This window comes from Sphingomonas sp. FG14 (genome assembly GCF_057809675.1).
This window is the reverse complement of sequence record NZ_JBMDKK010000012.1, coordinates 1-55,661: the sequence shown is the minus strand read 5'-3', so window position 1 is coordinate 55,661 and position 55,661 is coordinate 1. Positions and strand designations below refer to the sequence as shown.

At 65.8% G+C, this 55,661-nt stretch carries 54 protein-coding genes and 4 tRNA genes; 16 read left to right on the top strand and 42 right to left on the bottom strand.

All coding sequences use genetic code 11. The annotated features are described in order from the left end of the window. Positions 1–134: 134 nt before the first annotated feature. Genes ACODTA_RS22645 through gluQRS form a run of 3 tightly spaced genes read right to left on the bottom strand, consistent with a single transcriptional unit; the run spans position 135 to position 1,833 of the window. Positions 135–704, bottom strand: a complete 570-nt coding sequence (locus ACODTA_RS22645) for a cob(I)yrinic acid a,c-diamide adenosyltransferase (RefSeq protein WP_489069035.1) — start codon at positions 702–704, stop codon at positions 135–137. Between the two features lie 4 nt (positions 705–708). After that, a complete protein-coding gene (locus ACODTA_RS22640; protein ID WP_489068881.1) occupies positions 709–939 on the bottom strand; it encodes a twin transmembrane helix small protein in 231 nt (76 codons plus the stop codon). A gap of 39 nt (positions 940–978) precedes the next feature. Continuing rightward, on the bottom strand, positions 979–1,833 hold the full coding sequence (gene gluQRS / locus ACODTA_RS22635) for a tRNA glutamyl-Q(34) synthetase GluQRS (RefSeq protein ID WP_489068879.1): 855 nt from the start codon (positions 1,831–1,833) through the stop codon (positions 979–981). A gap of 110 nt (positions 1,834–1,943) precedes the next feature. Here gluQRS and ACODTA_RS22630 point away from each other — a divergent pair, with 110 nt between their 5' ends. After that, a complete protein-coding gene (locus ACODTA_RS22630; RefSeq protein WP_489068877.1) occupies positions 1,944–2,510 on the top strand; it encodes an HNH endonuclease in 567 nt (188 codons plus the stop codon). Positions 2,511–2,632: 122 nt separating this feature from the next. Further along, positions 2,633–5,305 (top strand): phosphoenolpyruvate carboxylase, encoded by a 2,673-nt coding sequence (ppc, locus tag ACODTA_RS22625; RefSeq protein WP_489068875.1) that lies wholly within the window; start codon positions 2,633–2,635, stop codon positions 5,303–5,305. Positions 5,306–5,314: 9 nt separating this feature from the next. Here ppc and ACODTA_RS22620 read toward each other — a convergent pair whose 3' ends face one another. The 6 genes from ACODTA_RS22620 to ACODTA_RS22595 form a co-directional block, all read right to left on the bottom strand. After that, a complete protein-coding gene (locus ACODTA_RS22620) occupies positions 5,315–6,028 on the bottom strand; it encodes a GIN domain-containing protein (RefSeq protein ID WP_489068873.1) in 714 nt (237 codons plus the stop codon). 42 nt (positions 6,029–6,070) lie between these two features. After that, the gene (locus ACODTA_RS22615) at positions 6,071–6,823 is read right to left on the bottom strand and encodes a head GIN domain-containing protein (protein WP_489068871.1); all 753 of its coding nucleotides are present in this window, start codon (positions 6,821–6,823) and stop codon (positions 6,071–6,073) included. Positions 6,824–6,943: 120 nt separating this feature from the next. Further along, entirely contained in the window at positions 6,944–7,474 is a 531-nt protein-coding gene (locus ACODTA_RS22610) for a CarD family transcriptional regulator (RefSeq protein ID WP_489068870.1), read from the bottom strand. A gap of 281 nt (positions 7,475–7,755) precedes the next feature. Further along, complete coding sequence (gene fdxA / locus ACODTA_RS22605) at positions 7,756–8,097, bottom strand: ferredoxin FdxA (RefSeq protein ID WP_489068868.1); 342 nt, start codon at positions 8,095–8,097, stop codon at positions 7,756–7,758. A gap of 27 nt (positions 8,098–8,124) precedes the next feature. Further along, positions 8,125–8,463 carry an RNA-binding S4 domain-containing protein gene (locus tag ACODTA_RS22600; RefSeq protein ID WP_489068866.1) on the bottom strand — a complete coding sequence of 113 codons (339 nt, stop codon included), beginning with the start codon at positions 8,461–8,463 and terminating at the stop codon, positions 8,125–8,127. Continuing rightward, the gene (locus ACODTA_RS22595) at positions 8,453–10,939 is read right to left on the bottom strand and encodes a helicase-related protein (protein ID WP_489068864.1); all 2,487 of its coding nucleotides are present in this window, start codon (positions 10,937–10,939) and stop codon (positions 8,453–8,455) included. The genes ACODTA_RS22600 and ACODTA_RS22595 overlap by 11 nt, the downstream gene beginning before the upstream one ends. A 198-nt stretch (positions 10,940–11,137) precedes the next feature. Between ACODTA_RS22595 and ACODTA_RS22590 the strand changes: the two genes are divergently transcribed. After that, on the top strand, positions 11,138–12,676 hold the full coding sequence (locus ACODTA_RS22590; RefSeq protein WP_489068862.1) for a M23 family metallopeptidase: 1,539 nt from the start codon (positions 11,138–11,140) through the stop codon (positions 12,674–12,676). 52 nt (positions 12,677–12,728) lie between these two features. Beyond that, entirely contained in the window at positions 12,729–13,550 is an 822-nt protein-coding gene (locus ACODTA_RS22585) for a pyrroline-5-carboxylate reductase family protein (protein WP_489068860.1), read from the top strand. Here the strand turns inward: ACODTA_RS22585 and msrB are convergent. Genes msrB through ACODTA_RS22560 form a run of 5 tightly spaced genes read right to left on the bottom strand, consistent with a single transcriptional unit; the run spans position 13,547 to position 18,084 of the window. Continuing rightward, positions 13,547–14,044: a peptide-methionine (R)-S-oxide reductase MsrB gene (gene msrB, locus ACODTA_RS22580; protein ID WP_489068858.1), complete on the bottom strand. Its 498-nt coding sequence runs from the start codon at positions 14,042–14,044 to the stop codon at positions 13,547–13,549. The genes ACODTA_RS22585 and msrB overlap by 4 nt on opposite strands. 25 nt (positions 14,045–14,069) lie before the next feature. Next, on the bottom strand, positions 14,070–15,314 hold the full coding sequence (locus tag ACODTA_RS22575) for a cytochrome P450 (protein ID WP_489068856.1): 1,245 nt from the start codon (positions 15,312–15,314) through the stop codon (positions 14,070–14,072). Between the two features lie 57 nt (positions 15,315–15,371). After that, positions 15,372–16,637 carry an ABC transporter permease gene (locus ACODTA_RS22570; protein ID WP_489068854.1) on the bottom strand — a complete coding sequence of 422 codons (1,266 nt, stop codon included), beginning with the start codon at positions 16,635–16,637 and terminating at the stop codon, positions 15,372–15,374. Then, positions 16,634–17,551 carry an ABC transporter ATP-binding protein gene (locus ACODTA_RS22565; protein ID WP_489068852.1) on the bottom strand — a complete coding sequence of 306 codons (918 nt, stop codon included), beginning with the start codon at positions 17,549–17,551 and terminating at the stop codon, positions 16,634–16,636. Before ACODTA_RS22565 ends, ACODTA_RS22570 begins: the two co-directional genes overlap by 4 nt. Then, complete coding sequence (locus tag ACODTA_RS22560; RefSeq protein ID WP_489068850.1) at positions 17,551–18,084, bottom strand: hypothetical protein; 534 nt, start codon at positions 18,082–18,084, stop codon at positions 17,551–17,553. Before ACODTA_RS22560 ends, ACODTA_RS22565 begins: the two co-directional genes overlap by 1 nt. 94 nt (positions 18,085–18,178) lie before the next feature. Between ACODTA_RS22560 and queG the strand changes: the two genes are divergently transcribed. Further along, positions 18,179–19,234: a tRNA epoxyqueuosine(34) reductase QueG gene (gene queG / locus ACODTA_RS22555; protein ID WP_489068848.1), complete on the top strand. Its 1,056-nt coding sequence runs from the start codon at positions 18,179–18,181 to the stop codon at positions 19,232–19,234. Between the two features lie 6 nt (positions 19,235–19,240). Here the strand turns inward: queG and ACODTA_RS22550 are convergent, their stop codons facing one another. Together ACODTA_RS22550 and ACODTA_RS22545 are read right to left on the bottom strand one after the other, a co-directional pair. Then, positions 19,241–19,615, bottom strand: a complete 375-nt coding sequence (locus tag ACODTA_RS22550; RefSeq protein ID WP_489068846.1) for a hypothetical protein — start codon at positions 19,613–19,615, stop codon at positions 19,241–19,243. Then, complete coding sequence (locus tag ACODTA_RS22545) at positions 19,612–20,289, bottom strand: EI24 domain-containing protein (RefSeq protein ID WP_489068844.1); 678 nt, start codon at positions 20,287–20,289, stop codon at positions 19,612–19,614. The genes ACODTA_RS22550 and ACODTA_RS22545 overlap by 4 nt, the downstream gene beginning before the upstream one ends. Before the next feature lie 107 nt (positions 20,290–20,396). Between ACODTA_RS22545 and ACODTA_RS22540 the strand changes: the two genes are divergently transcribed. After that, a complete protein-coding gene (locus ACODTA_RS22540; protein WP_489068842.1) occupies positions 20,397–21,398 on the top strand; it encodes an adenosine kinase in 1,002 nt (333 codons plus the stop codon). A gap of 73 nt (positions 21,399–21,471) precedes the next feature. On the opposite strand, the gene ACODTA_RS22535 is transcribed toward ACODTA_RS22540, so the two are convergent. The 7 genes from ACODTA_RS22535 to hisB all read right to left on the bottom strand — a co-directional run bounded on the left by ACODTA_RS22535 (position 21,472) and on the right by hisB (position 26,635). After that, positions 21,472–23,013, bottom strand: coding sequence for an amino acid permease (locus ACODTA_RS22535; RefSeq protein WP_489068840.1), 1,542 nt, complete (start codon positions 23,011–23,013; stop codon positions 21,472–21,474). 102 nt (positions 23,014–23,115) lie between these two features. Further along, entirely contained in the window at positions 23,116–23,493 is a 378-nt protein-coding gene (locus tag ACODTA_RS22530; protein WP_489068838.1) for a histidine triad nucleotide-binding protein, read from the bottom strand. A 22-nt stretch (positions 23,494–23,515) separates the two neighbouring features. Then, positions 23,516–23,836: a phosphoribosyl-ATP diphosphatase gene (locus ACODTA_RS22525; protein WP_489068836.1), complete on the bottom strand. Its 321-nt coding sequence runs from the start codon at positions 23,834–23,836 to the stop codon at positions 23,516–23,518. Then, the gene (hisF, locus tag ACODTA_RS22520) at positions 23,833–24,633 is read right to left on the bottom strand and encodes an imidazole glycerol phosphate synthase subunit HisF (RefSeq protein ID WP_489068834.1); all 801 of its coding nucleotides are present in this window, start codon (positions 24,631–24,633) and stop codon (positions 23,833–23,835) included. The genes ACODTA_RS22525 and hisF overlap by 4 nt, the downstream gene beginning before the upstream one ends. A gap of 61 nt (positions 24,634–24,694) precedes the next feature. Beyond that, a complete protein-coding gene (hisA, locus tag ACODTA_RS22515) occupies positions 24,695–25,426 on the bottom strand; it encodes a 1-(5-phosphoribosyl)-5-[(5-phosphoribosylamino)methylideneamino]imidazole-4-carboxamide isomerase (RefSeq protein ID WP_489068832.1) in 732 nt (243 codons plus the stop codon). Next, on the bottom strand, positions 25,423–26,079 hold the full coding sequence (gene hisH, locus ACODTA_RS22510; RefSeq protein WP_489068830.1) for an imidazole glycerol phosphate synthase subunit HisH: 657 nt from the start codon (positions 26,077–26,079) through the stop codon (positions 25,423–25,425). Before hisH ends, hisA begins: the two co-directional genes overlap by 4 nt. Beyond that, complete coding sequence (gene hisB / locus ACODTA_RS22505; RefSeq protein WP_489068828.1) at positions 26,027–26,635, bottom strand: imidazoleglycerol-phosphate dehydratase HisB; 609 nt, start codon at positions 26,633–26,635, stop codon at positions 26,027–26,029. Before hisB ends, hisH begins: the two co-directional genes overlap by 53 nt. 75 nt (positions 26,636–26,710) lie before the next feature. On the opposite strand from hisB, the gene ACODTA_RS22500 reads away from it, so the two are divergent. Together ACODTA_RS22500 and fumC are read left to right on the top strand one after the other, a co-directional pair. After that, entirely contained in the window at positions 26,711–27,190 is a 480-nt protein-coding gene (locus ACODTA_RS22500) for an SspB family protein (RefSeq protein WP_489068826.1), read from the top strand. Between the two features lie 78 nt (positions 27,191–27,268). Further along, positions 27,269–28,660, top strand: a complete 1,392-nt coding sequence (gene fumC, locus ACODTA_RS22495; RefSeq protein ID WP_489068824.1) for a class II fumarate hydratase — start codon at positions 27,269–27,271, stop codon at positions 28,658–28,660. Between the two features lie 113 nt (positions 28,661–28,773). Here the strand turns inward: fumC and rtcA are convergent, their stop codons facing one another. The 6 genes from rtcA to ACODTA_RS22465 all read right to left on the bottom strand — a co-directional run bounded on the left by rtcA (position 28,774) and on the right by ACODTA_RS22465 (position 33,380). Further along, positions 28,774–29,787 (bottom strand): RNA 3'-terminal phosphate cyclase, encoded by a 1,014-nt coding sequence (rtcA, locus tag ACODTA_RS22490; RefSeq protein WP_489068822.1) that lies wholly within the window; start codon positions 29,785–29,787, stop codon positions 28,774–28,776. A 99-nt stretch (positions 29,788–29,886) separates the two neighbouring features. Next, positions 29,887–31,113, bottom strand: a complete 1,227-nt coding sequence (locus ACODTA_RS22485) for an RtcB family protein (RefSeq protein WP_489068820.1) — start codon at positions 31,111–31,113, stop codon at positions 29,887–29,889. Positions 31,114–31,165: 52 nt separating this feature from the next. Continuing rightward, positions 31,166–31,243, bottom strand: a tRNA-Pro gene (locus ACODTA_RS22480). Positions 31,244–31,304: 61 nt separating this feature from the next. Further along, positions 31,305–31,441 (bottom strand) — tRNA-OTHER (locus ACODTA_RS22475). Positions 31,442–31,451: 10 nt separating this feature from the next. Beyond that, positions 31,452–31,590 (bottom strand) — tRNA-OTHER (locus tag ACODTA_RS22470). A 242-nt stretch (positions 31,591–31,832) separates the two neighbouring features. Continuing rightward, entirely contained in the window at positions 31,833–33,380 is a 1,548-nt protein-coding gene (locus ACODTA_RS22465; RefSeq protein WP_489068818.1) for a vWA domain-containing protein, read from the bottom strand. Positions 33,381–33,644: 264 nt separating this feature from the next. Between ACODTA_RS22465 and rtcR the strand changes: the two genes are divergently transcribed. From rtcR to ACODTA_RS22450, 3 genes are all read left to right on the top strand, one after another. Continuing rightward, entirely contained in the window at positions 33,645–35,234 is a 1,590-nt protein-coding gene (gene rtcR / locus ACODTA_RS22460; protein WP_489068816.1) for an RNA repair transcriptional activator RtcR, read from the top strand. Between the two features lie 196 nt (positions 35,235–35,430). Further along, on the top strand, positions 35,431–38,103 hold the full coding sequence (acnA, locus tag ACODTA_RS22455; protein WP_489068814.1) for an aconitate hydratase AcnA: 2,673 nt from the start codon (positions 35,431–35,433) through the stop codon (positions 38,101–38,103). Positions 38,104–38,229: 126 nt separating this feature from the next. Then, on the top strand, positions 38,230–38,856 hold the full coding sequence (locus ACODTA_RS22450) for a hypothetical protein (protein WP_489068812.1): 627 nt from the start codon (positions 38,230–38,232) through the stop codon (positions 38,854–38,856). 47 nt (positions 38,857–38,903) lie between these two features. Here ACODTA_RS22450 and ACODTA_RS22445 read toward each other — a convergent pair whose 3' ends face one another. Continuing rightward, positions 38,904–40,562 carry a M28 family metallopeptidase gene (locus ACODTA_RS22445; RefSeq protein ID WP_489068810.1) on the bottom strand — a complete coding sequence of 553 codons (1,659 nt, stop codon included), beginning with the start codon at positions 40,560–40,562 and terminating at the stop codon, positions 38,904–38,906. A 142-nt stretch (positions 40,563–40,704) separates the two neighbouring features. Between ACODTA_RS22445 and ACODTA_RS22440 the strand changes: the two genes are divergently transcribed. Next, complete coding sequence (locus tag ACODTA_RS22440; RefSeq protein WP_489068808.1) at positions 40,705–41,208, top strand: rhodanese-like domain-containing protein; 504 nt, start codon at positions 40,705–40,707, stop codon at positions 41,206–41,208. On the opposite strand, the gene ACODTA_RS22435 is transcribed toward ACODTA_RS22440, so the two are convergent. Both ACODTA_RS22435 and ygfZ read right to left on the bottom strand, forming a co-directional pair. Continuing rightward, on the bottom strand, positions 41,192–41,944 hold the full coding sequence (locus ACODTA_RS22435) for a glutaminyl-peptide cyclotransferase (protein WP_489068806.1): 753 nt from the start codon (positions 41,942–41,944) through the stop codon (positions 41,192–41,194). The two genes, ACODTA_RS22440 and ACODTA_RS22435, sit on opposite strands and share 17 nt — an antisense overlap. Next, positions 41,941–42,654: a CAF17-like 4Fe-4S cluster assembly/insertion protein YgfZ gene (gene ygfZ / locus ACODTA_RS22430; RefSeq protein ID WP_489068804.1), complete on the bottom strand. Its 714-nt coding sequence runs from the start codon at positions 42,652–42,654 to the stop codon at positions 41,941–41,943. Before ygfZ ends, ACODTA_RS22435 begins: the two co-directional genes overlap by 4 nt. Positions 42,655–42,701: 47 nt before the next feature. Here ygfZ and pyrC point away from each other — a divergent pair, with 47 nt between their 5' ends. Next, the gene (gene pyrC, locus ACODTA_RS22425) at positions 42,702–43,760 is read left to right on the top strand and encodes a dihydroorotase (protein WP_489068802.1); all 1,059 of its coding nucleotides are present in this window, start codon (positions 42,702–42,704) and stop codon (positions 43,758–43,760) included. 3 nt (positions 43,761–43,763) lie between these two features. Here pyrC and ACODTA_RS22420 read toward each other — a convergent pair whose 3' ends face one another. Beyond that, positions 43,764–44,504: an EipA family protein gene (locus ACODTA_RS22420; RefSeq protein ID WP_489068800.1), complete on the bottom strand. Its 741-nt coding sequence runs from the start codon at positions 44,502–44,504 to the stop codon at positions 43,764–43,766. Between the two features lie 191 nt (positions 44,505–44,695). Here ACODTA_RS22420 and ACODTA_RS22415 point away from each other — a divergent pair. Next, positions 44,696–44,787: transfer RNA gene (locus tag ACODTA_RS22415), tRNA-Ser, on the top strand. Between the two features lie 213 nt (positions 44,788–45,000). Then, the gene (locus ACODTA_RS22410; protein WP_489068798.1) at positions 45,001–46,311 is read left to right on the top strand and encodes a tyrosine-type recombinase/integrase; all 1,311 of its coding nucleotides are present in this window, start codon (positions 45,001–45,003) and stop codon (positions 46,309–46,311) included. On the opposite strand, the gene ACODTA_RS22405 is transcribed toward ACODTA_RS22410, so the two are convergent. The 5 genes from ACODTA_RS22405 to trbF are packed head-to-tail and all read right to left on the bottom strand — an operon-like array spanning position 46,278 to position 49,553. Beyond that, the gene (locus tag ACODTA_RS22405; protein ID WP_489068796.1) at positions 46,278–46,514 is read right to left on the bottom strand and encodes a hypothetical protein; all 237 of its coding nucleotides are present in this window, start codon (positions 46,512–46,514) and stop codon (positions 46,278–46,280) included. The two genes, ACODTA_RS22410 and ACODTA_RS22405, sit on opposite strands and share 34 nt — an antisense overlap. Beyond that, positions 46,511–46,720, bottom strand: a complete 210-nt coding sequence (locus tag ACODTA_RS22400) for a DUF2274 domain-containing protein (RefSeq protein WP_489068794.1) — start codon at positions 46,718–46,720, stop codon at positions 46,511–46,513. Before ACODTA_RS22400 ends, ACODTA_RS22405 begins: the two co-directional genes overlap by 4 nt. Before the next feature lie 9 nt (positions 46,721–46,729). Then, on the bottom strand, positions 46,730–47,911 hold the full coding sequence (locus tag ACODTA_RS22395) for a TraB/TrbI/VirB10 family type IV secretion system protein (protein WP_489068792.1): 1,182 nt from the start codon (positions 47,909–47,911) through the stop codon (positions 46,730–46,732). Further along, positions 47,908–48,759: a P-type conjugative transfer protein TrbG gene (gene trbG, locus ACODTA_RS22390; RefSeq protein ID WP_489068790.1), complete on the bottom strand. Its 852-nt coding sequence runs from the start codon at positions 48,757–48,759 to the stop codon at positions 47,908–47,910. The genes ACODTA_RS22395 and trbG overlap by 4 nt, the downstream gene beginning before the upstream one ends. After that, positions 48,756–49,553 (bottom strand): conjugal transfer protein TrbF, encoded by a 798-nt coding sequence (gene trbF, locus ACODTA_RS22385; protein WP_489068788.1) that lies wholly within the window; start codon positions 49,551–49,553, stop codon positions 48,756–48,758. Before trbF ends, trbG begins: the two co-directional genes overlap by 4 nt. A gap of 432 nt (positions 49,554–49,985) precedes the next feature. Between trbF and ACODTA_RS22380 the strand changes: the two genes are divergently transcribed. After that, a complete protein-coding gene (locus tag ACODTA_RS22380) occupies positions 49,986–50,282 on the top strand; it encodes a hypothetical protein (RefSeq protein ID WP_489068786.1) in 297 nt (98 codons plus the stop codon). A gap of 318 nt (positions 50,283–50,600) precedes the next feature. Here the strand turns inward: ACODTA_RS22380 and ACODTA_RS22375 are convergent, their stop codons facing one another. The 4 genes from ACODTA_RS22375 to ACODTA_RS22360 all read right to left on the bottom strand — a co-directional run bounded on the left by ACODTA_RS22375 (position 50,601) and on the right by ACODTA_RS22360 (position 55,515). After that, complete coding sequence (locus ACODTA_RS22375) at positions 50,601–52,496, bottom strand: ParB/RepB/Spo0J family partition protein (RefSeq protein WP_489068784.1); 1,896 nt, start codon at positions 52,494–52,496, stop codon at positions 50,601–50,603. 112 nt (positions 52,497–52,608) lie between these two features. Then, the gene (locus ACODTA_RS22370) at positions 52,609–53,028 is read right to left on the bottom strand and encodes a DUF2958 domain-containing protein (protein ID WP_489068782.1); all 420 of its coding nucleotides are present in this window, start codon (positions 53,026–53,028) and stop codon (positions 52,609–52,611) included. Continuing rightward, positions 53,025–53,996, bottom strand: a complete 972-nt coding sequence (locus tag ACODTA_RS22365; RefSeq protein WP_489068780.1) for an ArdC family protein — start codon at positions 53,994–53,996, stop codon at positions 53,025–53,027. The genes ACODTA_RS22370 and ACODTA_RS22365 overlap by 4 nt, the downstream gene beginning before the upstream one ends. Before the next feature lie 565 nt (positions 53,997–54,561). Next, positions 54,562–55,515, bottom strand: coding sequence for an endonuclease/exonuclease/phosphatase family protein (locus ACODTA_RS22360; RefSeq protein WP_489068778.1), 954 nt, complete (start codon positions 55,513–55,515; stop codon positions 54,562–54,564). Positions 55,516–55,661: the final 146 nt, after the last annotated feature.

Below are 55,661 nucleotides of genomic sequence, written 5' to 3'. Positions count from 1 at the left end.
CCCGTTGCGCCGGTTCGGCCGCAAGATCAGTCATTTAACGCACGATCGATCCAAGGGGTCCTGCCATACGGCATAGCGGCGCTTCTAGCGCGTGAACATACCAAGAACAATAGCCTTGAGGAGCGGCCCTCGAATCAGCGCGACGCGCCGGGAACCCACAATATATCGCCACCATTCGCCGCGTTGATCGCGCGCGTCATGACGAAGAGGTGATCGGACAGCCGATTGAGATAGGCGAGCGCCTGAGGATTGAGGCTGACGGCGCGCGCCGCGCCCACGGCGGTCCGCTCAGCGCGGCGCACGATTGCGCGAGCGAGATGGAGCGCCGCCGCCCCCTGGCTGCCGCCCGGCAGGATGAAGCTCCTGAGCGGTTCCAGCGCCTCGTTCATCGCGTCGATCTCGGCCTCAAGGCGGGCGACCTGCGCGGGCACGATGCGCAATTCCATCTCGGACGGCTCGAAGCTTTCGCCCGGCGTCGCCAGATCCGCGCCCAGATCGAACAGATCGTTCTGGATGCGGCGCAGCATCACGGCGTGATCGCCCTCGCCCAGTGCGGCGACGGCGATGCCGATCGCGCTATTCGCCTCGTCGACATCACCGATCGCCTGCATGCGCGGATCGTGCTTGGCCGTACGCGATCCATCGACAAGGCCCGTCGTGCCGTCGTCACCCGTCCGTGTGTAGATCTTGTTGAGCTTGACCAGCGGATCAGCCCTTGCCGCCCGCCGCCACCATCAGCAGCACCACCAGGATCACCGCGAGCGCCTGGAACAGGATGCGCATCTGCATCGCCTTGTTCTGCTTGCGGCCGGAGAGGCTCGGCCCCGTACCGTTCAGATCCGCCTCGGTCGTGCGCAGGAAGATCACGATCCCGCGCACCAACGCGCCGACCGTCGCGACCATGGCGAGGATGAGGAGGAGGGTGAGGAATGTGCCCATCGCATTGATGTAGGCGCTTCGGGGCGCGAATCCAAGCGGCTAGAGCATGCGGTAATCTTCGGGAAACCGCCCCGCGCGCATCGCTTCGACCAGCGCCGCCGGGTCCGTCCCGCCCGCGCGGAGATCGGCGATCGCGGGTGCACCGTTGCGCTTGGCCAGCCGCTCGCCGGATGCGGTGCCGAGCAGCGGATGATGGATATAGACGGGCGTCGGCAGATCGAGCAGCGCCTGCAACAGCCGGTGGACATGCGTCGCCTCCAGCAAGTCGCGGCCGCGCACGACATGGCTGATCGCCTGCGCGGCATCGTCGATCGTGACCGCGAGATGATAGGAGACCGGCGCATCCTTGCGCGCCAGCACGACGTCACCATGCGCCGCCGGGCTTGCCGGATGCGCGGCGGCGTCGCCATCGATCCAGTGAAGCGGCCCGGCCTCGTCGATCGCGGACGCCATGGCGAGCCGCCAGCAATGCGGCTCCGCCGCCATCCGGCGCATGCGGGTTTCAGGATCGAGTGAACGGCAGGTGCCGGGATAGACCGGCCCATCCGGGCCATGCGGCGCGCTGGCGCTCGCTGCGATGTCCTTGCGCGTGCAAAAGCAGGGATAGGCGAGGCCGCGCCGCTTCAGATCCTCCAGCGCCATCGCATAAAGCGCCGTCCGCTCGGACTGGAAGACGATTTCTCCTTCCCAGTCGAGCCCAAGCCACAGCAGATCCTCGATGATGCCCGAAACATGCTCGGGCCGCGCGCGGCCGGGGTCGATGTCCTCGATCCGCAGCAGAAAATGGCCACCCCGCGCCGCTGCGAAGTCATGAGCGCACAGGGCCGACCAGGCATGGCCGAGATGCAACCGCCCGGTTGGCGACGGTGCGAAGCGGGTGGCGACCTCGGTCAAGCGTCGATCGTCCAATTTGGCTCTTGACCACGAGTCGCGGGAAATGCTGTCATGACGGCGTCATCATTTTACCTGATTGGGACGATGGCAATGGGGGAGCGTGTGGCGTCATGTACCATCCCGACCTGATCCGACACCCGGACAGTTGTCCAGCGCTTGTGCTCAACGCGGACTACAAGCCGCTATCCTATTATCCATTGTCGCTCTGGCCGTGGCAAACCGCGGTGAAGGCGGTGTTCCTCGATCGAGTCGCGATCGTCGACGAATATCAGCGCGAGGTGCGAAGTCCCACCAGCGCGATGCGGCTGCCCTCCGTCATCGCGCTCAAGCAATATGTGAAACCATCCGAACACCCCGCTTTCACCCGCTTCAACCTGTTCCTGCGCGATCGCTTCCAGTGCCAATATTGCGGCGTCTCCAGCGACCTGACCTTCGATCATGTCATTCCCCGCGCACAGGGCGGCCGCACCACCTGGGAGAATGTCGCCACCGCCTGCGCGCCATGCAACCTGAAAAAGGGCGGCCGCACGCCACGTCAGGCGGGCATGCAGCTCCATATCGCGCCGATCCGGCCGACGAGCTGGCAGCTTCAGGAACATGGCCGCGCCTTTCCGCCCAACTACCTCCACGAAAGCTGGCGCGACTGGCTGTATTGGGACATCGAACTGCTCGCCTGAGCGCCATACATATTGTTTGATTATAATAATTGAACAATCAATAATATAATTTCACAATCAACGTGCATTGCGATACCGCAATGATATTGACGTCGAATGTGTTGCGGTGCAGCAACGCTGCCATGCCACGTCCAGCGATCAGCCAGAACCCCGACATCCGCTATCTCGGCAAGCTGCTGGGCGATGTGATCCGCGCCTATGGCGGGGAGACATTGTTCCGGCGCACCGAATATATCCGCTCGACATCGGTCGACCGTCATCGCGGCGTGGCTGGCGCCGATGCGATCGATCCCGGGCTCGACGCGCTCGACCTGGATGAGACCACCGCGTTCGTGCGCGGCTTCATGCTGTTCTCGATGCTCGCCAATCTGGCGGAGGACCGCCAGGGAATCGCGGCCGAGCCGGGCGCGGATCTGGCGCATGCGCTCGAACGACTGGCGGCCGAGGGCATCGACGGCGATCAGGCGATCGAACTTCTCGGCCATGCCCTGATCGCGCCGGTGCTGACCGCCCACCCGACCGAAGTGCGCCGCAAGTCGATGATCGATCATCGCAACCGTATCGCGGAGCTGATGAAGCTGCGCGACAACGGCGCGACGGAGACGCCCGAAGGCGATCTGATAGAGGAAGCGATCCATCGCCAGATCGCGCTGCTCTGGCAGACGCGGACGCTGCGCCGCGAACGCCTCTTCGTTGCCGACGAGGTGGAAACAGCCCTCGCTTATCTGCGCGACACCTTCCTCCCGGTGCTGCCCGCGCTCTATGCGCGCTGGGAGCGCGCACTCGGCAAGCGCCCCGCCAGCTTCCTGCGGCCGGGAAGCTGGATCGGCGGTGATCGCGACGGCAATCCCTTCGTCACGGCGGACTCGCTGACGCTCGCGCTGTCGCGCTCGGCGGAGACGGTGGTCACCTGGTATCTCGACGCCCTCCATGGGTTGGGTGCGGAACTGTCGATCTCGACCGAGCTGGCCGAAGCGAGCGACGCAGTGCTGGCTCTGGCCGACGCCAGCAGCGACACGGCGAAGAGCCGACAGGACGAACCCTATCGCCGCGCCATCACCGGTCTCTATGCACGGCTGAGCGCGACACATCTCGCGCTGACCGGCAAGGCACCGCCCCGCCCCTCTCCGCTCCGCGCGGAAAGCTATGATGGGCCCGAAGCCTTCCGCGCCGATCTGGTCGAGATCGCGCACGGACTGGCAGGCGTCGGTGGTGGAGCGCTATCCTCCGGCGGCGCGCTCGGCCGTCTGATCCGCGCGGTGGAGACCTTCGGCTTTCATCTCGCCACGCTGGACATGCGCCAGAACAGCGCGGTGCACGAGCGCGTCGTCGCTGAGCTGCTGAGCGTGGCGGGCGTCGAAGCCGATTATGGCGCGCTCGACGAGGACGCGCGGGTCACACTTCTGCGCCGCGAACTGGCAACGCCGCGTCCGCTCTCCAGCCCGCATTTCGCCTATTCGGAGGAAACGGCGGGCGAACTCGCCATCGTGCGCGCCGCCGCCGAGGCGCATCGCCGCTACGGAGCGGACTGCATCCGAAACTATATCGTTTCGATGGCGCAGGATGTGTCGGACTTGCTCGAAGTCCATGTCCTGCTCAAGGAAGCCGGGCTCTATCGTCCGGGAGAGACACCCGAGGCGGATATCATGGCGGTGCCGCTGTTCGAGACGATCGGCGACCTTGAAAACGCCACCGTGGTGATGGGCAAATGGTTCGCGCTGCCAGAGATCGCGACGATCACGCGCACGCGCGGTCACCAGGAAGTGATGATCGGCTATTCGGACAGCAATAAGGACGGCGGCTATCTGACATCGACCTGGGGCCTGCATCAGGCCAGCCGGGCGCTTGCACCGGTCTTTGCCGAAGCCGGCATCGGCATGCAGCTCTTCCACGGTCGCGGCGGCGCGGTCGGGCGCGGTGGCGGATCGAGCTTCGCCGCGATCCTCGCCCAGCCACGCGGCACCGTGCAGGGCCGCATCCGCATCACCGAACAGGGCGAGGTGATCGCCGCCAAATACGGCACGCGCGAGAGCGCCGCCGCCAATCTTGAAGCGATCGCATCGGCGACCTTGCTCGCGAGCCTTGAACCCGACGCATTGGCCGAGGCCGATCGCGCGCGTTTCGGCGCCGCGATGGACGCGCTCTCGGCCGACGCCTTCCGCGCCTATCGCGGACTGGTCTATGAAACCGAAGGTTTTCGCAGCTTTTTCCGCCAGATGACGCCGATCGCGGAGATCGCGACGCTCAAGATCGGATCGCGCCCGTCAAGCCGCAAGAAGACCGACGCGATCGAGGATTTGCGTGCGATCCCCTGGGTGTTCTCATGGGCGCAGGCGCGCGTGATGCTGCCGGGCTGGTATGGGGTCGGCCAGGCATTGACCGCGTTCAAGGATCAGGGGCTGCTGCGCGAAATGGTCCAGAGCTGGCCATTCCTGCAGGCCGCGCTCGCCAATATGGAGATGGTGCTCGCGAAATCCGACATGGGAATCGCGGCGCGCTATGCCGGGCTGGTCGAGGACAAGGCGGCGGGTGAGGCGATCTTCGGCCGGATCAGGGATGGCTGGCAAACCGCGCATGACGGGCTGCTGTCGGTCACGCGCCAGACCCGCCTGCTCGCCAAATCGCCAGCGCTCGACGCGTCGATCCGACTGCGCCTGCCCTATATCGAGCCATTGAACCTGCTCCAGGTGGAGCTGCTCAAGCGCCACCGCGCGGGCGAGGCCGATCCCCGGATCGCAGAAGGCATCCAGCTTTCGATCAACGCGATCGCCACCGCCTTGCGCAACAGTGGCTGAACCGCTCGCTTATTTCTTCGCCGCCCCGCAATAGACCTGCCCCGATCCCAGCGCCGTCACAGTGCAAGCTGGCGTGCCGGCGACTCGGACCTCGCCCGAGCCTGCGGACTTCACCGTCGCGCTGGTCCGCGCGCCAAGCCCGACATTGCCGGCGCTCTCACTGTTGACGCTCAGATCATTGGCGATGAACGTCGCGCCATCGATCGAGGCAGATCCGCGCACGATCGCGTTCGCCGCTTTTGCCGTGCCGGCGATCGCGATGGCGCCCGATCCAAGCAGGGTCATGTCGATCCGGTCGACTTCGGCCCGCGCCACCTTCAACTGGCCCGAACCTTCGACACCAAGCTGAATGCGGGGGCCACGAACGCGATCGATCGCGATCGAACCGCTGCCGCTGATCGAAGCGGAACGCAACTCGCCGGTGGTGAGGCGAATGATGACCGGCCCGGCCTTGTCCTCCCCCGGCCAGCCCCCGGTCCATCCGGTACGATTCGTGCGGATCGTCAGCGAGGTGCCTTGCACGCTCACGGTGACCCGGTCGAGTGCGTCACGCGTTCCCGAGAGGCGCGCGGAAGCGCCGCGACCGGTGACGACCTCCACTTGATAAGCACCATCGACGCGAATCCGGTCGAAGCTGGTAATGGTTTCCACACGCTCGGCAGCGATCGCCGGCCCCGCCGACGGGACAAGGACAAGTGCGACCAGAAGTTGCCGAATGTTCATGCGCGCATGATGACGGCGCGGCTTCCGGTGGGCAAGCGCGCTTTACTGCTTCGGCGTTGATGGTGCGGCAGGGGTGCAGCGCACATCGCCCGACCCCATTTTCGACACCTTGCACTGCGCATCGCCGATGATGTCGACATCGCCCGAGCCAAGAATCGAAACATCGGCGCGTTCGGACACGCCAGCCTTCACATCGCCCGAACCGGCGATGGAAATATCCGCCGTCCGCGCCGCCAGTCCGGCCGCATCGACATTGCCAGAGCCCGCGATCGACATGCCGGCATCGGCCGCGGTGCCGGCGGCGAAATTGGCATTGCCCGATCCCGCGATCGAGACATTGAGGCGATCCGCCTTGAGCGCGCCCACCTTGAGCGAACCCGAGCCCGCAACAGACGCGTTGAATTTCTGCGCTTCGGCATGGTCGACATCCATGTCACCCGATCCCGCGACCGACGCGCCAGTCAGCACCGGCAACGTGACGGTGACGACAGCGCCCGAATTCTTGCCCCAATTGAAATGGACGCCATTGCGCCGCTTGCGGCCGATACGCAGATCGCCATCGACCACCTCGATCTCGAGGCGATCGAGTATCGCGGTGTCGCCAACCGCCTTGACCGACATCGCCTTGCCGACCTGCACGATCACATTGTCCGGTCCGCTGAGGGAAACCGACTCGAAGCCCTTCACGTCGAAGCTGCGCGAACCCGAAACGCCGCTCAACTTGCCCGCACCATCGTCAGCCGAGGCGGAGCAGGCCGTCGCGAAGGCCAGGATCGGAAAGGCGAGATAGCGCATGGCATCGGCTCCTACTGTATTGCAATAATAATACAGTCGGGTGAGGCCAGTGGCAAGCGCAAAAGAAAAGGCGGCCCGAAGGCCGCCTTTTCATGTCCGTGCAGCGGCGGATAGCGCCAGCTACTCGCCCTTGTCCTTGTTATGGATCAGCGCGGCCTTGTTGAGGATCTCAAGGATCTTCTGCTGCGCGCCAGGCTCGTCGGTTTCTTCCATCGCGGCCAGCTCACGCGCGAGGCGGCTGGTGGCGGCTTCAAAGATTTGCCGCTCGGAATAGCTCTGCTCGGGCTGGTCGTCGGCGCGGAACAGATCACGTACCACCTCGGCGATCGACACGAGGTCGCCCGAGTTGATCTTCGCTTCATATTCCTGGGCACGGCGCGACCACATGGTGCGCTTCACCTTCGGCTTGCCCTTCAGCGTGTCGAGTGCTTCCTTCAGCGTCTTGTCGGACGACAGCTTACGCATGCCGACGCTTTCGGCCTTGTTGGTGGGCACGCGGAGCGTCATCCGCTCCTTTTCGAAACGCAGCACATAGAGTTCGAGCTGCATGCCCGCGATGTCGGTGCTCTGCAGTTCGATGACACGGCCGACACCGTGCTTGGGATAAACGACATAATCGCCAACGTCGAAGGACAAGGCCTTGGATGCCATGCTTTACAACCTTTCCGTGGAATGCCGCCGATATGGTGATGCCGGCCCGCTGTTAAAGCCAGTGGCCGGTCCAATCGGGGCTTGCAGGTGGTGAGTCTCCTCTAGCGGCGCGGTGACCCCGCGCGCTCACAGTGAGTCTCTTTAACAGAGTCGCAACAAAAATGCCAGCCCGCAGTCTTTTGTTACGACGCAGCAATCGGCGCCGGCCATCCGGCGCCGAATCCGGCCGGCACCGGCATGTCGATATTACTTGATGGCAACTATGCGCGGGGACGACGACCTCAGTCGCCGGTGCCGGGCTCGGGCGAGAAATATTTGTCGTACTTGCCCTCTTCGCCCTTATGCTCGTCGGCATCAGCGGGCGTCTGATCGGCCTTGCGAGTGACATTGGGCCATTGCGACGAGAAGGTCGCGTTCAACTCCAGCCACTGCTCCAGGCCGTTCTCGGTATCGGGCAGAATCGCCTCGGCCGGGCATTCGGGCTCGCAAACGCCGCAATCGATGCATTCGCTGGGATTGATCACCAGCATATTCTCACCCTCGTAGAAGCAATCCACGGGGCACACCTCCACGCAATCCATATATTTGCAGCGGATGCAGGCATCGGTGACGACGTAAGTCATGGAATAGCTCCCTCCAATTCGGCCCTGCTATGGATGCGATTCGCCCGCGTCAATATTCCCCGCACTGCTGCAAGTCGTTCGCATTTCGGCAGGCGCGGAAAGGTCGGTATAACAGGCCTGCGCTTCCGGCGCGGGACCACGACGCACCGGCAGCGCGTCGATCCGAATCGCGCGGACGCGGCCATGGACGAACAGGCTGACGACATTGCCGACGCGAACGGGTGCATGCGCGCGCTCGATCCTGCGCCCGTCAACGCGGATATGCCCCTCGCCACACAGCGCCTGAGCCTGGCTCCGCGTCTTGGTCAGTCGCGCGAACCACAGGAAGCGATCGATGCGCTGGTTGGAACCTGCGTCAGCGGCCATGCGCGACCAGCCTTTCAAGATCGGCGAAGGCGCTGCCCGGCCGCACCGCGCGCGCCGCGCGTGGCTTGACCCGACCGCGATAGCGCCAGGCCTGCTCGTGCGCCTCAAACCCGAGAAGACGCATGAGCCGCGCGAGCGCATCCGCGCCCAGCCCCATCGACACCGCCAGAGACGGATCGGGCACGAAGGGACGCCGGCCATCGCGCGCGTCGTGCGCAGCACGGGCGATCCGTTCGACCAGGTCGACGCGAAGCGCCTGGCTGCCCAAGGTCCGGAAATCCGATCCGGGCGACGGCGCCGCAACCACCGCCGCCCCCGGAGGGGCGGTCGGCGGCATAGTTGCGTCGGCGCGGATCGCCACGAGCGCCGCGCGCCATCGCATCGCCTCCGGCTTCAGCAACTGGGCGTGGAACAGGTCAAGCGCCCCGATGGTCAAACCCAGCCGGCGCGCGCCATGGCGCCCGGCCTTGTCAAGCGCGCCCAGCGCCGTTTCGAGCGCCGACCGCTCGATCACGCCGCCCGCCTCAGCCAGCGGCGCGAGCAGCGCGCGCAGAGGCGGCGGCGTCGCCGGATCGGCGGCCGCCGCCGTCATCCGCACGAGAGGCCGCAGGACATGATCGATCCGCCCGACCAGCCAGCGTTCGAGCCGCACCGCGACCGCCTTGCGGTCCGCCCCGTTAAGCATGTCGAGCGCGCGATCCAGCCGGAGGCGCGGCGTGAGCAATGAACGGCCGGCCTGTGGCTGCGCGACGACATGCTCATCCCAGACGATCGCCGGCCGTTCGCCCGCGATCGTGGTCAAGGTCAACGCCGCGTCAGGCGCGTCCGTCAGCGATCGCGCACGCCGAGACAATTCGCGCCCAAGCCGGCGTTCGGCGACGGCGAGCAGCTTGCGCCGATCGGCCAGCCGCGCATCGGGCGCCACGCTGAACCGAAAGCCGACCAGCCGGCCGATCGGTTCGTCGTCAACCGACACCTCGCCATTTTCGGCGATCGTCACCGGCATGGCATCGGGATCACTGCCGATCTCGCGCATCAGCACCGCCGTCCGCCGGTCGACGAAGCGCTGGGTGAGCTTGGCATGCAGCGCGTCGGACAATTTCTCCTCGACCCCGCGTGTGCGCTCCGCCCAATGTGCGGGATCGGCCAGCCAATCGTTACGATGCGCGATATAGGCCCAGGTGCGAGCCGCCGCGATCCGGTCCGCCAGCGTTTCGACATCGCCCTGAATGGTATCGAGCCGGGCGATCTCGTCGGCGAACCATGCCACCGGGACATGACCGGCGCCCTCGCTCAGATGCTTGAATACCCGTCCGACCAGCCGGGCATGATGATCAGCGCCGGTCTTGCGGAAATCAGGCAGGCCGCAGGCAGCCCATAGCCGACGGACCAGCACGGGCTCGCGGACGCGATCGCGCACCCAGGGTTCATCGGCCAGCCGGCGCAACACGGCCAGGTCCACCGCTTCCGGCGCGGCGCGCAGCAGCGGTTCGGTCGGCCGCGCCTCCAGCGCGGCGATCAGCGCGTCGAGGCTCGACAGATCGGGTAGGCCGTCGCGCCAGTAGAGATGATCGAGCGGCGGGAAGCGATGCTCCTCGATCCGTTCGATCTCCTCGGGCGTGAAGGCGATACCGCCCTCCTCCGCCCCCAATGTGCCGAACGTGCCGTCGCGTTGATGACGGCCCGCACGGCCCGCGATCTGCGCCATTTCGGCCAGCGTTAGCCGCCGGCGGCGATGGCCGTCGAACTTGGCGAGCCCGGCGAACGCGACATGCGCCACATCCATGTTGAGGCCCATGCCGATCGCGTCGGTCGCGACCAGATAATCAACCTCCCCGGCCTGGAACATCGCGACCTGCGCGTTGCGGGTGCGCGGCGACAAGGCCCCCATCACCACGGCCGCGCCGCCCTTGGTCCGGCGCAGCATCTCCGCGACGGCGTAAACCTCTTCGGCCGAGAAGGCGACGATCGCCGAACGCGGCGGCAGTTTCGAAAGCTTCTTCGCGCCGGCATAGCTGAGCGTCGAGAAACGCGGACGACCAATCACCTCGGCATCGGGAACAAGCGCGCGGATCAGCGGCTTCAGACTCTCCGACCCCAGGATCATCGTCTCCTCGCGCCCCCGCGCGCGCAGCAGCCGATCGGTGAAGACATGCCCCCGCGACGGATCGGCGCCCAACTGCGCCTCGTCGAGCGCGACGAAGGCGACCTCGCGATCGAGCGGCATGCTTTCGGCGGTGCAAAGGAACCAGCGCGCCTTGTCGGGCAGGATCTTCTCCTCGCCGGTGATCAGCGCCACCTGCTCCCTGCCCTTGATCCCGACGACGCGATCATAGACCTCTCGCGCCAGCAGGCGCAGCGGGAAACCGATCATGCCACTGGCATGACCGCACATCCGCTCGACGGCGAGATGGGTCTTGCCGGTATTGGTCGGCCCGAGAATGGCGGTAACCGGCGAACGCGCGAAACGGCTCATGCAGCCAAGATCGGCAATCGTGCGGCTCCGCGCAAGCACCGGCGAGAAAGATTTGCGCCCGCCGACCGATCGGCACGGCCCGCCGCAGTTCTTGCAGAAACATACCGGCTTAATTTGACTTTAACCCTCTGCCTTCACAGACATGCTATAGCTCATTGGGAGTCGCGGTGTGCGGGCACCGCTTTTGAGGGGCGCAACTTGTACCAGCGCAACGACCATGGTTTCGGTGATGGAGGGCCTGTCGCGGCCCTGACGCTCGACAACGCGCTGTCAGGAACCGCGCTGACCCGGCCGTTCGGTCGCAAGGCCCAACCCGAAGGCCGGTGGAACAAGCTGGAGGCGCGGCTCGCCGATGTCGAACTGGTTCCCGATCTGGGCGCCGGCATCGGATCGCGAGAATGGTTCCGCGGCCTCGCCACCTGCGTCGTCCTGATCTCCTCGGCCTGGGCGCTTTCACCCGGTTTCCGCCCGGTCGCCGGGCTCAGCCCGCAACCGATGAGCCCGGATAGCTGGGACGAAGCGCGCGCCCAATCGATCGCGCCGCTGGCACTCGGCGGCGATACCGGGCGCCGCATGTCGTCGACCGATGTGGTCGTTCCGCTGACGAACACGCCCGAACGCCCGTCGATCGATCTTGTCGCGACGCTCGGCCAGGGCGACGGTTTCAAGCGCGTGCTTGAACGCGCCGGCGTTGCCGAGAACGAAGCCGCCAAAGTCGCCGATATGGTCGCCGGCGTGGTCGCGCTGGGCGATATCAAGCCGGGCACGCGCATGGACGTCACACTCGGCCGGCGCGCCAACCGCAACGTCGCCCGGCCGCTAGACTATCTGGCGTTCCGCGCCCGCTTCGACCTTCGCCTGGAGATCTCGCGCGTCAACGGCGTGCTTACGCTCAACCGCGTGCCGATCGCCGTCGACAACACCCCGCTGCGCATCCAGGGCCGGGTGGGCGACAGTCTTTATCGGTCCGCGCGCGCCGCCGGCGTGCCCGGCAAGGCAGTCGAGGCCTATATCCGCGCCTTGGCAACCAAGGTTTCGATCGGCGGCGACATCCGTTCGGACGACCGGTTCGACATCATCGTCGAACAGGCCCGCGCCGAAACCGGCGAGGTCGAGATCGGCAAGCTGCTTTATGCCGGGCTCGACCAGGGCCGCCGGCGCATCCAGTTGCTCGAATGGACGATCGGCGGACGCACCGAATGGTTCGAGGCGTCGGGCGTCGGCCAGAAGCGCGGCGTGATGGCGACGCCGGTGGCCGGACGCATGACCTCCGGCTTCGGCATGCGGCGCCATCCGCTGCTGGGTTATTCGCGCCTGCACAAGGGCATCGATTTCGGCGCGCCTTCCGGCGCCCCGATCTATGCCGCCACCGACGGCGTCGTTTCCTTTGCCGGCCGCCATGGCGGCCACGGCAATTATGTGCGCCTCAACCATGTCGGCGGACTGGGCACGGGCTATGCGCATATGAGCCGGATCGCGGTCGGCGTCGGAACGCGCGTCCGCCAGGGCCAGGTGATCGGCTATGTCGGGTCGACGGGCCTCTCGACCGGTCCGCACCTTCATTACGAACTCTACAAGAACGGCATCGCGATCAATCCGCGTTCGGTGTCCTTCATCCAGACGTCACTGCTCGCCGGTGCCGATCTCGCCGCTTTCCGCGGCAAGCTCAGCAAGCTGCTCTCGCTACGCACAGGCGGCGGCGCCGCACCGCAATCGGCGCAGGTGGCGGCGCGCTGAATCCGTTCCGGCGGGAATGACAGCGGGCCGAAATTCGCCTATCGGCCTCGCCATGGCTTTTCCCTTCACAACCTCGCGTCCGCTCTGGCTGCTCGGCTGCGGCAACATGGCCGGCGCCATGCTCTCCTGCTGGCTTGAATCGGGGCTCGATCCCGCCGCGGTCACGATCATCGATCCGATGCGCGGCGAAGCGCCCGAGGGTACCCGCCTGTGCGCTGCGCCACCGGCTGGCGAACCTGCCCCTGCCGCGCTGCTGGTCGGCATCAAGCCGCAGATCTTCGCTGAGGCCGCCGGCGCGATCGACGCGCTCACTGGCCCGGAAACCGTGGTGATCTCGATCATGGCTGGCGTCGACGGCGCGACGCTCGGTGATCGCTTCGCACGGGCCGGCGGGATCGTCCGGCTGATGCCCAATCTGCCCGCCGCACTTGGCCAAGGTGCCTCGATCCTCCACACCTGCCGCGACGGCGCCGACGCCCACGGCGTCGCGGATGCGCTGGCGCGGCCGCTCGGCCTTGCGCTGTGGGTCGATCGCGAAGCGCTGATCGATGCCGGCACGGCCGTTTCGGGATCGGGACCTGCCTTCGTCTATCGCTTCATCGATGCGATCGCCAAGGGCGCCGAGAAACTTGGCTTCGCGCCGGATCAGGCGGCAGCGCTCGCGCTGGCCACGGTGGGCGGGGCGGCGGCGCTTGCTGCCGCATCCGACGTCAGCCCTGCCGCGCTGGCGGATCGGGTCGCCAGCCCCGGCGGCACCACGCGTGCCGGGCTCGACATACTCGACGCAGACCGGTCGATCGATATGCTCGTGGCGCGCACGCTGCAGGCGGCATCGGATCGCGCCGTCGAACTGGCGGAAATGGCGCGCGGCTAGATCTTGCTGGCCACGAACTTCATGGCCGTGCCGTTCATGCAATAGCGCTTGCCGGTCGGGCGCGGGCCATCATCGAAGACATGACCGAGATGGCCGCCGCACCGGCGGCAATGGACTTCGATGCGCAACACGCCCAGGTCGAAATCCCGACCGGTGCCCACCGCATTGGGCAGCGGCGCCCAGAAGCTCGGCCAGCCCGTTCCGCTGTCGAATTTGGTCTTCGAAGAAAAAAGCGGCAGCGCGCATCCCGCGCAGACGAAGGTACCGGTGCGATGCTCCTTGTCGAGCGGGCTGCTGAAGGCGCGTTCGGTATGCGCCTGACGCAGCACCGCATATTGGGCGGGGCTCAATCGCTTGCGCCACTCGGCGTCGCTGAGCGTCAGCGCAAATCGCTCCCTGGGCGCCGCCAGCGCACGCAAGCCCAGAAATCCCGCACCGGCACCCACGGCAACCGCCGAACCGATCAGCACGCGCCTGTTCATCACCGTCATCATCGACCGCCTCCGCAGCCCAGCGGTTTCAATAACGGCTGAGCGTCACCGGCAGTTTCTTATAGCCATTGACGAAGCAGGCCGGAACCCGCTCGACCGGCCCCGAGACATTCGCGCGCATCCGCCGCTTCGCCATCTCCTCCAACAGGATCGAGATCTGGAGTTCTGCCAGCCGCGCACCCACGCAACGGTGAATGCCATAGCCGAACGACAAATGCCGCCGCGCATTCTCACGGTCCACCTTCAGCCGGTCGGCATCCTCGAACACGCTTTCGTCACGATTGCCGGAAATATACCAGAGCGCCAGCTTGTCGCCCTTGGCGATCCTATGGCCGAACAGTTCGCTATCCTGCGCCGCCGTCCGGCGCATATGCGCGAGCGGCGTCTGCCAGCGGATGATCTCCGAGGTCGCGTTGGCGATCAGGCCGGGATCACTCTCCAGCCTGGCGCGCTCATCGGGGAACTGATCGAGGCCGTAGACGAGACCGGACATCGAATTGCGCGTCGTATCGTTGCCGCCGACGATCAGCAGCACGAGATTTCCGATGAATTCGTTCTGCTCCATGTGGCTCATCGCTTCGGAATGCGCCATCATCGAGATCAGATCGGGCTGCGGCGGCGCACCCGCCTTCGAGGCCCAAAGCCTGGCGAAATAGCCCGCCATCTCGAACATGATGTCCAGCCGCTGTCGGCGCGTCTCCTCATTATGGACAAGCTCGATATTGCCCGCCCAGTCGGACCAATAGGGCAGCAGCCGGCGATCCTCCCAGGGGAAATCGAAGAGGATCGCCAGCATCTGCGTCGTCAGTTCGATCGAGACATTGTCGACCCAGTCGAACTCTTTATCCCAGGGCAGTTCATCGAGCAGGTCGGCGGTGCGGTGCCGGATCGAATCGGCAAGCCGCGCGATCTCGCTGGGCGTAAAGGCGGGCGCGACGGTGCGGCGCTGCTCGGTATGTTTGGGCCGGTCCATCGCGATGAACATCGGCATCGAGAAATTCGCTGTCTCCTTGGGATCAGCCAGCGTGATCCCGCCATATTCCCATGACGACGAATAAAGCTCGGGCAGCGACTCGACATGGACGATCGGCTTGTAGGTCGAGATCGACCAATAGGGGCCGAAGGCGCTGTCCTCGCAGCGGTGGATCGGCGCCTCCGCACGCAGCCGACGGAACGGTTCCTGCCAGCGATGTTCGGTGTAAAGCTCGGCTCGACTGACATCGAGCGGGTCGGCGGGCGCGAGCGGCGCGGCTGCGGGGGCAAGCGTGGCCATCGGCATTTCTCCTGTATCGCGCCTTGGCTGGCGCGTTGAGTTGCAGAATGCCACTATTTACATCTGTGTCAACGAATCCGCGCCGGCATCGTCCGGCCCTTCGTTCCGCTTGCGGCCGAACAGCCCCTTGAAACCGCCCGAGCCAGATTTGAGCACGCCGCGACGGAAGAGGCGGGCGGCCACGGTGATGGTGAGCGCGACCCAGAGCAATTGCCAGCCCAAGGCCAGGAGATGCGGCCAGAGCCGCGGATCGGTGGCACCCCGCGCCGCCATCGCGAAGGGCGAACTGAGCGGAAAGAGCTGCGCGAAGAAGGCAAGCGTCGATCCCGGCGACGACGCGGCGGCCGAGGACAGGCCGAACATGCCGACCTGGACGATGGTGATCGGCAGCGACAGCATCTGGATCTCACGCACCGTCGAGGCCTGGGCGCCAACCCCCAGGAACACCGCGCCGAGCAGCATATAGGCCATGGTGAAATAGGCGGCGCCCAGCAGGAAGAAGAGCGGGAATCCGATGGCCGGGACCGAGGCGGCGATCGACGCGGCGTCGGGCTGGATCAATACCGCACCGCCGGCGATCGTTCCCCAGAACGCGATGAAGAGCAGCGCCACGCCGAACATGCCGATCAGCTTGCCCAGGAACACCGTCTCCAGCGGCACCGCCGCCGCCAGGATTTCGATCACCTTGTTGCCCTTCTCCTCCGCCATCATGCCGACCGCCTGGCCGGCGAGCAGCAGGGTCAGGAAGAAGATAACGAAGACCGCGCCGAAGCCGATGCTCTGGCGGCCGCTGCGGCTGGGGGCCTCGCGGGTGACGGCGGAAATATCGGGATGACTCAGCCGCTCCCCGGCGGCAAGGCCGGCGCGATCGTTACGCAGCGCCTGTTCCGCCAGTTCGGCCAGATAGGGCGCCGAAATCTCGCTGGTCGACGCGCGCAGGATCCTCGGGCGATCGAGCGGCCCGTAGAGCACGGCATAGACGTCGGTATCCTTGTCCGCCATCAGCGCGCGCGCCTGCGCATCGGGATCGGCGGCGGGCGCCAGCACGCGCAATTCGGCCGGCTTGTTCTCCGATCGATAGGTGGCGCGCAGCGTCGCATCCGCGCGCTGCAGTTTCGCGCCGTCCACGGCAGGCACCAGCGCCGCGATCGCCGCCCGCTCGGTGACGTTCGACGCCATTTTCGATGCGCCCAGGCCACCGATCAGGCCGAAACCGATCATGAAGAGCGGCGCGAGCAGGAAGACGAGGAAGGTCGGCGTCGCCACCGTGGCGACGAAATCGCGCCGCGCGATCACCGCGGTCTGGCGGAACAGGCGCTTCATTCGACGTCCCCGATATTGGCTTGGCCAACGATGCGCACAAAGGCGTCGTGCAGGCCCGGCCGCTCGATCGACAGGCCAGCAATGCCATGGCCGCGCGCGATCAGCTTTTCCAGCAGTGGCTCCACTCCATCGTCGGGCACGTTGAAGCGCCAGCGATCGTCACGATGCTCGGCGCCGGGGGGCAGCAGCGCCGCCACACCCTCGCTGTCATTGCGCGGCGTATAGGTGGCGCGCATGGGCAGCATCGCGCGCGCATCGTCGACCGTGCCTTCGAAACGCCGCTTGCCGCCGGCGATGATCGCCAGCCGATCGCAGAGGCGTTCGGCATGCGCCATGACATGAGTGGAAAAGAGGATGGTCGCGCCGCGCGCGCGCTCCGCGACGATCAGCGCCTCCAGCCGTTCCTGATTGACGGGGTCGAGCCCCGAAAAGGGCTCGTCGAGGACGATCAGATCGGGACGATGCACCAGTGAGCCGAGCAACTGGACGAGCTGCGCCATCCCTTTCGAGAGCTTGCGGATCTTCTCATCCACCGCATGGCCGAGCCCCGCATTCTCCAGCAGCGTCGCCGCGCGGGCGCGGCCCTCCTGCCAGTCCAGCCCGCGCAGCGCCCCCATGAACGCGATCGCCTCGCGCGCTTTCATCGCCGGATACAGGCCGCGTTCCTCGGGCAGATAGCCGATCCTGTCGCCCACCGCGCGCGGACGCGGATTGCCGAAGATCGCGCGCGAACCGCGATCGGGCTCGATGATGCCGAGCACCATGCGCAATGTCGTCGTCTTGCCCGCGCCATTGGGGCCCAGCACGCCGTAGATCATGCCCTGGGGCACCGAAAGATCGACACCGTCCACCGCGGTACGGTTGCCGAAATATTTGGTGAGCCCTGATGCGCGCACCGCCGGCTGATCGGCCATCAAATCTCCCTGGATGCGCGTCCGCCGATCGGCGATTTGGTTACTCCGCCGGTATAATGGCGGATCGCGGCGATGATCGCCAGCCCGGTCACCAGCAGCGAACAACCGGCGAAGAGCCACCATTTCGCCTGTGTCGCCAATGTCTTCGCCGGAATCACCGCGGCATCACCCTGAAGCATCAGCGCGATCAGCACATTTTCGGTCAGATCGACCAGGATCAGCGCCAGCCCCGGTGCCGCGACCAGCAGCTTGTTGCGATCGACGAGCCGCGCCGAGAGATTGGCGAAGCCGCCGCCATAGGCGATCGGATAGATGACATCGAGCGTCAGCGTGATCAGCAGGTGAGTCGAGCGCTGGTCCACCGACATCGCCGCCAGCCGCGCTTCATTGGCGGCGGGATCAGACAGCATGTCGAGCAACGGCCCGCCAAGCTGTCCGCCGAAATAGCCGAACGCCATGCCGACCAGAATCGCCACGGCAAGCAGAAAGATCAGGAAGCGGCCGCTTCCCACATACGAAATACAGGCCTTCATCGTCCGTTTGTGTCCCCACACACATCCGCGATAGGCGGATCAACCGGCTGGTCTCGAACCGTTGTCGCGTCTTATGCTAGCAAGCGGTTAGTTTATGATAAACAGCGACTTCCCATCCGCCCTGAAAAAGGAAGCGGCCCGGATCGGCTTCGCGGCCTGCGGAATCGCGCGCGCCGACGCCGCGCCGGAAAGCGCGGCACGCCTTGCCCAATGGCTGGCGGAGGGCCGCCATGGCGACATGATCTGGATGGAAAGCCGCGCGACAGAGCGCGCAAGACCAACGGGATTATGGGCACAGGCGCGATCGGTGATCATGCTGGGCATGAGCTATGCGCCCGGCACCGATCCGCTGCGACTGGAAGATGAGGGCGGAATCGGCCGAATCTCCGTCTATGCGCAGGGCGCGGATTATCACGACGTCGTCAAGCGCGCACTGAAGGAACTCGCGCGCTGGATCGTCGCAAATGCCGCCGCCACACCGGAACTCAAGGTCTTCGTCGATACCGCCCCGGTGATGGAAAAGCCGCTCGCCGAAGCCGCCGGTATCGGCTGGCAGGGCAAGCACAGCAATCTGGTCAACCGCGCACATGGCAGTTGGCTGTTTCTGGGAGCGATCTACACAACGCTGGAACTGGCGCCCGATACCCCGGGGGGTGGGCGTTGCGGATCCTGCGACGCCTGCCAGCGCGTTTGCCCGACCGATGCCTTTCCGGCGCCCTATCGGGTCGATGCGCGGCGCTGCATCTCTTATCTCACGATCGAGCATAAGGGACCGATCCCCGAGGAGTTTCGCGCCAAGCTCGGCAATCGCATCTACGGCTGTGACGATTGCCTGGCGGTCTGCCCCTGGAACAAGTTCGCCGCCGCCGCCGCGGCCAATCGCGCCTTCCTGCCGCGCGCCGAGCTGACGGCGCCCGCGCTCGACGATTTGCTGGCACTCGACGATGCCAGCTTCCGCCAGGTTTTCGCCGGCTCGCCGATCAAGCGGATCGGCCGCAACCGCATGGTACGCAACGCCGCGATCGCGGCGGGCAATAGCGGTGATCCGGGTCTGCTCAAGCGCCTGTCACCTTTGACGGCGGACGAGGATGAAGCGGTGGCCGAGGCGGCGCGCTGGGCGATCGCAAGGCTGGCCCCCGATCCTGTTTGAGCTGATTCAGCGGCGCGTGAACGATGCGACGCACGACGCGCGATCGATGTCCGAACCGTCGAGCTGGCGCGCGTCGACATACGTGACCACCGGCTCCTGCCCGTTGCGGCGCGCATAGAGATAGGCGTCGAGCACGCAGACGCCGCTGCCGAACTGGAGCTTGCGGCCATTGGCCTCGCGCACGTCCTGATCGGGGCGGCCGAACATGCTGGTCAGCGATTTCGCGGTCTGGCCCATCACACGCTCCAGCCCCGCCGTCGGGATCGGCACCGGGCGAGACGGCGGAGGTACGGGCGCCGCCACCGGCCGCACCGGCGCGCCGCCACCACATCCCGCGAGCAGCGCCAACATGGCGCCACAGGCCCAGCGGGCTATCCTCATTCATCCCTCCCGTGAAACAGATGCGTCGCCATCGCCGCCCCCAGGATCGGCGCCAGCAGACCGGCGACAGGAACCACGAACAGCCCGGTCACGACAAGCCCCAGCGCGAAGCGGCTGGCTCGCGTCGTCCCGAGCCAGCCCCGGATCGCCGACGAATCCATGTGGCGGGCGGCGACCATCTCGCCCAGATCGCGCCCGAGCAGCAGCGCGTTGACAACCACGAACAGCGCGACGGTGCCGATGCCGGTGACGAGCAACGCCAGATAAACGGGCAACGCCAACAGGTTGAAGAGCAGCGCACGGCCGGCGGAGGCCAATCCCATGTGCACGGTCCGCGCGAGCGAAACCGGGCGCGCGCGCGCCAGCGCTTCGGGGTAATGCCGCCGCTCGACCGCCTCGACCACCGCATCAGCGAACAGGCCGATCACCGCAACGGCGACGACGCGGAACAGCAGCCAGGCGGATATCACCGCGATCATCGCGGCGCCGGCCGCGACCGCGAAGCCGCCATTCGCACCCCACCCCCATGACGCGGCCAGACTGGTCACCCCCCACCAGAACGCTGCGCCGAGGAGAATGACGATGGCGAGCGTGACGGCAAGGCTTTTCCCCAGCACCTTCAGGATCGGCGGATCGGCGAGCTGGCCGAGCGAAGACAGGAAAGCACGAAGCATGACAGAGGGATGCGGCATCATGGCCGCCCCCGTCAACGTGCGGTTGCACCGGTCCCCCTCCCTCACTAGAGGCCGGAAAATATACGCATCGCGCAGGAGTTTTCGAATTGAGCCAGCCCAGCCATGACATCGTCGCCATCGGCAACGCGATCGTCGACGTGATCGCACGCGCCGACGATGGTTTTATCGCGCAGGAAGGGCTGGCCAAGGGCTCGATGCAGTTGCTCTTCACCACCGAGGAAGCCGAGGCGCTTTATGCCAAGATGGGCGCCGGCCTGGAAGCGAGCGGTGGTTCGGCCGCCAACACCGTCGCCGGGCTCGCCGCGCTTGGGCGCAAATGCGGCTTTATCGGTCAGGTCGCCCCCGATCAGCTCGGCGCGGTGTTCGCGCACGACATCCGCGCGCAGGGCGTCTCCTTCACGACCGAGATCCGCGCCGAAGCCGAACCGCCGACGGCGCGCTGCCTGATCCTGGTGACGCCCGACGGCCAGCGCACGATGAACACCTTTCTGGGCGCATCGCAGTTCCTGCCCGCCTCGGCGCTCGACGAGGCACTGATCGCCGATGCGGCGATCCTCTATCTCGAAGGCTATCTCTGGGATCCCGAGGAACCGCGCGCCGCGATGCGCAAGGCGATCGCGATCGCGCGCGGCGCCGGCCGCAAGGTGGCGTTCACGCTGTCCGACACCTTCTGCATCTCGCGCCATCGCGCCGATTTCGTGAGGCTGATCGAGGATGGCGACATCGACATCCTGTTCGCCAACGAGGCCGAGATCACCGCGCTGACCGAACTCGACGATTTCGAGGCGGCGGTGGCCAAGGCGAGCGCGAGCGTGCCGCTGCTGGTGGTGACGCGCAGCGAAAAGGGCGCGATCGCGATCAAGGACGGCGCGCGCTTCGCGGCGCCGGCCGAACCGATCGACACGGTCGTCGACACGACCGGCGCCGGCGACCTGTTCGCCGCCGGCTTCCTCGCCGGGCAGGCCGAGGGCCGCTCGGTCGAGGACAGCCTGACCATGGGCGCGATCTGCGCCGCCGAGATCATCTCGCATTACGGTGCCCGTCCCGAGGCCGATCTCAAGGAACTGGTGACCAGGCGCTTTGGCTGAAGTCAGCACAGTTCGGTAAAGCAAAAAAAGGGGAGGCCGAGGCCTCCCCTTTTCTTTTTGCGTTCAAGCCCGATCAGAATTTGGGAACGGGCGGGACCGGCTGCTGCGGCGTGTCGGCATCGGTTTCATGCACTTCATCATGGCCCAGGCCAACATGGCTCCGGCGACGACCGTAGAGGAAATAGACCACAAGGCCGATCGCCGCCCAGCCGAGGAACATCAGCTTGGTTTCATGACCGAGGCTGATGAAGAGATACATGCAGCCCGCAACCGCGATCGGCGCGGTGATGATAACGGCAGGCGTGCGGAACGGACGGCGGCGGCCGGGATCGGTCCGGCGCAGGATCAGAACCGCGATCGACACGGCGGCAAAGGCGAACAAGGTGCCGCTGTTCGAGATATCCGCCAGCTTCCCGACGGGGAAGAAAGCGGCGAACAGCGCGACGAAGACACCGGTCAGGATCGTGATCACGTGCGGCGTGTGGAACTTCGGATGGATCTTCGAGAAGACCGGCGGCAGCAGACCATCGCGGCTCATGACGAAGAAGATGCGGGTCTGGCCGTACATCATCATCAGGATGACCGAGGGCAGCGCCAGACCGGCGGCGAGGCCGATCAGGTTGCCGATCTGCGGCCAGCCGATCTCGCGCAGCGTCCAGGCCAGCGCCTCCTTCGAGCAGACCACGGCTTCACCACCGGTGGCGGCGGCATGCGCGACGCAGGCCTTGGCGAGATCGGTGCTGCCGGGAGGCAGCGCCGCGCCATCGGGGCCGAGCAGCGGCTGCGCACCGACGCTGCCGATCACGCCAGACGCGACGAGCAGGTAGAAGATGGTGCAGATGGCAAGCGAGCCGATCAGGCCGATCGGCATGTTGCGCTGCGGATTCTTGGTTTCCTCCGCAGCGGTCGAAACCGCGTCGAAGCCGACATAGGCGAAGAAGATGGAGGCTGCGGCTGCCGAAACACCGGCAAAACCGAGTGGCGAGAAGGGCGTGAAGTTCTCCATGTTCATCGCGGGCAGCGCCAGGACGATGAACAGGGTGAGCGCTGCGACCTTGATCGCGACGAGGACCGCGTTGACGAACGCGCTTTCCTTGGTGCCGATCACGAGCAGCCAGGTGACGAGACCGGCGATCGCCATGGCGGGCAGGTTGACGACACCGCCGTCATAGGGCCCGCGCACCAGCATATCCGGTATGTCTATCGAAAAGGCATTTTCTATCAGCCCGACGACATAGCCCGACCATCCGACCGAGACGGCGCCCGCCGCCACGGCATATTCGAGGATCAGGGCCCAGCCGACCATCCAGGCGATCAACTCGCCCATCACGGCATAGCTATAGGTGTAAGCGGAACCGGAAACCGGCACCATCGCCGCCATCTCGGCGTAGCAGAGCGCGGCGACCGCGCAGACCACGCCGGCGATGACGAAGGAGAGCATCATGCCCGGCCCCGCCTTTTGCGCGGCTTCGGCGGTCAGCACGAAGATGCCGGTTCCGATCACGGCGCCGATGCCGAGCATGGTGAGCTGGAAAGCCCCCAGCGAGCGCGTCAGCGATTTTTTCTCGGCGGTTGCAAGAATTGCATCGAGTGACTTGATGCGCCCAAATATCATCAATGATTCCCCCACGCCTTTATCAGGCGCTTTCCTCGTGGTTGTGATGGCGGCGGAGCCTAGTGGCTAATGACCTGAGCGCAATAGTCTATATGGCATAGCCTATCGCGCGATCATCAGCCCCAGCGGCTTGCCTGCGAAGATATGGATATGCAGGTGCGGAACCTCCTGCCCTCCATCCGCGCCGATATTCGCCAGCAGCCGGTATCCCGGCTCGACCATACCGGCTTCGCGCGCGACATGGCCGACCGCGCGAATGAAGCCCGCAATCTCCGCGTCCGAAGCCTTGGCGGAAAAATCGTCCCACGAAACATAGGCTCCTTTCGGGATCACCAGGATATGATGGGGCGCTTGCGGATTGATGTCGTGAAAAGCGAGCGCATGATCGTCTTCATAGACGGTCCGGTTCGGGATTTCCCCACGCAGGATCTTCGCGAAGATATTCTGGTCGTCATAGGGCCGGGTGGCGTCGATCGGCATGTTCGGTCCTTACGTGTTACGATCAGTCTTTCGGGCGCGCGGCTTTTTCGGCCAGCCCCGAAACGCCCTCGCGCCGGTCGAGCTCGGCGAAGACGTCGGCGAAGGACAGGTCGAGATCGGCGAGCAGCACGGCGAGATGGAAGATCAGGTCCGCCGCTTCCGAGGTGACGCCGGCACGATCGCCCGCGATCGCCGCGATCACGGTCTCCACGGCTTCCTCACCGAGCTTCTGCGCCATCTTGGCGCGGCCCTTGGCGGTCAGTTTCGCGACATAGGAGGCGTCGGGATCGGCGTCGCGCCGCTCGCGGATCACCGCTTCAAGCCTGTCGATCGCGTCGCTCATGCCCGTGCGTCTGCCGCGATGCGCGCATCCTGTAAAGGCGCGCGCACCGGAATCCCGGCCGCCGCGAGCGCGGCATGCGCCTCGGCGATGCTGTGCTGGCCGAAATGGAAGATCGAAGCGGCCAGCACGGCGCTGGCATGGCCCTCTACAATCCCCGCGACGAGATGATCGAGCGCGCCGACGCCGCCGCTGGCGACGACGGGCACCGTCACCGCATCGGCGATGGCGCGCGTGAGCGCCAGATCATAGCCGTCGCGCGTGCCGTCGCGGTCCATCGAGGTGACGAGCAGTTCGCCGGCGCCGAGCGCCGCCAGGCGGGCGGCATGTTCAAGCGCGTCGATCCCGGTCTCGCGCCGGCCGCCATGGGTGAAGATCTCCCACCGCCCGGGCGAAACCTGTCGCGCATCGACCGAGGCGACAACGCACTGGCTGCCAAAACGATCGGCCATGTCGGCGACGAGTTCGGGCCGCGCCACCGCAGCGCTGTTGACCGCCACCTTGTCCGCGCCGGCCAGCAACAGCGCACGCGCATCCTCCGGACTGCGCACGCCACCACCGACGGTGAGCGGCATGAAGCACACCTCGGCTGTGCGGCGGACCATGTCGAGCAAGGTGCCCCGCCCTTCATGGCTTGCCGAGATATCGAGGAAGCAGAGTTCGTCGGCGCCCGCCGCGTCATAGGCGCGCGCGGCCTCCACCGGATCGCCCGCATCGCGCAGATCGACGAAATTGACGCCCTTGACGACGCGACCGTTCGCCACGTCGAGGCAGGGAATGACACGCGCGCGAACAGTCATGCGCCAGCGTCCCTCCCACACCGCTTCGACAGGCTCAGCCCGAACGGACTTTTAGAACAGATCATACGCGGGCGATCGACAATGCCGCGGCCAGATCGAGCCGCCCGTCATACAGCGCGCGACCGGTGATCACGCCCTCGATCCCGTCCTTGGCATGGATGGCGAGCATCCGGATGTCACCGATCCCGGCGACACCGCCGCTGGCGATCACGGGGATGTCGCTGCTCCGTGCCAGATCGACCGTCGCCTCGACATTGCAACCCTTGAGCAGGCCGTCGCGACCAACATCGGTGAACAGCAGCGCCGCGACGCCGGCATCCTCGAACCGGCGCGCCATATCGACCGCCGAAACGGTGGAGACGTCGGCCCAGCCCTTGGTCGCGACCATGCCGTCGCGCGCATCGACGGCGACGACGATCCCGCCGGGGAAATCCTTCGCGGCGGCGCGCACAAGCTCCGGATTTTCGAGCGCGGCGGTGCCGATCACGATGCGCGAGACGCCCAGGTCGAACCAGCGCTCGATCGCCGCGCGGTCACGAATGCCGCCGCCCAGTTGTACATGACCGGGAAAGCGCTCGACGATCGCCTTCACCGCCTCGCCATTGACCGACTGGCCGGCAAAGGCGCCGTCGAGATCGACGACATGAAGATGTTCCGCCCCGGCATCAGCGAACAGCATCGCCTGCGCGGCCGGATCGTCGCCATAGATGGTCGCGCGATCCATATCGCCTTCAGCGAGACGGACGACCTGCCCGCCCTTCAGATCGATCGCGGGGAAGACGATAAGGCTCATGGTTTCCAGTCCAGAAAACGTTCGAGGAAGCTGAGCCCGTAGCGCTGGCTCTTCTCGGGGTGGAATTGGACGCCGATCATCGTGTCACGCCCGATCGCGGCAGTCACCGGGCCGCCATGGTCGGTCAGCGCCAGCACATTCGCGCCTTCAAAAGCGAAACCGTGCAGGAAATAGGCCTCACCGGCTTCCAGCAGCGCATGGCCAATCGTCGGCGACACGCTGTTCCATCCCATATGCGGCACTTTCAGCGCGGGATCGGCGGGATCGAGCGCCACGACCTTGCCCTGGATCCAGCCGAGCCCCTCATGGCCGCCCAGTTCCTCGCCATGATCGGCCATCAATTGCATGCCGACGCAGATGCCGAGAAAGGGCCGCGCATTGATACGCACAGCGTCTTCCAGCGCCTCGCGCATGCCGGGCACGGCGTTGAGCGCCGTGGCGCAGGCGGCATAGGCGCCGACGCCGGGCAACACGATCCGGTCGGCGGCACGCACGATCGCGGGATCGGCGGTCACCACGACGCCCTCGGCGCCCGCCGCCTTCAGTGCGTTGTGAACCGAATGGAGATTCCCCGCGCCATAGTCGATCAGCGCGACGGTCTCAGTCACCGGCGGCCGAGCCCCCGAGCGTGCCCTTGGTCGAGGGAATCGCATCGGCCTTGCGCGGATCGATCTCGACCGCCTGGCGCAGCGCGCGCGCCAGCGCCTTGAACGCGCTTTCGATGATATGGTGGTTGTTACGGCCGTAAAGCGCCTCGACATGCAGCGTGATGCCGGCGGCGCCCGAAAAGGCGTGGAACCAGTGTTCGAACAGTTCGGTATCCATCTCGCCCAGTCGCGGCTGGCTGAACGCCGCCTTCCAGACCAGGAAGGGACGGCCCGAAATGTCGATCGCGGCGCGGGTCAGCGTCTCATCCATCGGCGCATAGGCGGTGCCGTAGCGCGTGATGCCGCGACGATCGCCCAATGCGCGGCTGATCGCCTCGCCGATCGCGATCCCCGAATCCTCGGTGGTATGATGCTGGTCGACATGCAGGTCACCGACGATCTTCACATCGAGATCGATCAGCGAATGCCGCGAAAGCTGTTCCAGCATGTGATCGAGAAAGCCGATCCCGGTTGAAACCGTATAGACTCCGGTGCCATCGAGATTGACGGTGACGTCGATCTCGGTCTCCTTGGTCTTGCGGGCTATGGTCGCTGTGCGCATGATGCGCCCCTATAGCGCGCCGGAATGCTGGCGCAATCACTTGACCAGCCGCGCATCAGCGTTCACCACGGCGCGATGAGCGAAGAAACGCCCGACAGCCTGATTCCCTATGACGAGATCGTGCAGGAAGCGCTGCGCGCCGTCGTCGGCCGCGTGCTGGGCGAGGTCGAACGATCGGGCGGCCTGCCCGGCCAGCATCATTTCTACATCACCTTCAAAACCGGCGCACCGGGCGTCGACATCCCCCGCCATCTGAGCGAGCGATTCCCCGACGAGATGACCATCGTCCTGCAGAATCGCTTCTGGGACCTGAAAGTGGCCGAAGATGGCTTCGAAGTCGCGCTGAGCTTCAACCAGGTGCCCGCGCATCTCGTCATCCCCTTCGCGGCGGTGACGGGCTTCCACGACCCGGCCGTCAATTTCGCGCTGCAATTCCAGGCGCAGGGCGACGAGGCGTCCGACGGCGAGCACGAAGCCGAGAACGACCGCCCGGTGGCGGTGCCGGTCGAGGACGGATCGAACGTCGTGACCGTGGATTTCGGGCGGAAGAAATAATCCCCACCGGCCTCTTCGGGGCTGGCATATCCTATCCGTAAACGCCATTTGCCCTCCGCAGCCACGACGGAGGATGGAATGACGGCCACGCGCACCGAAACCGACAGCATCGGCGCCATCGAGGTACCGGCTGACGCCTATTGGGGCGCGCAAACGCAGCGATCGATCGAGAATTTCCCGTTCGGCGAGACCGAGCGGATGCCGATCGGCATCGTCCATGCCCTGGCATTGGTGAAGCAGGCGGCGGCGCGGGTGAACCGGACGCATGGCCTGCCGCACGAGATCGCCAACGCGATCGAGGCAGCGGCGGCCGAAATCGTCGCCGGCGATCATGACGACCAGTTCCCGCTCGTCATCTGGCAGACCGGATCGGGCACGCAATCGAACATGAACGTGAACGAGGTGATTGCGGGCCGCGCCAACGAACTGCTGACGGGCGCGCGCGGCGGCAAGAACCCCGTCCACCCCAATGATCACGTCAATATGGGCCAGTCGTCCAACGACAGTTTCCCGACCGCGATGCACATCGCCGCGGCGCGCGCCGCGACCACGGCGCTGATGCCCGCGCTGACGCGGCTGCACGATGCGCTCGATGCGAAGGCGAAGGCCTGGGATCATATCGTCAAGATCGGCCGCACCCATTTGCAGGACGCGACCCCGCTGACGCTCGGCCAGGAATTTTCGGGCTATGCCAACCAGCTCTATCGTTGCCGCAACCGGATCGAGCCGGCGGTGACGCACGGCATGTGCCAGCTCGCCCAGGGCGGCACCGCCGTCGGCACCGGCCTCAACGCGCCGGCGGGCTTCGGCGCGGCAATCGCCGCCGAACTCGCGGGCCTGACCGGCCTGCCCTTCTTCACCGCCGAGAACAAGTTCGAGGCGCTCGCGTCGAACGACCCGATCGTCCATCTCTCCGGCACGCTTTCGACGCTGGCGGTGGCGCTCACCAAGATCGCCAACGATATCCGCCTGCTCGGATCAGGGCCTCGATCGGGCATCGGCGAGCTGATCCTGCCCGCGAACGAGCCCGGCAGCTCGATCATGCCCGGCAAGGTCAATCCCACCCAATGCGAGATGCTGACGATGGTCGCGGCGCAGGTGATCGGCAATCACCAGGCGATCACGGTCGGCGGTCTGCAAGGCCATCTGGAACTCAACGTCTTCAAGCCGATGATCGGCGCCAACATGCTGCGCTCGATCCACCTGCTCGCGGTCGGCATGGAGAGCTTCGCCGAACGCACCGTCGACGACATGGAAGCCGACGAGACGCGAATCGCAGAGCTGGTCGATCGATCGCTGATGCTGGTCACCGCGCTCGCGCCCGAGATCGGCTATGATAATGCCGCGAAGATCGCCAAGCACGCACATCTCAACGGATTGACGCTCAAACAGGCTGGTTTGGCGCTCGGGCTGGTCGATGAAGCGACCTTCAACCGCCTCGTCCGCCCGGAAACGATGATCGGCCGGTAACAAAATCTCCCCTCCATTTACGGGAGGGGTCGGGGGAGGGCCTGTCAAATTCAGCACCAAGCCCGAACAGGCCCTCCCCTAACCCCTCCCGTAAACGGGAGGGGAAAATCGGATCACCGCACCGTCATCAGATGCGCGCCCGATTCGATCTGCTCGAACACGCACCGCCGCCCCAGGAACCGTTCGATGATGTCCGCCGCAGTCAGCGCGTGCTGGCTCGGCTTGACCGTGGTGAAGCTGCCGCCACCCGCCAGCGCGAAGGGCAGCAGCAACTGGTCCGCCAGATAGGGGCCGGCAAAGGCATCGCTCGCCAGATAACCCTTCATGCGCGACGCCGCGGTCTTGGCGACCGTCTCGGCAGAAACGCCAAGCTTGCCGAAACCGCTGACGATCTCGGTCACATGTTCGAAGCCGGCCTCGAGCAGCAGGATATTGCCCGGCCCCTGTTCGGCGGGAAGCTCACGAACCGCGAAAACCGCTTCCGGCCAGTTGAGCAGCTTGCGCGCCGCTGAAAGCTCACGCTGGGCGATCTCGAACGGCAAGGCCGCGAACAGCGCGGTCGCCGCGCGGTGCAGCGATGCGCCACGCGACAGGCAATCGATCGGCGACAGCGGCGCCGGCGTGATCTCCACCTCGATCCGGCCGCCGCCGCGCGGATAGAAGCCATGCCGCACCAGCCGCGCCTCGACATGAGGTCCCATGCGGTTGACGATCGGCAGGAAGCTGCGGTCGATAAAATCGAACGGCGGCGCGAGCATATTATGCGTGCCGCCTTCGAGCACGATCCGCGACGGCCCGTCCGCCAGCATCAGCGGCGGCAGGATCGTCTGGAGGACCAGCCCCGTGCTGCCGGCGGTGCCGACCGAGAAGCGATAGTCGCCGGGGACAACCCGGCCCGGGCGGAAGGCGATTTCGGATGCGCCAACCGCCAGCCCCTCGCATTCGGCATTGCCGAGCGTGCAGGCCGCCTCGATCGCGGTGACGTGCTGGCGCATCAGCCCCGGCTTCTCGCGCCCGCCACGCACGTTGACGATACGGAACGGCTGGCCAGTGACGAGCGACAGCACGCACGCATTGCGCACCACCTGTCCGCCGCCTTCGCCCTCGGATCCGTCGATGATGATCATGTCTCTTCTTTCATTCTTATTAGTGCTTCAGGTGAGACCGCTCGACCAAGGTGGCATCGAGGTTGTGAAGCGGGAACGGCATGCCGCCTTGACCCCGCTTCACCCCTTCACGCACACCACCTGCTTCAGCGTATGGACGATCTCGACCAGATCCGCCTGCGCGGCCATCACCGCCTCGATCGGCTTGTACGCGCGCGGCGTCTCGTCGATCACGCTTTCGTCCTTGCGGCATTCCACGCCGGCCGTGTCGGCGATGTGCTCGGCGAGCGACACCGCCTTCTTCGCCTGGGTGCGAGACATCACCCGTCCCGCGCCATGGCTGCAGCTATCGAACGATTCGGCATTGCCCAGCCCGCGCACGATGAACGATTTCGCGCCCATCGATCCCGGGATGATGCCCATCACGCCCTTGGCGGCACGCACCGCACCCTTGCGGGTGACCAGCACATTCTCACCGAAGTGATTCTCGCGCTGGACGTAGTTGTGGTGGCAATTCACCGCCTCCAGCTCGGCATCGAACGGCTTGACGATCTGCTTGCGCAGCGCACGGATGACGTTGGTCATCATCATCCGCCGGTTGAGCGCCGCATAATCCTGCGCCCAGCCGACCGCCTCGACATAATCGTCGAAATGATCGGTGCCTTCGGGGAAATAGGCGAGATCCTGATCAGGCAGGTTGATGTGCCATTTGCGCATGTCCTGCTTCGCCAGCTCGATGAAGAAGCTGCCGATCGCGTTGCCGATGCCACGCGACCCCGAATGCAGCATCACCCACACGCGCTGTTCCTCGTCCAGGCACAGCTCAATGAAGTGATTGCCCGTGCCCAGCGTACCGAGATGCACGAGATTGTTCGTGTTCTTCAGCCGCGGATATTTGTCGGTGATCCGATCGAAGCGCGCGACCAGCGTCGCCCAGGCCTCGACGATCGCCGGGGGCGGATCGCCCCAGGCGCCGGTATCGCGTTTGCCGCGCCCGACCGATCGGCCATGCGGCACCGCCTGCTCGATCGCCGCGCGGATGGCTTCCAGATTGTCCGGAAGATCGCTCGCGACCAGCGAGGTCCGCGCCGCCATCATGCCGCAGCCGATATCGACGCCGACGGCGGCGGGAATCACCGCGCCCTTGGTCGGGATCACCGAGCCGACGGTCGCGCCGATGCCGACATGAACGTCGGGCATCGCCGCGACATGCTTGAACACGAACGGCATCTGCGCCGCGCGCGCAAGCTGCGCGCGCGCCTTGTCGTCGACGGGCACGCCGCGCGTCCACATCTTGATCGGCACGCCACCCTCGACATGCTGGTAATCGTACATCGTCTCGGTCATCGCGACCTCCCATTCAAAATCTGGCGCCCCGCGTACCGCGAGGCGGAAAAACTGGTCAGGGCGGCTGGACTCGAACCAGCGGCCTCCGGCTCCCAAGGCCGGCGCTCTCACGCACCTGAGCTACACCCTGTCTGTGCGTCGATCATTGCCGGCGACGAGCGATGGCGAGACATTTCCCTGAGCTATCCGGTTTCCCGGAGGCGGAGTTGAACCGCCGGCCTCCCGCAAGCGGGTGCTCTGACCTGTAGTCCCGCCGGCATTCGCCGGCGCGCATACCGTGGCGACGAGGATTTGACGGACGTTTCCCGCTCTACCGCTGAGCTACGGACCGATTGACGGCCCGGCGGGATTCGAACCCGCGACCAGGGGATTAAGAGTCCATGTAGTCCGTCAGGCATTCGCCTGGATGCACATTCGTTCACGGCGACGAGTTGGTCGTGAAACAGCCTCATGCTCTATCCACTGAGCTACGGGCTTTCGCCCGGCCGGAATCGAACCGGCGACACTGAAGTCCATGTAGTTCCACTGGCATTCGCCATGATGTCGACAGGGCCGTGGCGACGAGTTTCGGCGAGACGGCGGCCCTTAAGCTACGTTCCAGCGGCGGGATTCGAACCCGCATCTCCCGTGATCGCATCGCTGCTTTCCCAGGCGCTTTACTCGTCGGACCTGTCTTCTGGTGGATGTAGTCCCGCCAGCATTCGCCACGACCCTGTTGATCAAACCTCCACTTGCTTGATGATGCCGACCCAGTCGCGCGTCTCGCCGGAGACGAAGCGCGCGATCGTGTCGAACACCGCGTCGGAGAAACCCCCGACATTAATGATATCGGCGCGATCCCGGGCCTGGGTCGTGCCGTAAGGCTGGATGTCGATGCAGACGAGCTTCGCCGCCGGATTGCGGCGCTTCAGCACATCCCATTCGCGCATCGTCGCGGTCGCGCCATAGCGGCTGGCGTCGATCCAGGACTCGTTGTCCGAGACGATCACCACCAGATCCACCGCGGCCTTTTCCGCATTGAGCATCGCCAGCGGCGCCGAGACATTGGTCCCGCCCCCGCCGATCGCCGCCAGCTTCGCCGCGTTGATCGCGACGCGGGCATGCGGCGCGAGCGCCAGCGAAACCACACGCTGCTCGAACGGCATCACCCGAGCCTGTCGGTTGGTCCGCAGCATCGCCGCCGCGACCAACGCCGCGACATCGATGCACCGCACCTTCGACGACGCGCCCGTGCGGTACCCCGTCACCGGTGATGCCATCGAGCCCGACACATCGGGGCAAACGACGATCCGGCCCGGCACCTTCGGCACGCCACGGAGCGAAAGCTCCAGCGCGTCCTCCAGCGCCGCCTGGACCTTGAGCGGCACGCCGGCATCGACCTGACCCAATGCCACCATCAACTGATAGGGCATGGGCCTGACCTTACCGAGCACCTGCGCGTCGGACAGACGCGCGGCGACCATCTCGGTCACGCCGTCGACACCGAACGCACCCTTGCGGGCGAGCGTATTCAGGTTCATCCGCAGCGCCTGCCAGCCCATGCGGGCCGCCAGCTCGCCCCACTGTTCCGCGGCGAGCGGAAAAGCAGTCAGCCATTCGAACGGCACCGCCGGCAACGGCGACGCGGGATTGCGCTTCCACGCCTCGAACGCGGCGATCTCGACGGGCAGCGCGGCGACGTCATAGGGACGGCCGATCAACCAGCCGTAAAAGGCGCGACGCGCGGCATCCGCCGGCTTGGGGTGGACCATCTTCACGATGTCCGCGAGCGACGGATCGCCGCCGGTGGCGGCTGCCATCAGATCGCGCATCGACGCCCGTTCCAGCCAGCGCTGGACCAGCCGCTTCGGGCGGGAACCCAGCGAGTTGCGGCCGACCTGCCCCAAACGCATGATCTGCACGAAGTTGCGCAGCATGCGGCCATTGTCGATCACGCGCCCGAAGACACGGACCGCGAGATCGGGATCGGCGACCGTCAGATACGCGGCCAGCAAGGCCGGCATATCCTTCATCGCACCTGACGTGCGGGCGTAGATGGCGGCCTGCGCAACGAAATATGGATCGGCCGCGCGGGCCGCGTCCAGCACATCCGCAAGCTGGCCATCGGCCCGCCCGTAGAAATTGTCGGCCAGCGTGCCGGTCGCCGCGAGTTGGGCAAGCTTCGCCTCCGGCCCATAGGCATAGGCGGGCGCACCCTGACGGTTCACGGCATCCGCGCGCGGCAAAAGCATCGCGACGGCGGAAGCGAAAAGGCTCTTGTTGGCCATGGGCATCTTCCTTGTTCTTGGGGCGGCCGGCCGATTCCGGCCGCCCATCTGGCTACACTGTCGGCACCCGCATAACGCGCCGTCCGACATGCTCCTCATCAGCACATGCCGTGCCAGTTCGATCAGCCCCGCCCGAAAATTCTCATATCCATCTGATATAAATTGATATTTATTCCAGTTTCACTGAAACCCGCAAAATCGCGTCAGGCGGCAACCTTCAAAAATCCTATCGCTACCGATAGGATTTTATCCTACAGGATAGACATGAGACCGCTTGTGGTGATCGGATTCCTGGGATCGACGCTCGATGCGAGCAAGTTCGGCCCATCGCGCTGGAACAAGTGGCGCCCCTCGGTCGGGCTCGCCATGCACGACGATCTGCGCGTCGACCGCTTCGTCATGCTGCACGGGCCGCAGCATGTGCGGCTGGCCGAATATATCGCGGAAGACGTCGCCGCCGTGTCGCCCGAAACGACGGTCGATCGCCGCCTGCTGAGCTTCGACAATCCCTGGGATTTCGAGGAGGTCTACGGCAAGCTGCTCGACTTCGCGCGCGCCGAGCCCTTCGATCCGGACAGCGAAGATTATCTGATCCACATCACCACCGGCACGCATGTCGCGCAGATCTGCCTGTTCCTGCTGACCGAGGCGCGTTACCTGCCCGGCCGGCTGCTCCAGACCCAACCCAAGCGTGGCATGCCCACGGGTGCGCCGGGAAGCTGGAACGTGATCGACCTCGACCTGTCGCGCTATGACAGCATCGCGACGCGTTTCGCGGCGGCGAGCGCGGAAAGCACGTCCTTCCTGAAATCGGGCATCGACACGCGCAACGCCGGCTTCAACCGGATGATCGACGAGATCGAGCAGGTGGCGATCCGATCGCGCGCACCGATCCTGCTGATGGGGCCGACGGGTGCGGGCAAGAGCCAGCTCGCGCGCCGCATCTACGAGCTCAAGCGGCTCAAGCACCAGGTGAAGGGCCCGTTCGTCGAAGTGAATTGCGCGACGCTGAAGGGCGACGGCGCGATGTCCGCGCTGTTCGGCCATCGCCGCGGCGCCTTCACCGGCGCCGCCGCCGACCGGCCGGGCCTGCTGCGCACCGCCGACACCGGCACCTTGTTCCTCGACGAAATCGGCGAGCTCGGGCTGGACGAGCAGGCGATGATCCTGCGCGCGATCGAGGACAAGCGTTTCCTGCCCGTCGGCGCCGACAAGGAAGCCGGCAGCGATTTCCAGCTGATCGCGGGCACCAATCGCGATCTGGCGCAGGCGGTGGCCGAAGGGCGCTTCCGTGACGACCTGTTCGCGCGGCTCAACCTGTGGACCTTCACCCTGCCCGGCCTCGCCGAGCGGCGCGAGGATATCGCGCCCAATCTCGATTATGAGCTCGATCGCCATGCCGAGCGCGACGGCATGCGCGTCACCTTCAATCGCGAGGCCCGCGAGCGCTATCTTGCTTTCTCATGCAACGCGGAAGCACGCTGGCCCGGCAATTTCCGCGATCTCGCCGCAAGCGTCACACGGATGGCGACCTTTTCGCCCAAGGGGCGGATCGACCTGGATTGTGTCGATACGGAAGTCGCGCGGCTGAAGCGGCTCTGGTCGGCCGGCACGCCGGCATCCGACGATCTCGACCGGTTGCTGACGCAGGACCAGATCGCGGCGCTCGACCCGTTCGACCGCGTCCAGCTCGCCCATGTCGTCGAAATCTGCCGGCACAGCCGCTCTCTCTCCGAAGCCGGGCGCACCCTGTTCGCGGCATCGCGCTCGCGGCGGACTTCGGCCAATGATGCCGACCGGCTGCGCAAATATCTCGCCCGGTTCGACCTGTCCTGGCAACAGATCGCCGACTGACGCGCTCCCGAAACCGCGCAGGGGCGGCGATAGAATGCCCGCTGTGCGCGATTCAGCGCCTTCACACCCTTTCCACCCCCGAAACCCCCTGCTAAAGCCCGCGCGACTCCCGCATTTGCGGGCTTTTCCATAACCCGCACGGGCCGCCTGAACGGCGTATCCCCGCCCGTGCCGCACAGCGAAGGGGCAAAAGCATATGACCGCCATCGGCCAGGACACGCTCTCCACCCGCACCGCGCTTTCCGCGGGCGGACAGACGGTTCATTATTATTCACTGGCCAAGGCGGCCGACAGGCTGGGCGATGTCAGCCGCCTGCCCTTCTCGATGAAGGTGCTGCTCGAAAACCTGCTGCGCTTCGAGGACGGCGTGACCGTCACCGTCGAGGACATCCAGGCGATCGTCGACTGGCAGAAGGACCAGCGCTCCAACCGCGAGATCCAGTATCGCCCCGCGCGCGTGCTGATGCAGGATTTCACGGGCGTTCCCTGCGTCGTCGATCTGGCGGCGATGCGCGACGCGATGAACATGCTGGGCGGCGACGCGCAGAAGATCAATCCGCTGGTGCCCGTCCACCTCGTCATCGACCACTCGGTGATGGTCGATGAGTTCGGCACGCCCAAGGCGTTCGAGGACAATGTCGAGCTGGAATATCAGCGCAACGGTGAACGTTACGAGTTCCTGAAATGGGGATCGAAGGCGCTCGACAATTTCAAGGTCGTGCCCCCGGGCACCGGCATCTGCCACCAGGTCAATCTCGAGCATATCGCGCAGGCGGTCTGGACCTCGGTTGACGGGTCGGGCGAGACCGTCGCCTATCCCGACACCTGCGTTGGCACCGACAGCCACACCACCATGGTCAACGGCCTGGGCGTGCTCGGCTGGGGCGTGGGCGGCATCGAGGCAGAGGCCGCGATGCTTGGCCAGCCCGTCTCGATGCTCATCCCCGAAGTCGTTGGCTTCAAGCTGAGCGGCACGCTGGCGGAAGGCATCACCGCGACCGACCTGGTGCTCACCGTCACCCAGATGCTCCGCGCCAAAGGCGTGGTCGGACGTTTCGTCGAATTCTTCGGCCCCGGCCTCGACGCGCTCAGCCTCGCCGACCGCGCGACCATCGCCAACATGGCGCCCGAATATGGTGCGACCTGCGGCTTCTTCGGCATCGACGACAAGACGCTCGACTATATGCGCCTGACCGGCCGCAGCGAGGAACAGATCGCGCTGACCGAGGCCTATGCGAAGGCGCAGGGCATGTGGTGGTCGGCCGATGCGCCCGATCCGGTGTTCACCGACACGCTCGAACTCGACATGGACAGCGTCCGCCCCAGCCTTGCCGGCCCCAAGCGCCCGCAGGACCGCGTCTCGCTCGACGCGGTGGACGAAGTGTTCAACGGCGACCTCTCCAAGGTCTATTCCAAGCAGCGCCCCGCGCGCGTCGCGGTCGACGGCAAGGATCACGACATCGGTGACGGCGACGTCGTCATCGCCGCGATCACGAGCTGCACCAACACCTCCAACCCGTCGGTGCTCGTCGCCGCCGGCCTGGTTGCGCGCAAGGCCAATGCACTCGGCCTGAAGCCCAAGCCCTGGGTCAAGACCTCGCTCGCCCCCGGCAGCCAGGTCGTCACCGATTATCTGGACAAGGCCGGCCTGACCGCCGACCTGAACGCCGTCGGCTTCAATCTGGTCGGCTATGGCTGCACCACCTGCATCGGCAATTCGGGTCCGCTCGCCGCGCCGATCTCGGCCGCGATCAACGGCAACGACATCGTCGCCGCATCGGTGCTCTCGGGCAATCGCAACTTCGAAGGCCGCGTCTCGCCCGACGTGCGCGCCAACTTCCTCGCCTCGCCGCCGCTCGTCGTCGCCTATGCGCTGAAGGGCACCGTGACCGAGGACATGATCGAAACGCCAATCGGCCAGGGTTCGGACGGTCAGGACGTGTTCCTCAAGGACATCTGGCCCTCCAACGCCGAAGTCCGCGAAGTCATGGACGCCAATATCGATCGCGGCATGTTCCAGGCGCGCTACGCGCACGTGTTCTCGGGCGACGAGAAGTGGCGCGCGATCGAGGTCGAGGGTTCGGACACCTATACGTGGCGCGCGGGCAGCACCTATGTCGCCAACCCGCCCTATTTCGAGGGCATGAGCATGACCCCTGCGCCAGTGCAGGACATCATCGAGGCGCGTCCGCTCGCGATCTTCGCCGATTCGATCACCACCGACCACATCTCGCCCGCGGGCAGCATCAAGGCCGACAGCCCGGCCGGCATCTTCCTGCAGGAGCATCAGGTCAGCAAGGCCGACTTCAACAGCTATGGCGCGCGCCGCGGCAACCATGACGTGATGATGCGCGGCACCTTTGCCAATATCCGCATCAAGAACGAGATGCTGCCGGGCGTCGAAGGCGGTTATTCGGCCTATAAGGGAGAACAGATGGCGATCTATGACGCCGCCATGCGCTACAAGGCGGACGGCACGCCGCTGATCGTGATCGCCGGCAAGGAATATGGCACCGGCTCCAGCCGCGACTGGGCGGCGAAGGGCACCAACCTGCTCGGCGTGCGCGCCGTCATCGCCGAGAGCTTCGAGCGTATCCACCGCTCCAACCTGGTCGGCATGGGCGTGCTGCCGCTGCAGTTCGCCGACGGCGTCGACCGCCAGACGCTGGGCCTGGACGGATCGGAGAGCTTCACGATCGAGAACGTCTCGGCGCTCCGCCCGCGCCAGACCGTCACCGTCAAGCTGACGCGCGCCGACGGTTCGGAGGAGAGCTTCGAGACGCTGTGCCGCATCGATACCGTCAACGAGCTCGACTATTTCCTCAACGGCGGCATCCTGCCGTACGTGCTGAGGAAGCTCGCGGCCTGAGAATGGGCGGGATCGCAAGATCCTGCCATCGCGGCCCGGTGCGGGTGAACATCCCGCACCGGCCGCCATATATCATCGACGACAGCCGCATGCATGACAGCGGTATCCGGGACATATAGGCAGGCGATGCGCAAGCCCGCCAGCGTCGATGCGCTCAACACTCTGGGCCGCGTTCGCCTTTCGCGCTCCTTCTTCATGCGCGATTTCCTGTTTTCGGAGATCGCGGCGATCCATGGGATCGCGAATGTGCCCGACGATCCCGATCTTGCCATCGCGGCGGGCACGCGGTTGTGCGAGAACCTGCTCGAACCGCTGCAGGACGCGTTCGGCCGCATCGCGATTCGCGGCGCCTATCGCTCGGCGGAGGTCAATGGACTTGGCAACCGGCTGATGCGCAAGGGTGCCAAGGGCTATAATTGCTCGATGAGCGAAACGAGCGCCGCCGATCATATCTGGGACCGGCGCGATGCCCATGGCTTCATGGGCGCGACCGCCTGTATCGTCATTCCCGGCTTCATCGAACGCTTCGACCAACCGGGAGACTGGACGCGGCTCGCCTGGTGGATCCACGACCATCTCGATTATTCGAGCCTGTGCTTCTTCCCGATCAACCGGGCGTTCAACATCCAGTGGCACGAAATGCCCGTGCGGCGGATCACCAGCTTCGTCCAACCGCGCGGCTGCCTGACCAAACCCGGCATGGCCAATCACCAGGGAAGCCATGAAGAGGCATGGGCGGGGATATTACCCTGAGTCTCACGACTAACTGTCATTCCCGCGTGCGCGGGAATGACAAGAAGCTACTTCCTTGCAGCCGCGCTCCGCTCGCGGACCGCCTTGAATTCGGATCCGTCCTTCCAGCCGGGCCAGCGATCCGAACCTGCCAGTTCGGCGGCGATGCGGCGGACGAGGTCGATATCCATCACCGCCCCATCGAGATTCCAGTCCGGCGTCCAGGCGTCGCAGGGTTGGTGGTAGCATTTGCCGGTATAGTCATCGACCCAGCGCTGCCCCGCCGCGCGACCGCCATCCACCATATCCGAAGCACCGGCCAGACTCATCATCAGCAGCACCGGCACACCGCGCTTGGCGAAGGGAAAATGATCGGCGCGATAGAATAATCCGCGTTCGGGCAGGCTCTCCGGCGTTAAGGTGCGGCCCTGCGTCGCTGCGAGGCGGGCCAGATCGTCTTCGAGCACCGTCTGCCCCTGCCCGACCAGGATCACATCTCGCGCGCGTCCCGCGGTCTGGAGCACATCGACCGTCAGGTTCGCGACGGTGCTGTCGAGCGGATAGATCGGGTTGGTCGCATAATAGTCCGAACCGAGCAGCCCGCGTTCCTCGGCGGTCCAGGCCGCGAATACCAGGCTGCGCGCGGGTGGCGGCCCGGCCTTGAAGGTGCGCGCGATCTCGAGCAGCGCGGCGATGCCGATCGCATCGTCATTGGCGCCCGCGCGGATCGTCCGGCCCTGGGCATCGGGCGCACCGATGCCATAGGCATCCCAATGCGCGCCGAGCATCACTGTCTCTTGCGGACGCGCCGCGCCGGGAATGCGGGCCAGGACATTGCGGCTTTGCACCGCCTCCTGCGTCACCGGAATATCGGCGGAGAAACCAAGACCGGCAAGCGGCACCGGCCGGAAATCGGCACGGCGCGCGGCGACGCGCAATGCGGCGAGATCAAGCCCGGCATCGCGGAACAGCGCGGTCGACGCCTCGCCGCTCAGCCAGCCCTGCACCTTCAGGCTCGTCACGTCTTTCGCTGGCCGGACGATGCCGTAATTCTCGCCGCCCGGGCTCACCACGACATTCCAGCCATAGCCGACACCGGCCGTGTCATGGACGATCAGCGCGCCGATCGCGCCGCGCCGCGCGGCTTCCTCGAACTTGTAGGTCCAGCGGCCATAATAGGTCATGGTCCGCCCGCCGAACTTGCCGACCGCGTCCTCGCCCGCGACCGCCTCGAAATCGGGATCGTTGATCAGGAAGACCGCGATCTTTCCCTTGAGATCGGCGCCCTTGAAGTCGTCCCAGCCGCGCTCGGCCGCGTCGACGCCATAGCCGACGAACACCAAAGGCGCGCCATCGATCAGCACCCGATCCTTTGGCTGGAGCGTGCTGAGATAAATATCCTTGCCGGTCGCCAGCGGGCGGAACGCGCCGCCGCGCGTGGTGCCGAGCTTCGCCGGCGCGCCCAGCCGAGTGTGGAGCAGCGGCACATCCTGCGTCCAGCCGCCATCGGCGCCACCGGGGTCCAGCCCCAGCGCCTTGAAGCGAGCGATCAGATAATCGATCGTCTTCGCCTCGCCCGGTGTCCCGGGCGCGCGCCCTTCGAACGCATCGGAAGCGAGCGTCCTGACGGTTTCGGTGATCCGGCCGGCATCGATCGGATTGTCCGCGGCCATCACGGATGACGACAGGCAAAGCGCGGAGAGGAACAGGGCAGCGCGGCGCAGCATTTGGAGAAACCCTCGGGGGAACGATGCCCGCCAGCCTTACGCCGCCCGCGACGCGGGGCAAGCGTCATCGCCATGCCATGGCCGTTCAGCCCCCATGCAGCACGCTTCAGCCAGATTCCGGCATTCATTCAGGAGATCGTCGATGATCCGCCCCCTGCTCGTCCTGCTTCCGCTTGCCATGGCAATGCCGGCGCTCGCCCAGTCGGACCGCAATCCCCAGATCGACTATCCGGGCTTTCGCGAGCTGACCATGAAGGTGGAGGCGCAGCGGCGAGACCGGCTGATTGACTTCGCGCGCTTCAAGGCGGAAGCCGCCAGGCCGGGCGTGCTGATCCTGGATGCGCGCTCCGCCGACGCCTATGCGCGCGGCCATATCGCCGGGGCGGTCAACCTGCCCTTCACCGATTTCACCGCCGAAAGCCTGGCGCAGGCGATCGGGCCGGATCGCGATCGCCCGATCCTGATCTATTGCAACAATAATTTCCGCAACGACCAGCCGCCGGTGATGCTCAAATCCCGCCCGCTCGCGCTCAACATCCAGACCTTCATCAACCTGGTCGGCTATGGCTATGGCAATGTCTGGGAATTGAACGAGGTGATCGATTTCAATGATCCCAATGTCGGCTGGGTCAGCGCGCCAGCCTGATCTGATACAGCACCGGCCAGTTCTTGCCCGTCACGAACAGCCGGTCCTTGCGGCTGTCATAGGCGATGCCGTTGGCGACATCGTCACGCCCGCGCCGGCCTGAAGCCGCCGACAGCGCCGAAACGTCGATCCAGCCCTTCACCTTGCCCGTCACCGGATCGATCCGCGCGATCCGGTCGGTCAGCCAGATATTGGCGAATACCTCCCCCTTCACCCATTCGAGCTCGTTGAGCCGGGGCACCGGGCGGCCGTCCGCCGTCACCTGGATCCGGCGTTTCTCCTTGAGCGTTTCGGGGTCGAGGAAGCGCAAAAAGGGTGTGCCATCGCTCATCACGATCTCGCGATCGTTGCGGGTCAGTGCCCAGCCTTCACCGCGATATCTGAAGGTGCCGATCTTCCTGAAGGTCGCACGGTCCCAGATGAAGCCGATGCCGTGCTGCCAGGTCAGGCTGATCAGCCTGTTCTTCCAGTCGACCAGCCCTTCGCCGAAATAGCGCGCATCGATCGCCGCCTCGCGCAGTACCTTGCCGTCCTCCAGCCGTACCTCGCGAACCACCGATTGCCCCTCGAGCCCCGTGCTTTCGAACAGCCGGCCATCGAGATAGATCAACCCTTCGGTGAAGGCGGTGGAGTCATGCGGAAAGGTCGCGATCACCTCGGGCTGCTCGACCGGTAGCGGAGCAGGCGCCGCGCCGAGCAACAGCAACGGCAGTAGCGCCGCGAACAACCGCCTCATGCGACCGCGTCCGCCAGCCAGCCCGGCAGGATCACACCCGGCGTCGCGGCCAGCGACTCGACGCGCAGCCGCATGACGGCAAGGCCGAGTTCGGGATGCCAGGCCATCGCGCCGTCACCCGGATCCGCATCGGCCCGCACCACCGCCAAACGACGATTAACCTTCTGCCGCCAGTTCATGCGCGCGGTGTTCTCCTGGCCGACATAACAGCCCTTGGTGAAACTCACGCCACCCAGTTCAGCGGCATTGCATTCCAGCCAGAGCGTCTTGTCCTGCCCCAGTTCCGCCGCGCCTTCGGCGACGCCCAGCGACAGGCGATGCGCGTGCCAGCTCGTCGCCGGCTCGCCCGGCGGCGCGATCCAGCGATGGCCAAGGCCGCCCAAGCGGGGATCCTCCGGCGCATCGGCCTGGAGCGCCCAGTGGACGGCGAGCGATTCGTCGTGCGCGATCGCGATCTGGCGGCGCAGCCGATAGAGTGACAACCGGCGAATCAGCGCATCGGCCTGCCCGGCTTCACAATCGATCAGCACATCCTCACCGTCGGCCCACAGGATAAAATCGAACAGCGCCTTGCCCTGCGCGGTCAGCAAGCCCGCCCAGGCGGGCAATGCGCCGCCGACGTCGTTGGTGACAAGGCCTTGAAGGAAGCCGCGGACATCGTCTCCTGAAAGACGGACCACAGCGCGGTCGCTAAGGGTGGTGCCGGTCATCGCCACTAGTTAAGGACGGTCGCGAAGAATCCCAAGCCGGAGCTGCAATGACCGCGACAGAAAATACGCGACTGGAAATCAGGCGCCCCGACGACTGGCACGTCCATCTGCGCGACGGTGAGATGCTGGCCGCCGTCGCCGGCCAGACCGCGCGGCAATTCGCGCGCGCGATCGCGATGCCCAACCTGTCTCCGCCGGTGACCACCGTGTCGGCGGCGGCCGCCTATCGCGACCGCATCCTGGCGGCGCTGCCCGACGATGCCGATTTCACGCCGCTGATGACGAGCTATCTCACCGACGGCGCCGATCCGGACGAACTGGCGCGCGGCTATACCGAGGGCGTGTTCACTGCCGCGAAGCTCTATCCCGCGCATGCGACGACCAATGCCGCGCATGGCGTGACCGATATCCGCGCCATCTATCCCGCACTGGAAGCGATGCAGCGCATCGGCATGCCGCTGCTCGTCCATGGCGAGGTGACCGATTCCGATATCGACATCTTCGACCGTGAAGCGGTGTTCATCGATCGCACCCTCGCAGGGCTGGCGCGCGACCTGCCCGAACTCAAGATCGTCTTCGAACATATCACCACCGCCGAGGCCGCCGATTTCGTGCTCGCCTCCGGCCCGAACATCAGCGCGACGATCACGCCGCAGCACCTGATCATCAACCGCAACGCGATCTTCGCGGGCGGCATCCGTCCCCACGCCTATTGCTTGCCGATCGCCAAGCGCGAGCATCACCGGCTGGCGTTGCGCCGCGCGGCGACCTCGGGTTCGCCCAAATTCTTCCTGGGAACGGACAGCGCGCCGCACGCGATCGATCGCAAGGAAGCAGCGTGCGGCTGCGCCGGCATCTTCAACGCACCCTTCGCACTCGAAAGCTATGCGACGGTGTTCGACGAGGAAGGCGTGCTCGATCGGTTCGAGGCTTTCGCATCGGAAAACGGCCCGCGCTTCTACGGCCTGCCGCTCAACGAAGGCCGCGTCGTGCTGGAGAAGGCGCCGATGGAGGTGCCTGAAACCATCGGCGCGGGCACCACCTCATTGGTGCCATTCCATGCCGGCGAAACGCTTGGCTGGCGCTTCGCCGGACGGATCGACTGATCATCAGAAGGGGACCCAGCGGCCCTTCTCACTGAACTTCATATAACCGATATTGGCGCCGAGCCGCAGGCCGGCGCCAAGCCGGATCGGGATCAGCACGACATCGCCACGCCGCAGATAGCTGGCGGTGAAGCCGCCAACGAAATAGGCGGTGCCTTCACCCTGCGGGTAGCGGCGGTAAAGCTCCTGGCTGTCGTAGAGATTATAGACGAGCACGAAGCTCTTCGACGCATTTCCGCCCATGTCGAAACCGATCGACGGGCCGGTCCAATAGACCTTACGCTCACCCTCCACCTTGTGATGGAGCATGCCCGATCCGTAACGCACCCCGACGACGATCGCGCCGGAAGCCTCCGAACCGGTGATATAGGCGTTGGGCTCGCCCTGATCCTTAAGGATATCCTCGATGATCTTGGCGAGACCCTGGGCGCCGCGACCGAACACGCCTTCAGCCGCGCCGATCAGATCGCCCTTCTGGAACGTATTGGGTTGCGCGGCCACCGGCGCTGAAGTTGCGGCCGATGTCGAGGGTGACGCCGGTTCGGCGACCGAATCGGCGGGGAAGTCGTCACGGGCGGGCGCGGTATTCGCCGGCACCTGGGTCTGCTGGTCGGGCGGCAGCAGATCGGCATCGATCGCCTCGTTGGGATCGACGTCACGCACCTGCGCCGTGGCGGGCACGGCTGCGGCGAACGAGAAAGCCGCGGCCACGATGATCGAGCGCGCGAACAGGGTCTTCAACATCTTCTACCCCCGGAACTATCCATTCCGCAGGTTATCTCCGCCACGCATGAGCCTGCAATGAACGGGCGGCGAACCGAGTCGATCCCGCGCCCACCCGAGTCCGGAGACCTTACCAACATACCAAAAAACTCTTCCAACCCCGGTTGATCACCGCACAACCGCCCGCTATAGCCCCGCTTCGCAGCGCATCCGGAGACGTGGGTGAGTGGCTGAAACCAACGGTTTGCTAAACCGTCGTATGGAGAATTCCGTACCGAGGGTTCGAATCCCTCCGTCTCCGCCAGGCAAAGCGTAACCCACGCTAAACCCTTCAAAAATTCGAGCCGAATACTCAAACTTCGGCTTTTGAGGCAGGCGTTTCCGTATCAAATGCGACTTCGGTGAACTGGCCAATAAGGGCTCGAACAGACCCGAATTGACCTCTCTTGTGGTAACATTTGTGGTGACGTTTTATCGCTGACGGGGCCGACATGGAGTCGGTATGTCACGGAAGGAAATGTTGACCGCATCGGCGATCGACGCACTAAAGGAAGGGGTCCTTCACGACCCACAAACCCTTGGATTATCGATCTTTGTATCGCCCAACGGCAATAAGGTCTGGCGATACAGGCGACGGATCGCAGACCTTGGCAAGATCCTCGATCTCCGCCTCGGAAACTATCCCACCCATAGCATCGCGGCTGCCCGTGTGTGGACACAGGACCTCAACACCAAGGTCGAAGCCGGTATTGACCCTCGCATAGAGGCGCGGGAGGAAGAAAAGAGGCGGCGCATGACAGTCGCGCGTGCCCACGCGCTCTACATGATCGCCGTCCGCCAAGGCCGCGCGACGACCGCGAGAAAGCCCAACAAACCTCGAACGATCAAGGACAAGCTGGACATATTCAAGCGCGACATCGAACCGTCGCTCGGGTCGCGAGTCATCTACGACATCGTCGAATCCGACCTGACCGCGCTGATCGAGGCCAAGGGGAAGGTCGCCAAGGTCCGTGCCAATCGCCTGGCTGGCGAACTCAAGGTGTTCTTCGCCTGGGCAGCCTCGCTGCGAGGGCAGGAAGTAGGCCTGACCACCAACCCGTCGATTCGCCTTGGCGACCTAAAATTCCCGGAGACACCCCGCATCCGGAAACTCAGTCATCAGGAACTAGCCTGGTTTCTTCAAGCGTTGGCCGAGGAAGCGCGGGATGTGCAGCGCGGGATGCTGCTATGGCTGCTCACCGCGGCCCGGATTTCCGAAGTGGTGGAGGCCAGGAGCGACGAGATTCAAGACGGCATCTGGACGATACCAGCCTCACGCACCAAGAATTCGAACGCTCACAGCATCGCGCTCGGCCCGTGGGGACTGCTCCTGATACGCTCGAATCACGAATGGGTGCTTCCCGCCGACCGCGTCGAAGGCCCCAAGACCAGCATATGGTATCATGCGAGAGATCGGGTCAAAGCCCGGATGGAGGAGATCGCCGGTCATCCGATCGAGCAGTTCACACCGCACGACTTCCGGCGCACGGCCCGATCCAACACCAAGCGGCTGAAGGTCGATTTCGAAACCGCGGAGGCAATGCTCAACCACGTCAAACGAGGCCTCGAGAGAACCTATGACCAATACGAGTTCGACGAGGAGAAGCGAGACTGGTTCCACCGCTGGGAACAGGAGGTCATTGCGATCGCAATCAAGGCGGGCGTGGCGGACGCGCTTGGCGTCCCGCCTCCTGTCGTGCCGAATCCCCGGCGTGCGATGCGAACGAACAAGCTGAAATTCAGGCTCGCACCCACTCACCAAAGGGCACGGGCATCAAACCATGCCTGAACTTCGACAAGCTTGAAGCGGGGGCGCTTGCGCCGGGTTCCTATCCCGAAGTCGTACTCGGTCGGGAATCCGGCGGGGCGTGTCTCGCGCAGCCGATCGATGTGACGCCGTGATAGCCGGGTCATGCGCGCAAAATCCGCGACGGTGATGAACTGGATCTCTTCGGAAAGCTCGGCGGCTTTTGCTCGCGGCCGCCGGCTCATTTCGTCCGCCGCGCAAAATCCCGATCGCTTTCCAGAAATGCCGCGAGCATCGCCGGCACCAATTCGGTCAAGGGCTCCTCGGTCCCATAGGCTTCCATATAAGCCGCCGCATATGCCAGTAGCCGCAGGTGAAGATCAGGTTGCAGGCTGATCGAGAGCTTCACGGGCACACGGTCCGGAATCTTCGCCAGCTTGAGCGTCGCCATAAGATGCTCCTATCCGCGCCAGGGCGCCAGAATGAGGTCGCGGGTGACGAGCAGCCTGACCGGTGCTCCGGGCCGAATCGCGATCGTCGGCTGGATGTCGAGGTTGCGCTGGGTGATCTGGTCACCCGCTCGTGCCGTGTTCGACTGTGCCGATTCGCGGATCGCTTGCACGAGATCGCTCTCGCCACTGATCGTCAGCTCCGAACCGACGCCGAGCAGGGTCGCGATCGCCACGCCCTTGAGCAGCGCCCAGCTATGGAAATCGACCTTGTCGGCAAGTCCCGCATATCCCGACGGATCGGTCGCCGGCATGTTATCGAGTTGGACTGAACTGCCGTCCGGCAGGATCAGCCGCTGCCAGATGACCAGCGCGCGTTTCTGACCGAAAGCGACGACGCTGTCATATTTGCCGATCAGCCGAGCGCCCTGCGGCACAAGCAATATGCTGCCGGTGACCGTGTCGAAGACATTCTGCGTGACCTGCGCTGTCACCATGCCCGGCAAGTCGGAGTTGAGCCCGGTGATGAGACTCGCCGCGATGACGCTGCCGGCAAGCAAGCTGTTCGGCGAGACCGGCGTCACCAGCCTGCCGGTGTTGAGCGTGCCGCCAGTATCCTGGATCTTGGCGAAGCGCTCCTTCCGACTCTGTTCCGTAGGTGGCGCACCGCTGCCGACCGCAGGATCCGATACGTCCGCCTCCAGTGAAAGGGCAGACGCGCGCCCTCTCCCCGTCGAGCCCTGGACGATCAACCCCGACTCGCGTGCCGCCTTGAGATCGGCGAGCCGTTGCTGACGAGCCGCTTCGGCGGGATCGACGCGTGCCGGTTCGACCTGCGCCTCCGCCCCACCCTGCGCGCGCAGGATCGGCCGGCCAAGGTCGCCGGGAAGCGGCGCCCCCAGCCTGGGCGCATCGTCATAGCTCGTCGGCAACCCTGACAGCGAGTCGGACACCGGCTTCGCCATGGGCTGCGACAGTTCACTGTCCTGCATGACTTGCTGGAAAACGCGCGGCTTGAGTGCCATCCAGGCGATGCCCATCAAGCTCGCCGATCCGAGCGCCGCCGCACCGATGATCGCGCCCCGCTTGAATCGGATCGCGCGCGCCGGGCGTGACCTGAGCGCAAGCATTTCGGGATCGAGCTTCGCCGACGCCGTATGGGCCGGCGCTTCAGCTGCCGCAGCCTCGGTCATGCCCCCCTCCTGCGCCCACGCGGGGCGACCCGATCGATGCGCACGACCTGCTGCTTCTTGAGACCGAGCCGCAATTCGGCGGCATCGAAGATGCGATCGACGACATAATAGCGGTCGCGCTGGCGGTAGTTGACGAGTTGCGCCTGCCCCTCCCCGTCCACGATGAACAGCGGCGGCGCCTCGCCCTGACCCAGCGTTGCCGGAAACTCCAGATAGGTTCGCGCACCGTCATCGAATGCGCGCAGCGGCCGCCAACTGGGCCGGTCGCCACTGATCGCATAATCGAAGTGCAACTGCTCGACCGCGATCCCGGCTGCGACCGATGCGGCGGCCTGCTCGGCTTCAACCTTGCGCCTGAGCGCCAGCAACGCGTCCTGCGGATATGACCAGCGCAGCGACGACAGCGCCGTACCCGCGGTGCTCACCAACCGGATATGATAGGCGCGACGATCGGTTGTGATGACGAGATTGGTCATGAGACCCGCCGAAAAGGGCTTCACCAGCACATGCGTCTGCCGGGCTTCGCCCGAGCCGCTGGTCGTGTCGCCGATCACCCACCGCGCCGTGTCCCCGCTCGCCACGGACACCAGAGTTTCGCCGGGCTGGAGCATGATATCGGTGACGAGGCCCGGTGCGGTAAAGGCCTGGAATATCGCGCCCTCACTCCAGGGATAGACCTGCGTGCCGCCGACGAACCCGCTCGCGATCGGCTGGACCACCGCCGCCTGTGTCGCACTTGCCACTTGCCCAAGCGGCGGCGTGGGTGACGCGTGCGCGGACGTGTCGCGGGCGATCGCGGGGAACGCGAGCCCCAGGCCGAGAATGGCCGGCAGAACGGTCGACTTCATGGGATGATCTCCTGGGCGTTGGACGGCGAAGCACCGAGACTGGGATCGAGCGGCGAACCAAGCGGCAGGTTCGGCGGTGACGCTGGCGCGGGGCGGACAAGGGGCGGCGCGGTCTCGAGCTCACGGCTCCAGTCGATCGCGTCGACATAGATGCCGAGAGGATTCCGGCGCAGGACCTCGGCCGAGGCCGGCGGACGGGTCACGATGGTGACGATCGCCGTCCAGCGGCTGGTGCCCGCCTGGCTTCCGCGCTCGAACGCTGTCTCCATCCATTTGACCTGGAACGACCTGTCCGACGCGCGGACGACGCTGGTTACCTGCACCGAGACGGTGCGATCTCCGACATTGGCGAATGGCGACGCCGAGCGAACATAGTCGCCAAGGAACTGCGCACCGCGCTTCGTCACGAAGTCATAAGCCTCGAGCCAGTCACGGCGCATCAGCACCGGATCGAGCGAGACCGACCGCACATTGGTGACGAAATGCGACAGGTGCCAGGCGACCTGGCTGTCGGTCGGCCGATAAGCGACGTCGGCGGGTCGCACGGCCCGCGATTCGCCAAGCCGGTCGACCTCGACCACATAGGGAATGACTCGGCTTTGCATCGACTGCCATGCGAGTCCCACCGACGTTCCGGCGGTCAGGGCCAGGCATCCGAACGCCATCAGCCGCCAGTTGCGCGCCTGGACCCGCGCCGAGCCGATCCGGTCGTCCCAGAGCTGGCCCGCCCGCTGATAAGGCGTCTCGGGAGATGACGTGCGCCCATATCGCTGCACGCTGCGCTTGAAGAACATGGGTCAGTCATTGCAGCCATTGTTCGTCTCCTTCCAGTCGCCGCCGGAACCATTTCCGGGGCGTGGGCGGACAAGGGGCGGGCAGGGCGCGGCGCGCACCCGTAGGGCCGCAGCAACGCGGAGGACCGGCGCGCCCGCGCTTTTTGGACGCGGAGCGGGGCGCGAGGAGCCCGCGCCAGCGGGCGGGGAAAAAGCGCGGGGACGCCGGTTGCGCGCCGGGCCGTGCCCGCCCAGACCGCACACACGGCACCGCAATGGTCCGCCGCGATCGGGGCAGGCACACATGGTCCGGTGCAATGCGTGCAGAACGGCGCATCGAAAGCCATGGCCAGACGCGCGGTTTCGATCCATGGGATCGAGCCAAAATCGCCATGCGTTCGGGACGCGTCGCCCCGCCGACGATCGGACCGAAAGGCACCAACAGGAATGGTCATGACCGAAGAATCCGCGCAATTTTCGTTCGCGGCTGCCGCCCACGAGCCGGCCACGCTTGCGGCGCGCAGCGTCGAGCTGTGGGCGGAACTGGCGTTCGACCAGGATGCACATGCGATCCTCAGGCGTGATGGGCTCGACCCCGCCGCGCTGCGCCTGTCGGGGCCGCATCCCTTCGCTTACGAAGCCGCGCCCGGCCACGCCATCGCCGTGACCGCGCGCGCCGCCGACCAGCCATCCGCCGAGGCGCTGCTCGACCTTTTCCGCATCTATTTCCTGCGCCGCCTCACTGCCTGAAGGCAGCGCATCACCGGCCTTCCAGTCGCAAAGCCTGTCGGAACGGATCCCGCGAGCGGCGACCGGATAGCCCACCCGGCTCCCGCTGCCGCGCCGTCAAGGCGAGCGCCGGTTTCGCATGCGCGGATGCCCCGTCCCATCGTGCCTTGCTGCGGGCGGCGCATCTCCGGGACCGCATGCTGTGACCGGACATGCCTGCGCGGCGCGGCGCCTGAAAGGCCCGCGCCGCGCGAAATTTTTCCGAGCCAGCCGCCCCGCAGGCGGCGGCGTGGCCACGCACAGTAAGGAGGGACGGCGATGCGCCGTCCCTCCGACCAGTCAAGCGGCGAGCGGGACCGACCCGCTCGGTGGACGACCTTCCCCAGCCTGCGGCCCGGCCTCACCGCGTTGCGCGGCATCGACGATGCGCGCGTTCGCGGTATCCGTTCGGGAGTCGGGATCCGGGACGGGATCGGTGAGAGACGCACCGTCCGCCTCCACCTTCTTCTCTTCCGCCCGCGCTGCCTGCGCCTCGGCATAGCGCATATGCGCCTCGACGCTCCTCACCCCGCCGCGTGCCGTATAGGCTGCCGGCGGGAAGCGCATCCAGCGCGGGACCCAGCGTGCGACCCGTCCGCGCCCTTCATTGCCCTCCAGATGATCGCGGACGATGCGCTTCAAGGTCTTGGCGTTCCCCCCGGCATTGGCGCGCGCGACGAGGTCGCCCGCGACCTCATGGGTGACCGCTTCCATCACCGCGCGATCACGGATCAGGTCGAACAGCGCATCATCGGCCTCCCACCAGTCGGCCATGTCGAGCCGACAGGCGGCTCCGGCGGCCTCAAGCCCGACGCTGCCCGCCGCAAGGCTCTCGCCCATCACGACTGCAACGACGTCGAGAACGGCGGCGTCGGGCAGGTCGAGCAGCCGCAGGAACAGGCCGGGCAGTTCGTCGTGATCGTGGAACCGCCGCGTCAGTCCCCGGCGCTCGGCGTCATGACCCAGCAGGTCGAGCACCGCGTGGCGGCGCTCGCCGAACAGCGCTTCGCCACGGCTCGCTTCGACGCTCATGGTGATCGCCTCGTTGCGCGCCGCCTGCGGTTCAGGTTCGACCCGCCACAGGGTGGAGCCCGCGACCGCATGGGCCACCATCAACCGCAGCGCGACGCCGGGATGGCCGGTGAGCGCGGCGCGCACGGCGGCATGGCGATGCAGATCGACATAGGCGTTGAGCGGCCCGCTCGCTTCCGGCCTGGATGGACGGACGACCGGATCGCCCGCTTCGCCGGATGCTCGGGCACGCGCTTCGCGGCGGGTGAGCCAGCCCTCATGAAAGCTGACCTCGCCCGTGGCGCGGACCTCGACATAGACCCGCCCACCCTTGCGTTTCGCCGCCTTCTCATGCTCCCAGCTCTCGAACCGGTGCCCCTTGGGCAATATCGCCACATCGCTCCAGCCATCGGCCAGATAAGCGGCGCGGCGCGCCTCGATCTCGGCGTCCTGCGCGATCCAGAAGGCGTCGGTATCGGCGACATAGCGATCCTCGCCGAACAGGTCCGCGACGACGGCCAGCCCCGAGGCCTCGATATCGAACAGCGCGTGCGCCGCCTTGATCGCGGTCCCGCCGAACAGCCATGATTTCAGCTGATGGCCGGTCGGCGCATAGGCGTCCTTGTCGTCATGGAGCGACAGCCATGCGCGTTGCTGTGATTTGCTCGCGAGCGTCAGGTGACGGACAGTCGCCCGGTCGACGACCTCGCGGCGGTAGAGGTCGCGGATGCGCGGCAACAGGTTCCCGAGCGCGAGGATGCGGCGAACGGTCAGGTCGGGAAGCCCGAAGGTCGCGGCGATATCGTCGGCGCTGCGGCCTTCCTTGACCAGCCGGACGAAGCTTTCCCACTGGGTCACCTCGTCGGGATCGAGCCGGGCGTAATTCTCGATCATCGAGGCTTCGAGCGCGTCGGCATCGTCGCCCGCTTCGAGAATGGCGCAGGGCAGCGGACCATGATCGACGCCTTCGCCACGGACGATGCCGTTGGCGGTCCAGCGCCTGAGCCCGGCGACGATGCCGAACGCGCCGTCGGGATCGTCGGACGGGCGGACGATCAGAGGCACGAGGATGCCGCGCTGGCGGACGGTCGGCAGCAGGTCGGCGACGTCGGGAGATTTGCGGGCGAGGCGCATGTTGGTTTTCGCCGGGATCAGCCGGTCATGGTCGATAAAGTCGAGTTTCATGGGATAGGACTCCTTGGCGGATGCCGGGCCGCGCGAATGGATGATCAGCGCAGCCGGGCACGATGATGCGGCGGAAGCGCGCCGCGCGCGAGCCGGATCGAGGGCGGCGCCCTCAGCCCGGTTTTCCGGGATCGGGCGGCGTGCCCGGGCGCATGGGCGGTGCGCGCAGTTGCGCCTCGGCGCTCAGGATCGAGCCAGTGCGGCGCGCCATGGCCGCCCATTCGGAGAGCGGATGCGCCGTGGAGAAGCCGATATCGCGCTCGATACGGAGGCCGAAAGGCAACGATATGCTTGCGATTTCGTGAAGAGAGAACGACCCGAGTTCCGGACAACCGAATCCGAGATCGGCCAGCCCGAACAATGTGTCGCCATCCTCGTCCAGCTCGGTCGCGAGCCATGTCGCGGCCCCGACGGGATTGAAGAATTTGACGATGGGCGCGGGATCGAAGCGCGCCCCGCGCGCTTCGAGCGCGTATCCGGCGACCGCATTGGCGCTGAGCGCGAAGCGGAGTGCGTGCGGGAGCAGGATCATGCCGCCACCTCCAGCGCCTGGGTCACGGCGGCATCGCGCAGCGCCAGCAGATAGTCGGCCGCCTTGCCGGCGGCGCTCGCGGCCCGGAAGATGGCGCGGCTGTCGCTGCGGAGCAGGTCGAGCCAGCCGCCAAGATAATCGGCATGGCGGACGGTGGGGACGATGCCGAGCGCCGCGCAGAGAAAGGCCGATCCCATTTCGGCGGCGAGTTCCTCACGCGCGTATCTTTCGGTCGCGAACGCGCCGGAAAGATCGCGCGCGAGCCGGGCCTGATGGCCGGTCCAGTGGGTCAATTCATGAAGACAGGTGCGGTAATAGTTGATCTGTTCGTAGAAGGCCGTCTGGTGCGGTACCTGGATGAAGTCCTGCGACGGCACATAGAAGGCACGGTCGCCCCCGATCCGGAAATCCGCGCCACTGGCTTCGATCAGGGCTTCGGCGGCGGGCACCATTTCGCGTTCGGGCAATGGCGCGGGATCGGTCGCGAGTCCTTCGCGCAGCCCCTCGCATTGCGCGACATTGAAAACGGTGAAGCGCTTGAGGAACGGGACGACGCGCGCATCGTCACCCGTCTCGGCGGCCAGTTCGGCCTCGCCCTTCGGCGTGAACCGATCGGCATAGAAGATCGTCGTGCCGCGCTCGCCCTTGCGCACGCTGCCCCCGGCACCCAGCGCCTGCCGGAACGTCAGCCAGCTTTGCGAGGGATATCCGGCGTCGATGACTTCGTGCCAGAGGATCAGGACATTGATTCCCGAATAGGGCCGGGCAGTGAGCGCATTGCGCGGCATGCCGGGAGCCGGGCCCCGGGGGTGCCCGGGCGCGCCCTCGGCGGCCCAGGGCTGCACCCATGGGAAACGCCCTGCCTCCAATTCGACGATGATGCGGGCGGTCACCTCGTCATAGAGATTGGCGCGGATCGTGTCGGGCTCCGGACGGCGGCGCGCACCGGAGGGTAGGGGATGTGCCACGATGATCTCCTCACGCTCCCCTCCTCGCAAGGCCGCCCCGGGAAGCGGGGGTGGGCGGCACGCGCGAACGGAAGGGCCCGCAGGAGCGGGCGGAGGCACCCGCAAGGGGCGCAACGTCAGTGGAGCAGCCCGAGCAGGCGAGGGCTTGCGGCCGAACGCGGCGGGCCCAGGAGCGAGCGCCGCCCGCACCCGCTTCACCGGCAAGGCCAAAAAATGAGCCGTCGCCCCGCCAGAGGGCGGCGACCTCAACCTCGCCTAAATCGTCGCTTGCATACCGAGACGCCGTGATGTGACATCAGGGCAATCCGGCCGGCATAGGGTACGCGCACCTGAAGCGCTGAGCGCGGATCAGATGCGCGGACGACGTTCATCCTCCCGGCGACATGGAGCACGCATTGGTCTATCCGCCGCTCGAGCTCGATCGGCCGGTGATCCAAACCGCCCGGCAGGCCGCCTGCGCGCGCCCCGAATTCGATCCTGCCAGCGTCATAGCTGCCACCGATTGGTTGCCTGGGAGACGGAATTGGAAGGAGACAGGCATCAACCGCCTCAGGCCCGGTCCCTTCTAGCGGGCAAGCGTGACGCTCACCGGGCAATGGTCCGAATAATGCTTCTCGCCTTCGGCATACCGCGTCTCGACGAACCCGATCATGTCAGCCCCTGCCCGCTTGTCGAGGACGACATGGTCGATGAAACTGTCGTAACGCGGATCACACCCTGGCGACACGCCGTCACCCGCCAGCCTGAGATCGGCATCGACCGGCTCGGCATCGTCGATCTCGTTCCAGACACTGTCGCCGGCCAGCGCCAGACGACGGTTCCAGTCGCCCATCACCGCGAAACGCACCGGCCCCGCCGCCACCGCATCGATCCAGGCCTCGAGCGCCGGCACCTGCCGCATCAGGACGGGACAAGCCTTCGCGTCGCTGCCCGAGAAACAGCCCGACTTGAGATGCACGCCGAGCAACCGGATCGGCGCCCGCCCGTGCGGCCGCAAGGTGATGTCGACACCCGAACGGAGCTGCGGGTCGCCAAGGCTCAGCGACACCAGATCGGGATTGCGATCGAACGCCATCCCCTTGCGCACGGCGAATCCGACAGCCTGGCGGATCAGCGCCTTGTCGGGATGCCGCCCGCCACAGCTTCCCGTCGGTGCACCTGCCCGCGACTCCATGACGAGTACATAGTGGGCGGGATCGAACACGCGCGCCGCTGCGGCCTCGTTCTCGGCTTCCTGGAAAGCGATCACATCGGCGTCGAGGCCGTCGGCGATCCGGCGCATTGCTGCATAATCAGCAGCACCACGCGGCGCGCAGCCCTCCCCGTCCCGTTCGGCGAGGAATTCGAGATTCCAGCTCGCCAGGCGAAGCGGACGCACGACCCTGTCGTCCGCCATGCGGCCGGACATCGACGCGCAACCGGCAAGCGCGAGCAGCAGGCCCCCCAGCAGCAGGCGTCTCGTCGCGCCCTTCGCCGGATCCGCACGAGCAACCAGGCAATTCGCCGTCCAGGAAATCATTGTCGTTAGCTCCGTGGCTCTTGAACCGCATCCACCCGACCCGCATCATCATTAAAGCATGCCGGCGACGATGCCACAGCATGGCCGATGGCGATCGCGCGTCCTCTACAAACGGCCTGGAGAGCCGGTCGAGGGGGGGGCGCCCC

Excerpts from the sequence above, each read along its gene's own strand:
- ACODTA_RS22640 (WP_489068881.1), bottom strand. The coding sequence starts at position 939 with ATGGGCACATTCCTCACCCTCCTCCTCATCCTCGCCATGGTCGCGACG.
- ACODTA_RS22630 (WP_489068877.1), top strand. The coding sequence starts at position 1,944 with ATGTACCATCCCGACCTGATCCGACACCCGGACAGTTGTCCAGCGCTT.
- ppc (WP_489068875.1), top strand. The coding sequence starts at position 2,633 with ATGCCACGTCCAGCGATCAGCCAGAACCCCGACATCCGCTATCTCGGC.
- ACODTA_RS22620 (WP_489068873.1), bottom strand. The coding sequence starts at position 6,028 with ATGAACATTCGGCAACTTCTGGTCGCACTTGTCCTTGTCCCGTCGGCG.
- ACODTA_RS22615 (WP_489068871.1), bottom strand. The coding sequence starts at position 6,823 with ATGCGCTATCTCGCCTTTCCGATCCTGGCCTTCGCGACGGCCTGCTCC.
- ACODTA_RS22610 (WP_489068870.1), bottom strand. The coding sequence starts at position 7,474 with ATGGCATCCAAGGCCTTGTCCTTCGACGTTGGCGATTATGTCGTTTAT.
- fdxA (WP_489068868.1), bottom strand. The coding sequence starts at position 8,097 with ATGACTTACGTCGTCACCGATGCCTGCATCCGCTGCAAATATATGGAT.
- ACODTA_RS22600 (WP_489068866.1), bottom strand. The coding sequence starts at position 8,463 with ATGGCCGCTGACGCAGGTTCCAACCAGCGCATCGATCGCTTCCTGTGG.
- ACODTA_RS22595 (WP_489068864.1), bottom strand. The coding sequence starts at position 10,939 with ATGAGCCGTTTCGCGCGTTCGCCGGTTACCGCCATTCTCGGGCCGACC.
- ACODTA_RS22585 (WP_489068860.1), top strand. The coding sequence starts at position 12,729 with ATGGCTTTTCCCTTCACAACCTCGCGTCCGCTCTGGCTGCTCGGCTGC.
- msrB (WP_489068858.1), bottom strand. The coding sequence starts at position 14,044 with ATGATGACGGTGATGAACAGGCGCGTGCTGATCGGTTCGGCGGTTGCC.
- ACODTA_RS22575 (WP_489068856.1), bottom strand. The coding sequence starts at position 15,314 with ATGGCCACGCTTGCCCCCGCAGCCGCGCCGCTCGCGCCCGCCGACCCG.
- ACODTA_RS22570 (WP_489068854.1), bottom strand. The coding sequence starts at position 16,637 with ATGAAGCGCCTGTTCCGCCAGACCGCGGTGATCGCGCGGCGCGATTTC.
- ACODTA_RS22565 (WP_489068852.1), bottom strand. The coding sequence starts at position 17,551 with ATGGCCGATCAGCCGGCGGTGCGCGCATCAGGGCTCACCAAATATTTC.
- ACODTA_RS22560 (WP_489068850.1), bottom strand. The coding sequence starts at position 18,084 with ATGAAGGCCTGTATTTCGTATGTGGGAAGCGGCCGCTTCCTGATCTTT.
- queG (WP_489068848.1), top strand. The coding sequence starts at position 18,179 with ATGATAAACAGCGACTTCCCATCCGCCCTGAAAAAGGAAGCGGCCCGG.
- ACODTA_RS22550 (WP_489068846.1), bottom strand. The coding sequence starts at position 19,615 with ATGAGGATAGCCCGCTGGGCCTGTGGCGCCATGTTGGCGCTGCTCGCG.
- ACODTA_RS22545 (WP_489068844.1), bottom strand. The coding sequence starts at position 20,289 with ATGCTTCGTGCTTTCCTGTCTTCGCTCGGCCAGCTCGCCGATCCGCCG.
- ACODTA_RS22535 (WP_489068840.1), bottom strand. The coding sequence starts at position 23,013 with ATGATATTTGGGCGCATCAAGTCACTCGATGCAATTCTTGCAACCGCC.
- ACODTA_RS22530 (WP_489068838.1), bottom strand. The coding sequence starts at position 23,493 with ATGCCGATCGACGCCACCCGGCCCTATGACGACCAGAATATCTTCGCG.
- ACODTA_RS22525 (WP_489068836.1), bottom strand. The coding sequence starts at position 23,836 with ATGAGCGACGCGATCGACAGGCTTGAAGCGGTGATCCGCGAGCGGCGC.
- hisF (WP_489068834.1), bottom strand. The coding sequence starts at position 24,633 with ATGACTGTTCGCGCGCGTGTCATTCCCTGCCTCGACGTGGCGAACGGT.
- hisA (WP_489068832.1), bottom strand. The coding sequence starts at position 25,426 with ATGAGCCTTATCGTCTTCCCCGCGATCGATCTGAAGGGCGGGCAGGTC.
- hisH (WP_489068830.1), bottom strand. The coding sequence starts at position 26,079 with ATGCGATTCCCTCGACCAAGGGCACGCTCGGGGGCTCGGCCGCCGGTG.
- hisB (WP_489068828.1), bottom strand. The coding sequence starts at position 26,635 with ATGCGCACAGCGACCATAGCCCGCAAGACCAAGGAGACCGAGATCGAC.
- ACODTA_RS22500 (WP_489068826.1), top strand. The coding sequence starts at position 26,711 with ATGAGCGAAGAAACGCCCGACAGCCTGATTCCCTATGACGAGATCGTG.
- fumC (WP_489068824.1), top strand. The coding sequence starts at position 27,269 with ATGACGGCCACGCGCACCGAAACCGACAGCATCGGCGCCATCGAGGTA.
- rtcA (WP_489068822.1), bottom strand. The coding sequence starts at position 29,787 with ATGATCATCATCGACGGATCCGAGGGCGAAGGCGGCGGACAGGTGGTG.
- ACODTA_RS22485 (WP_489068820.1), bottom strand. The coding sequence starts at position 31,113 with ATGACCGAGACGATGTACGATTACCAGCATGTCGAGGGTGGCGTGCCG.
- ACODTA_RS22465 (WP_489068818.1), bottom strand. The coding sequence starts at position 33,380 with ATGGCCAACAAGAGCCTTTTCGCTTCCGCCGTCGCGATGCTTTTGCCG.
- rtcR (WP_489068816.1), top strand. The coding sequence starts at position 33,645 with ATGAGACCGCTTGTGGTGATCGGATTCCTGGGATCGACGCTCGATGCG.
- acnA (WP_489068814.1), top strand. The coding sequence starts at position 35,431 with ATGACCGCCATCGGCCAGGACACGCTCTCCACCCGCACCGCGCTTTCC.
- ACODTA_RS22450 (WP_489068812.1), top strand. The coding sequence starts at position 38,230 with ATGCGCAAGCCCGCCAGCGTCGATGCGCTCAACACTCTGGGCCGCGTT.
- ACODTA_RS22445 (WP_489068810.1), bottom strand. The coding sequence starts at position 40,562 with ATGCTGCGCCGCGCTGCCCTGTTCCTCTCCGCGCTTTGCCTGTCGTCA.
- ACODTA_RS22440 (WP_489068808.1), top strand. The coding sequence starts at position 40,705 with ATGATCCGCCCCCTGCTCGTCCTGCTTCCGCTTGCCATGGCAATGCCG.
- ACODTA_RS22435 (WP_489068806.1), bottom strand. The coding sequence starts at position 41,944 with ATGAGGCGGTTGTTCGCGGCGCTACTGCCGTTGCTGTTGCTCGGCGCG.
- ygfZ (WP_489068804.1), bottom strand. The coding sequence starts at position 42,654 with ATGACCGGCACCACCCTTAGCGACCGCGCTGTGGTCCGTCTTTCAGGA.
- pyrC (WP_489068802.1), top strand. The coding sequence starts at position 42,702 with ATGACCGCGACAGAAAATACGCGACTGGAAATCAGGCGCCCCGACGAC.
- ACODTA_RS22420 (WP_489068800.1), bottom strand. The coding sequence starts at position 44,504 with ATGTTGAAGACCCTGTTCGCGCGCTCGATCATCGTGGCCGCGGCTTTC.
- ACODTA_RS22410 (WP_489068798.1), top strand. The coding sequence starts at position 45,001 with ATGTTGACCGCATCGGCGATCGACGCACTAAAGGAAGGGGTCCTTCAC.
- ACODTA_RS22405 (WP_489068796.1), bottom strand. The coding sequence starts at position 46,514 with ATGAGCCGGCGGCCGCGAGCAAAAGCCGCCGAGCTTTCCGAAGAGATC.
- ACODTA_RS22400 (WP_489068794.1), bottom strand. The coding sequence starts at position 46,720 with ATGGCGACGCTCAAGCTGGCGAAGATTCCGGACCGTGTGCCCGTGAAG.
- ACODTA_RS22395 (WP_489068792.1), bottom strand. The coding sequence starts at position 47,911 with ATGACCGAGGCTGCGGCAGCTGAAGCGCCGGCCCATACGGCGTCGGCG.
- trbG (WP_489068790.1), bottom strand. The coding sequence starts at position 48,759 with ATGAAGTCGACCGTTCTGCCGGCCATTCTCGGCCTGGGGCTCGCGTTC.
- trbF (WP_489068788.1), bottom strand. The coding sequence starts at position 49,553 with ATGTTCTTCAAGCGCAGCGTGCAGCGATATGGGCGCACGTCATCTCCC.
- ACODTA_RS22380 (WP_489068786.1), top strand. The coding sequence starts at position 49,986 with ATGACCGAAGAATCCGCGCAATTTTCGTTCGCGGCTGCCGCCCACGAG.
- ACODTA_RS22375 (WP_489068784.1), bottom strand. The coding sequence starts at position 52,496 with ATGAAACTCGACTTTATCGACCATGACCGGCTGATCCCGGCGAAAACC.
- ACODTA_RS22370 (WP_489068782.1), bottom strand. The coding sequence starts at position 53,028 with ATGATCCTGCTCCCGCACGCACTCCGCTTCGCGCTCAGCGCCAATGCG.
- ACODTA_RS22360 (WP_489068778.1), bottom strand. The coding sequence starts at position 55,515 with ATGATTTCCTGGACGGCGAATTGCCTGGTTGCTCGTGCGGATCCGGCG.